General features: G+C 44.5%; 52 protein-coding genes (2 of these 52 only partly in view). 34 read left to right on the top strand and 18 right to left on the bottom strand.

Annotation, left to right across the window (positions count from 1 at the left end):
* Both L0U88_RS18810 and leuB read left to right on the top strand, forming a co-directional pair.
* Positions 1 to 829, top strand: partial view of a hydroxymethylglutaryl-CoA lyase-like TIM-barrel protein gene (locus L0U88_RS18810; RefSeq protein ID WP_234868079.1) — the 3' portion only. The gene continues 695 nt to the left of window position 1, outside the view; the window shows 829 of its 1,524 coding nt (coding positions 696-1,524); the start codon falls outside the window, past its left edge; its stop codon occupies positions 827 to 829.
* 19 nt (positions 830 to 848) lie between these two features.
* Positions 849 to 1,922 (top strand): 3-isopropylmalate dehydrogenase, encoded by a 1,074-nt coding sequence (gene leuB / locus L0U88_RS18805; RefSeq protein ID WP_234868078.1) that lies wholly within the window; start codon positions 849 to 851, stop codon positions 1,920 to 1,922.
* Between the two features lie 20 nt (positions 1,923 to 1,942).
* On the opposite strand, the gene L0U88_RS18800 is transcribed toward leuB, so the two are convergent.
* Positions 1,943 to 2,971 carry an NHL repeat-containing protein gene (locus tag L0U88_RS18800; protein ID WP_234868076.1) on the bottom strand — a complete coding sequence of 343 codons (1,029 nt, stop codon included), beginning with the start codon at positions 2,969 to 2,971 and terminating at the stop codon, positions 1,943 to 1,945.
* A gap of 64 nt (positions 2,972 to 3,035) precedes the next feature.
* Positions 3,036 to 3,581: a dihydrofolate reductase family protein gene (locus L0U88_RS18795; protein ID WP_234868074.1), complete on the bottom strand. Its 546-nt coding sequence runs from the start codon at positions 3,579 to 3,581 to the stop codon at positions 3,036 to 3,038.
* Positions 3,582 to 3,680: 99 nt separating this feature from the next.
* On the opposite strand from L0U88_RS18795, the gene L0U88_RS18790 reads away from it, so the two are divergent.
* The 6 genes from L0U88_RS18790 to L0U88_RS18765 all read left to right on the top strand — a co-directional run bounded on the left by L0U88_RS18790 (position 3,681) and on the right by L0U88_RS18765 (position 17,080).
* Positions 3,681 to 7,778 carry a hybrid sensor histidine kinase/response regulator transcription factor gene (locus L0U88_RS18790; RefSeq protein ID WP_234868073.1) on the top strand — a complete coding sequence of 1,366 codons (4,098 nt, stop codon included), beginning with the start codon at positions 3,681 to 3,683 and terminating at the stop codon, positions 7,776 to 7,778.
* Positions 7,779 to 7,915: 137 nt separating this feature from the next.
* Positions 7,916 to 11,089 (top strand): SusC/RagA family TonB-linked outer membrane protein, encoded by a 3,174-nt coding sequence (locus L0U88_RS18785; protein ID WP_234868071.1) that lies wholly within the window; start codon positions 7,916 to 7,918, stop codon positions 11,087 to 11,089.
* Between the two features lie 11 nt (positions 11,090 to 11,100).
* Entirely contained in the window at positions 11,101 to 12,771 is a 1,671-nt protein-coding gene (locus tag L0U88_RS18780; protein ID WP_234868069.1) for a RagB/SusD family nutrient uptake outer membrane protein, read from the top strand.
* 35 nt (positions 12,772 to 12,806) lie between these two features.
* Positions 12,807 to 13,955 (top strand): glycan-binding surface protein, encoded by a 1,149-nt coding sequence (locus L0U88_RS18775; RefSeq protein WP_234868067.1) that lies wholly within the window; start codon positions 12,807 to 12,809, stop codon positions 13,953 to 13,955.
* Between the two features lie 10 nt (positions 13,956 to 13,965).
* The gene (locus tag L0U88_RS18770) at positions 13,966 to 15,249 is read left to right on the top strand and encodes a hypothetical protein (RefSeq protein ID WP_234868065.1); all 1,284 of its coding nucleotides are present in this window, start codon (positions 13,966 to 13,968) and stop codon (positions 15,247 to 15,249) included.
* Positions 15,250 to 15,340: 91 nt separating this feature from the next.
* The gene (locus L0U88_RS18765; protein ID WP_234868063.1) at positions 15,341 to 17,080 is read left to right on the top strand and encodes an alpha-L-arabinofuranosidase; all 1,740 of its coding nucleotides are present in this window, start codon (positions 15,341 to 15,343) and stop codon (positions 17,078 to 17,080) included.
* Between the two features lie 2 nt (positions 17,081 to 17,082).
* Here L0U88_RS18765 and L0U88_RS18760 read toward each other — a convergent pair whose 3' ends face one another.
* From L0U88_RS18760 to L0U88_RS18750, 3 genes are all read right to left on the bottom strand, one after another.
* Entirely contained in the window at positions 17,083 to 19,740 is a 2,658-nt protein-coding gene (locus L0U88_RS18760; RefSeq protein WP_234868061.1) for a glycoside hydrolase family 3 N-terminal domain-containing protein, read from the bottom strand.
* Between the two features lie 88 nt (positions 19,741 to 19,828).
* Positions 19,829 to 22,180: a glycoside hydrolase family 95 protein gene (locus L0U88_RS18755; RefSeq protein WP_234868059.1), complete on the bottom strand. Its 2,352-nt coding sequence runs from the start codon at positions 22,178 to 22,180 to the stop codon at positions 19,829 to 19,831.
* Positions 22,181 to 22,267: 87 nt separating this feature from the next.
* Positions 22,268 to 22,861: an outer membrane beta-barrel protein gene (locus L0U88_RS18750; protein WP_234868057.1), complete on the bottom strand. Its 594-nt coding sequence runs from the start codon at positions 22,859 to 22,861 to the stop codon at positions 22,268 to 22,270.
* Between the two features lie 248 nt (positions 22,862 to 23,109).
* Here L0U88_RS18750 and L0U88_RS18745 point away from each other — a divergent pair, with 248 nt between their 5' ends.
* Positions 23,110 to 23,877 carry a copper resistance protein NlpE N-terminal domain-containing protein gene (locus L0U88_RS18745; protein WP_234868055.1) on the top strand — a complete coding sequence of 256 codons (768 nt, stop codon included), beginning with the start codon at positions 23,110 to 23,112 and terminating at the stop codon, positions 23,875 to 23,877.
* On the opposite strand, the gene L0U88_RS18740 is transcribed toward L0U88_RS18745, so the two are convergent.
* The gene (locus tag L0U88_RS18740; RefSeq protein WP_234868054.1) at positions 23,869 to 25,326 is read right to left on the bottom strand and encodes an alpha-L-fucosidase; all 1,458 of its coding nucleotides are present in this window, start codon (positions 25,324 to 25,326) and stop codon (positions 23,869 to 23,871) included. The genes L0U88_RS18745 and L0U88_RS18740 overlap by 9 nt on opposite strands.
* A 544-nt stretch (positions 25,327 to 25,870) precedes the next feature.
* On the opposite strand from L0U88_RS18740, the gene L0U88_RS18735 reads away from it, so the two are divergent.
* The 11 genes from L0U88_RS18735 to L0U88_RS18685 all read left to right on the top strand — a co-directional run bounded on the left by L0U88_RS18735 (position 25,871) and on the right by L0U88_RS18685 (position 34,189).
* The gene (locus L0U88_RS18735; RefSeq protein WP_234868052.1) at positions 25,871 to 26,590 is read left to right on the top strand and encodes an energy transducer TonB; all 720 of its coding nucleotides are present in this window, start codon (positions 25,871 to 25,873) and stop codon (positions 26,588 to 26,590) included.
* A gap of 35 nt (positions 26,591 to 26,625) precedes the next feature.
* The gene (locus L0U88_RS18730; RefSeq protein ID WP_234868050.1) at positions 26,626 to 26,973 is read left to right on the top strand and encodes a hypothetical protein; all 348 of its coding nucleotides are present in this window, start codon (positions 26,626 to 26,628) and stop codon (positions 26,971 to 26,973) included.
* 10 nt (positions 26,974 to 26,983) lie between these two features.
* Positions 26,984 to 27,637 (top strand): cbb3-type cytochrome c oxidase subunit I, encoded by a 654-nt coding sequence (locus L0U88_RS18725; RefSeq protein WP_234868048.1) that lies wholly within the window; start codon positions 26,984 to 26,986, stop codon positions 27,635 to 27,637.
* Positions 27,638 to 27,700: 63 nt separating this feature from the next.
* On the top strand, positions 27,701 to 28,231 hold the full coding sequence (locus L0U88_RS18720; RefSeq protein ID WP_234868046.1) for a hypothetical protein: 531 nt from the start codon (positions 27,701 to 27,703) through the stop codon (positions 28,229 to 28,231).
* A gap of 76 nt (positions 28,232 to 28,307) precedes the next feature.
* The gene (locus L0U88_RS18715) at positions 28,308 to 28,577 is read left to right on the top strand and encodes a GldL-related protein (RefSeq protein ID WP_234868045.1); all 270 of its coding nucleotides are present in this window, start codon (positions 28,308 to 28,310) and stop codon (positions 28,575 to 28,577) included.
* Between the two features lie 172 nt (positions 28,578 to 28,749).
* Entirely contained in the window at positions 28,750 to 30,504 is a 1,755-nt protein-coding gene (locus tag L0U88_RS18710) for a tetratricopeptide repeat protein (protein WP_234868042.1), read from the top strand.
* 83 nt (positions 30,505 to 30,587) lie between these two features.
* Positions 30,588 to 31,562, top strand: a complete 975-nt coding sequence (locus L0U88_RS18705; RefSeq protein WP_234868040.1) for a hypothetical protein — start codon at positions 30,588 to 30,590, stop codon at positions 31,560 to 31,562.
* An 8-nt stretch (positions 31,563 to 31,570) separates the two neighbouring features.
* On the top strand, positions 31,571 to 32,404 hold the full coding sequence (locus L0U88_RS18700; RefSeq protein ID WP_234868039.1) for a helix-turn-helix domain-containing protein: 834 nt from the start codon (positions 31,571 to 31,573) through the stop codon (positions 32,402 to 32,404).
* A 73-nt stretch (positions 32,405 to 32,477) separates the two neighbouring features.
* Positions 32,478 to 33,041, top strand: coding sequence for a cupin domain-containing protein (locus L0U88_RS18695; protein WP_234868037.1), 564 nt, complete (start codon positions 32,478 to 32,480; stop codon positions 33,039 to 33,041).
* A 139-nt stretch (positions 33,042 to 33,180) separates the two neighbouring features.
* Entirely contained in the window at positions 33,181 to 33,636 is a 456-nt protein-coding gene (locus L0U88_RS18690) for a helix-turn-helix domain-containing protein (RefSeq protein WP_234868035.1), read from the top strand.
* Positions 33,626 to 34,189 (top strand): PIN domain-containing protein, encoded by a 564-nt coding sequence (locus L0U88_RS18685; RefSeq protein WP_234868033.1) that lies wholly within the window; start codon positions 33,626 to 33,628, stop codon positions 34,187 to 34,189. Before L0U88_RS18690 ends, L0U88_RS18685 begins: the two co-directional genes overlap by 11 nt.
* A gap of 38 nt (positions 34,190 to 34,227) precedes the next feature.
* On the opposite strand, the gene L0U88_RS18680 is transcribed toward L0U88_RS18685, so the two are convergent.
* On the bottom strand, positions 34,228 to 35,004 hold the full coding sequence (locus L0U88_RS18680) for a hypothetical protein (RefSeq protein ID WP_234868031.1): 777 nt from the start codon (positions 35,002 to 35,004) through the stop codon (positions 34,228 to 34,230).
* A 221-nt stretch (positions 35,005 to 35,225) separates the two neighbouring features.
* Here L0U88_RS18680 and L0U88_RS18675 point away from each other — a divergent pair, with 221 nt between their 5' ends.
* Genes L0U88_RS18675 through L0U88_RS18665 form a run of 3 tightly spaced genes read left to right on the top strand, consistent with a single transcriptional unit; the run spans position 35,226 to position 37,065 of the window.
* Entirely contained in the window at positions 35,226 to 35,579 is a 354-nt protein-coding gene (locus L0U88_RS18675; protein ID WP_234868030.1) for a hypothetical protein, read from the top strand.
* Between the two features lie 9 nt (positions 35,580 to 35,588).
* Positions 35,589 to 36,176 carry an STM3941 family protein gene (locus L0U88_RS18670; protein WP_234868028.1) on the top strand — a complete coding sequence of 196 codons (588 nt, stop codon included), beginning with the start codon at positions 35,589 to 35,591 and terminating at the stop codon, positions 36,174 to 36,176.
* A gap of 1 nt (position 36,177) precedes the next feature.
* On the top strand, positions 36,178 to 37,065 hold the full coding sequence (locus L0U88_RS18665; protein ID WP_234868026.1) for a TraB/GumN family protein: 888 nt from the start codon (positions 36,178 to 36,180) through the stop codon (positions 37,063 to 37,065).
* On the opposite strand, the gene L0U88_RS21230 is transcribed toward L0U88_RS18665, so the two are convergent.
* Positions 37,051 to 37,182 (bottom strand): PIN domain-containing protein, encoded by a 132-nt coding sequence (locus L0U88_RS21230; RefSeq protein WP_255723215.1) that lies wholly within the window; start codon positions 37,180 to 37,182, stop codon positions 37,051 to 37,053. The two genes, L0U88_RS18665 and L0U88_RS21230, sit on opposite strands and share 15 nt — an antisense overlap.
* A 162-nt stretch (positions 37,183 to 37,344) precedes the next feature.
* A complete protein-coding gene (locus L0U88_RS18660; RefSeq protein ID WP_234868025.1) occupies positions 37,345 to 37,572 on the bottom strand; it encodes a hypothetical protein in 228 nt (75 codons plus the stop codon).
* A 163-nt stretch (positions 37,573 to 37,735) separates the two neighbouring features.
* On the opposite strand from L0U88_RS18660, the gene L0U88_RS18655 reads away from it, so the two are divergent.
* Together L0U88_RS18655 and L0U88_RS18650 are read left to right on the top strand one after the other, a co-directional pair.
* Positions 37,736 to 38,215, top strand: coding sequence for a hypothetical protein (locus L0U88_RS18655; protein WP_234868023.1), 480 nt, complete (start codon positions 37,736 to 37,738; stop codon positions 38,213 to 38,215).
* A gap of 71 nt (positions 38,216 to 38,286) precedes the next feature.
* Complete coding sequence (locus tag L0U88_RS18650; RefSeq protein WP_234868022.1) at positions 38,287 to 38,652, top strand: iron chaperone; 366 nt, start codon at positions 38,287 to 38,289, stop codon at positions 38,650 to 38,652.
* Positions 38,653 to 38,655: 3 nt separating this feature from the next.
* Here L0U88_RS18650 and L0U88_RS18645 read toward each other — a convergent pair whose 3' ends face one another.
* The 5 genes from L0U88_RS18645 to L0U88_RS18625 all read right to left on the bottom strand — a co-directional run bounded on the left by L0U88_RS18645 (position 38,656) and on the right by L0U88_RS18625 (position 47,207).
* The gene (locus L0U88_RS18645) at positions 38,656 to 39,324 is read right to left on the bottom strand and encodes a hypothetical protein (RefSeq protein WP_234868020.1); all 669 of its coding nucleotides are present in this window, start codon (positions 39,322 to 39,324) and stop codon (positions 38,656 to 38,658) included.
* 15 nt (positions 39,325 to 39,339) lie between these two features.
* On the bottom strand, positions 39,340 to 42,462 hold the full coding sequence (locus L0U88_RS18640; protein ID WP_234868019.1) for a WD40/YVTN/BNR-like repeat-containing protein: 3,123 nt from the start codon (positions 42,460 to 42,462) through the stop codon (positions 39,340 to 39,342).
* Between the two features lie 90 nt (positions 42,463 to 42,552).
* Positions 42,553 to 45,633: a VPS10 domain-containing protein gene (locus L0U88_RS18635; protein WP_234868017.1), complete on the bottom strand. Its 3,081-nt coding sequence runs from the start codon at positions 45,631 to 45,633 to the stop codon at positions 42,553 to 42,555.
* Between the two features lie 61 nt (positions 45,634 to 45,694).
* Positions 45,695 to 46,417 (bottom strand): LolA-like protein, encoded by a 723-nt coding sequence (locus tag L0U88_RS18630; protein ID WP_234868015.1) that lies wholly within the window; start codon positions 46,415 to 46,417, stop codon positions 45,695 to 45,697.
* A 40-nt stretch (positions 46,418 to 46,457) separates the two neighbouring features.
* On the bottom strand, positions 46,458 to 47,207 hold the full coding sequence (locus L0U88_RS18625) for a LolA-like protein (RefSeq protein ID WP_234868014.1): 750 nt from the start codon (positions 47,205 to 47,207) through the stop codon (positions 46,458 to 46,460).
* Between the two features lie 133 nt (positions 47,208 to 47,340).
* Between L0U88_RS18625 and ade the strand changes: the two genes are divergently transcribed.
* The 5 genes from ade (at position 47,341) to L0U88_RS18600 (ending at position 51,957) form a co-directional block, all read left to right on the top strand.
* Positions 47,341 to 48,972: an adenine deaminase gene (ade, locus tag L0U88_RS18620; RefSeq protein WP_234868013.1), complete on the top strand. Its 1,632-nt coding sequence runs from the start codon at positions 47,341 to 47,343 to the stop codon at positions 48,970 to 48,972.
* Positions 48,973 to 49,081: 109 nt separating this feature from the next.
* Positions 49,082 to 49,828 (top strand): LiaF transmembrane domain-containing protein, encoded by a 747-nt coding sequence (locus tag L0U88_RS18615; RefSeq protein ID WP_234868012.1) that lies wholly within the window; start codon positions 49,082 to 49,084, stop codon positions 49,826 to 49,828.
* Between the two features lie 24 nt (positions 49,829 to 49,852).
* Entirely contained in the window at positions 49,853 to 50,209 is a 357-nt protein-coding gene (locus L0U88_RS18610) for a DUF4288 domain-containing protein (protein ID WP_234868011.1), read from the top strand.
* Positions 50,190 to 51,251, top strand: a complete 1,062-nt coding sequence (locus L0U88_RS18605) for a sensor histidine kinase (protein ID WP_234868010.1) — start codon at positions 50,190 to 50,192, stop codon at positions 51,249 to 51,251. The genes L0U88_RS18610 and L0U88_RS18605 overlap by 20 nt, the downstream gene beginning before the upstream one ends.
* Entirely contained in the window at positions 51,226 to 51,957 is a 732-nt protein-coding gene (locus L0U88_RS18600) for a LytR/AlgR family response regulator transcription factor (RefSeq protein ID WP_234868009.1), read from the top strand. The genes L0U88_RS18605 and L0U88_RS18600 overlap by 26 nt, the downstream gene beginning before the upstream one ends.
* Here L0U88_RS18600 and L0U88_RS18595 read toward each other — a convergent pair.
* On the bottom strand, positions 51,954 to 53,057 hold the full coding sequence (locus L0U88_RS18595; RefSeq protein WP_234868008.1) for an anhydro-N-acetylmuramic acid kinase: 1,104 nt from the start codon (positions 53,055 to 53,057) through the stop codon (positions 51,954 to 51,956). The genes L0U88_RS18600 and L0U88_RS18595 overlap by 4 nt on opposite strands.
* Before the next feature lie 95 nt (positions 53,058 to 53,152).
* Between L0U88_RS18595 and upp the strand changes: the two genes are divergently transcribed.
* Both upp and L0U88_RS18585 read left to right on the top strand, forming a co-directional pair.
* Entirely contained in the window at positions 53,153 to 53,803 is a 651-nt protein-coding gene (upp, locus tag L0U88_RS18590) for a uracil phosphoribosyltransferase (protein WP_234868007.1), read from the top strand.
* Positions 53,804 to 53,855: 52 nt separating this feature from the next.
* Positions 53,856 to 54,866 (top strand): PorP/SprF family type IX secretion system membrane protein, encoded by a 1,011-nt coding sequence (locus L0U88_RS18585; RefSeq protein WP_234868005.1) that lies wholly within the window; start codon positions 53,856 to 53,858, stop codon positions 54,864 to 54,866.
* 4 nt (positions 54,867 to 54,870) lie between these two features.
* On the opposite strand, the gene L0U88_RS18580 is transcribed toward L0U88_RS18585, so the two are convergent.
* Positions 54,871 to 55,449 carry a DNA-3-methyladenine glycosylase gene (locus L0U88_RS18580; protein ID WP_234868003.1) on the bottom strand — a complete coding sequence of 193 codons (579 nt, stop codon included), beginning with the start codon at positions 55,447 to 55,449 and terminating at the stop codon, positions 54,871 to 54,873.
* A 58-nt stretch (positions 55,450 to 55,507) separates the two neighbouring features.
* Here L0U88_RS18580 and L0U88_RS18575 point away from each other — a divergent pair, with 58 nt between their 5' ends.
* A complete protein-coding gene (locus L0U88_RS18575) occupies positions 55,508 to 56,266 on the top strand; it encodes an EI24 domain-containing protein (RefSeq protein ID WP_234868001.1) in 759 nt (252 codons plus the stop codon).
* Positions 56,267 to 56,268: 2 nt separating this feature from the next.
* The gene (locus tag L0U88_RS18570) at positions 56,269 to 56,979 is read left to right on the top strand and encodes an SAM-dependent methyltransferase (RefSeq protein WP_234867999.1); all 711 of its coding nucleotides are present in this window, start codon (positions 56,269 to 56,271) and stop codon (positions 56,977 to 56,979) included.
* A gap of 1 nt (position 56,980) precedes the next feature.
* On the opposite strand, the gene L0U88_RS18565 is transcribed toward L0U88_RS18570, so the two are convergent.
* Positions 56,981 to 57,394, bottom strand: coding sequence for a hypothetical protein (locus L0U88_RS18565; protein ID WP_234867997.1), 414 nt, complete (start codon positions 57,392 to 57,394; stop codon positions 56,981 to 56,983).
* 29 nt (positions 57,395 to 57,423) lie between these two features.
* On the bottom strand, positions 57,424 to 57,671 hold the final stretch of the coding sequence (locus tag L0U88_RS18560) for a M20/M25/M40 family metallo-hydrolase (protein ID WP_234867995.1). It continues 1,159 nt past the right edge of the window; 248 of the gene's 1,407 nt are visible here — the last part of the coding sequence; the start codon falls outside the window, past its right edge; the stop codon is at positions 57,424 to 57,426.

The raw sequence follows: 57,671 nt of genomic DNA, 5'->3' as shown, positions 1-57,671 counted from the left end.
CACCATCAATGGGATGGGTGAACGTGCGGGCAATGCGCCATTGGCAAGTACCATCGCGGTACTGAATGATTTCATGCCGGGAATCAGAACCAATGTGGTGGAGAAATCCCTCTACAGCGTGAGCAAACTGGTGGAGACCTTCTCCGGATTCCGCATCCCGGTGAACAAACCGGTGGTGGGAGAAAATGTATTTACTCAAACAGCCGGCATCCATGCCGATGGTGATAAAAAGAATAAACTCTATTTCAGCGACCTGATGCCCGAGCGTTTTGGTCGCCAGCGGAAATATGCTCTGGGCAAAACCAGTGGCAAGGCTAATATCGAAAACAACCTGGCGCAACTGGGTATCCAGCTATCCGACCAGGACCTGAAAAAAGTAACGCAGCGTATTATTGAATTAGGTGATCGCAAAGAAGTGGTAACACAGGCAGATCTGCCTTATATCATTTCGGATGTGCTTGACAGTAATACCATCGAGGATAAAGTGCGCATTGAAAATTATGCATTAGTGCATGCTAAAAACCTGAATCCTTCTGTTACTATAAAAATAAGTATTGCAGGAGAATCGTATGAAGAGCAGGCACAGGGCGATGGGCAGTACGATGCCTTCATGAATGCACTCAAAAAAATTTACAAGCAGAAGAAAATCGAGTTGCCTTTGCTGACCGATTATGCGGTGCGCATTCCTCCCGGTGGAAAAAGTGATGCGCTTTGTGAAACCGTGATCACCTGGAAGCATCAGCAGAAGGAATTTAAAACACGCGGACTGGATAGCGACCAGACGGTGTCGGCGATCAAGGCCACACAGAAAATGCTTAATATTATCTGAACAATAACCCTTTCAATCAATGGCGAATAAAAAGATTTTAGTGGTGCCCGGAGATGGCATCGGACAGGAAGTGACAGCAGTAGGCAAGCAGGTGCTGGATGCCATCGCGGCCAAATTCGGACACAGTTTTACATATGATGAAGCCCTGATTGGGCATGTAGCCATTGAAGCAACCGGACAGGCATTGCCGGATGAATCACTCGCCAAAATGAAAGCCTCCGATGCCGTGTTATTCGGCGCGGTAGGACATCCTAAATACGATAATGATCCCTCTGCGAAAGTGCGTCCGGAGCAGGGATTGCTGAAAATGCGCAAGGAGCTGGGATTGTATGCCAACCTTCGCCCCATCAAATTATTTGATGAATTACTGGATGCGTCCAGCATCAAACCTGAGATCCTTCGTGGAGCCGATATCCTCTTCTTCCGTGAGCTGACAGGTGATATTTACTTTGGTGAAAAAGGTCGCAAGAATGATGGCGATACCGCCTATGATATGGCAGAATACAGTCGCTATGAAGTAGAGCGCATTGCCAGAAAAGCATTTGATGCAGCACGTACACGTCGCAAGAAATTATGTTCGGTAGATAAAGCCAACGTACTGGAAACTTCCCGCCTCTGGAGAGAAGTGATTCAGAAAGTGGCGCAGGACTATCCCGATGTGGAAGTGGAGCACCAATTTGTGGATGCAACTGCCATGTTGCTGATTAAAGATCCGCGTCGTTTTGATGTGGTGGTAACTGCAAATTTGTTTGGTGATATTCTTACCGATGAAGCTTCACAGATTGCGGGTTCAATGGGCATGCTGGCCAGCGCCTCTATTGGTGATGGTACTGGAGTGTATGAGCCAATTCATGGATCTGCGCATGATATTACAGGAAAAGGAGTTGCAAATCCGCTGGCTTCTATTCTCTCTGCTGCATTGCTGCTGGATATTTCCTTCGGAATGAAGGCAGAATCAGAGGCAGTGATCAATGCGGTAGACAAAGTGCTGAAGGCAGGCTATCGCACAGGAGATATTGCTGATGCAAGTACACCGAAAGACAAAATCCTCGGAACTGTAGCTATGGGTGAAAAAGTACTGGCGGAGATTTAATTCTCTCCGCCAGCAGCTTATTATGCGATGGGAGTAAGTTTATAAGGATACACTTTACGCGAGTTCCACTGCGCTACATAGATATTCTCTTCATCATCCACACAAACATCATGGGGATATGCAAAAAGCGGATTCAACTGCGTGAGCGGTTGTAAGACCCCATTTTTGTAAACGGGTTCATTTCCACCGGGATTGGAAACCACCTTATTGTTCTTATCCAGGATGGTGATGAAACCGGAGGACTGCCAGGGGCGATCACTTGATTGCAACACCGCCGCATAGAGATAATCGCCTTTGATAACCGGGCGGCATACCCAGGCACCTGGCAACGCAATTGTATTGAGATAATTTCCTTTCAGATCATAGCGCTTGAAGGCATTCTCCTCGCGCGAAGTAACAATCAGGCAGGGATTCTTTTTATCGCGGTTATCAAAGCAAACACCGTGTGCATTCTTCAGGTGTTTGGCCTCGGCTCCACGTCCGCCGAAATAGCCCAGGAATTTTCCTTTGGCATCATAATGTAGGATATAATCCTTGCCATAACCATCTGCTACATAAATATCTCCATTGGGCGCGATGGTTGTTTCTGTAGGCACATACTCTTCCGCCTTGCCGTAAATCCCTGCTTCTTTGGGATAATCCAGCACCATCAGCTCGCGGCCATCCACTGTTGTCTTGATCACCTGGTGACGGTTATTGTCACAGATAAACAGCACATCGGTACCGTTTTCATTGAAGAGGGTCAGTCCATGTGCACCGGGATAGGTAGTGCCCCAGTAACTGAGCAGCTTGCCACCCTTATCATAGATCATCACATTGTTCTTGGTTTCGTTGGTCAGCAGGATGATGCGCCCCTTAGCGTCCTGCACCATTTCATGGCAGTCGTTCACCGGGGTTTTAGACACATCCGCCTGACTCCAGCGGGTATCAATCTTATAACGCTTGGGACCATGCCCGAAGCGGGGTTCCTGGCTAAGGCCATCAATCGGGTTGATCATTAATCCTGCCATGGCAAGGGAGCTGTTTTTGACAAATTTTCTACGATCCATACCTTAAATATACAGAATCCCCTCCGCCTCCATCAACCCAACCTAACGAACTCTTACCCGATTCTTAAACAATTTTAACATCATAGGTAAGCTGTACCAGGCCGGTTGGGAAAGTATTGGCCGACCGGAAAACCAACTCCTGTTCAGGCAGTCCATCCCGGAACAAACGGATCCCATCTCCTACCAAATGCGGTATAACGGAAATGATTAATCGATCAATCAATTTCGCTGCTAACAAAGCTGCTACCACTCCTCCGCCTCCATCACAGTAAATATGTTTCCCGGGCGATGCTTTCAAGGAACGCACCAACTCCACCGGATCCGCAAAAAACTCCACGTTCTCATCTGAACCTTTTCGGGTTGTTGAGATTACGTAACATTTTTTGTCGCGATGATGGAATTCCCAACCAATACTGAGCACTTTATCATAGGTACGCCTGCCCCAGATCAATGTATCAACCTCGTGTTGAAAGGCCGCATACCCATAATCTTCTCCTGCTAATTCAACTTTGTTTAAAAAATCAAGATTGTCGTCCTTACCCGCGATATACCCATCAAGGCTCATCGCAATGTAGAGAATGCATAAACGTGCTGAACTTTCCTTGCTCATAAAAGTATTATTTTGATAAAATCAGGTGCTTTTTTGATACCGCTGGCAGCAATCTGAAAATTACATTATATTAATGTTTCTATTCAACCAACTGCTGACATGAGTCGCCTGCTTGCCTTATTCGTTGCATTACTGCTGCCATTTATGATGAATGGTCAGGCGACTGAATTTCGCTTTGCGCAACTCAATATTTCACACGGCTTATCCAACAACCAGGTCAACTGCATATTTAAAGACGAACGGGGATTTATGTGGTTTGGTACCATGTCGGGACTCAATCGCTACGATGGTTATGGCTTCAAAACCTATCGGCACCGCGAGGAAGACAGCACCACCATCATGGATGATCATGTTTCTACGATTGTGGAAGGTCCGGATCGAAAACTCTGGATTCGCACGCAAAGTACCTGGAACCTATACGATCCCTTTACAGAAAAGTTTAGCCGGCGTTCGGATCGCTACCTGCTTTCAAAAGGATTGCCGGTGGATGGTTTGGTGACCATCCTAAAACAGCAGCAGGATTATTATTTTATCTACTCAGATGCAGGCGTATACAAGGTTTCAGAGACAGGAAAACCCATACAGATCCGCACCACCCGAATTGAAAAAGGAGTACCGAATCCCATTACCTGCGCGGCACTGGATTCCAAAAATTATCTCTGGCTGGTGAGGTACAACGGACTGCTTGAAAAATATGATGTAGACCAGGACAAGCCACTGGTGTTTACCCGGATCATACAAAAGCAAAACATCAAAGCGACCCTGGGTTTTTGCATGTTCATTGACAAGCAGGATGATATCTGGGTTTATCAACGAAACACCTCAGAAGGCATCTATCATTACAATCCGGCGCGCAATTCCATTCAGCAGTATCATGAAAAATCAACTCCTCTTGCACTCAGCAGTAATACCGTAACCGGTGTGGCGCAGGATGCATCGGGACAAATCTGGATCATCACCGATCATGGAGGAGCCAACATTATTAATGCAGATCGAAATGCAGTGCAGGTTTTGAAATCCAAAGAAGGCCATCCCGGTTATATCGCAGAAAATGCACTCTATGCAGTGTATCCGGATAAGGATGGCATTGTTTGGCTGGGTACTTATAAAAAAGGAATCTCGTATTACGATCCCAACAGTTTACAGTTTCCCCTTGTGAGGCATCAGCCAGCCGACCGGAACAGTCTGCCATTTGAAGACATCAACACCTTTGTAGAAGATAAAAAAGGAAATCTCTGGATTGGTTCAAATGGAGGCGGTCTGATTTATTACGACCGGCAACAAAACAGTTTCCGGCAATTCCGCCACCAACCGGATAATCCAAACTCCTTAACCAATGATGTAATTGTTGCACTCTACCTGGATCACCAGGATAAATTATGGATTGGAACCTACCAAGGCGGGATGGACTGTTTTGATGGTAAAACGTTTACGCATTACCGTCACAATGAGCAGGACCCGAATTCTCTGGCGGCCAATAGTGTATTTTCAATATTTGAAGACAGCAACCTGAATCTCTGGATTGGTATGCTGAATGCAGGACTGGATCGCCTGGACCGTAAGACCAATACTTTCTATCACCATAATTTAAGTGTTCCCAATACCCTGCATCATGATAATGTTACCAGTTTGATGGAAGATTCCAGGGGCAATCTGTGGATCGGAACCTCCTGGGGAATTGATGTATTGGACAAGTCGAGTGGCCGATTTATCAATTATACGGCGGAAAACAGCAAGCTGAGTTATAACAGTGTAAATGACATACTGGAAGATCACAATGGAAATATCTGGGTTGCCACACTGCGCGGACTCAATGTTTTACCAAGAGGCAAAACTGAATTTCTCTCCTTCAGTTTAAAAGACGGATTACCGGATAACACCATCCTCGACATTCTGCAGGACAATCAGAAAAAACTCTGGGTAAGTACCAAATCCGGTTTATCCCGAATTGAGATACTGACAGAGAATGGAAGTCCGGTTAGCATCACCTGCATGAATTACAATGAACACGATGGATTGCAGGGCAGGGAGTTTAACCGCTATGCGGCATATAAAACAAGATCGGGTGAAGTCCTATTTGGCGGAGCCTATGGATTCAATCTTTTCAAACCTGAATTATTAAAAGCACCGGTGCATCAGCCTCCTGTAGTGTTAACCGATTTCCAATTGTTCAACAGAACAGTAAGCGTGGGTGAAAAAGTGAATAACCGGGATGTATTACTGCAATCTATAACCGAAACGAAGGATTTGAAACTGGCGCATAACCAGAATGATTTTACCATCGAGTTTGCAGCGCTGGGCTATTCCAATGCAGCCAAAATCAGGTATGCCTACCTGTTAGAAGGGTTTAACAAGGATTGGATCATCGCCAATGGCAATACCCGGATGGCCACCTACACCAACCTGGATCCGGGCGATTATACCTTCAGGGTAAGAACCTCGAATGCGGAGGGCGGATGGAATGAAGAAGCGCTGGCATTACAGCTAACCATCGCACCGCCCTTCTGGAAAACTCCCTGGGCTTATCTGTTGTATGTAATTGCGATTTCATCCCTGATATATTTCTCCCGGCAACAGATCATCCGAAGAGAACAGGTTCGCATGCAGTTAGCGATAGAGCGACAGGAAGCACAACGCATCCGGGAGCTGGATCAGATGAAGACACGATTTTTCACCAATGTGAGTCATGAGTTCAGAACACCTATTTCACTTATCCTCATTCCCATTCAGAAGCTGATTACTGAAACTGCCCCGGGAGAAATGCGCAATCAGTTTGAGATGATCAACCGCAATGCGAAACGATTGCTGAACATGGTGAATGAACTGCTTGATTTCCGCAAGATGCAGGAACATCAGCAGCGATTGCAGGTATCAGAGTCTGACATTATTGCTTATATCCAGGAAGTGGCTGCATCGTTTAATGATATGGCCAATAACAAACACATTGAATACAGGTACCAGGGGATTACCGATCCTGTTAAGATGTATTTTGACAAGGAAAAACTGGAACGGATTCTTTTTAACCTCTTGTCCAATGCGTTCAAATTCACGCCAGAGCGTGGACAGGTAAAACTGGAAGTTAAGACCTGTAAGGGGGAAGCAGGCCCCCTGCTGGAAATCAATGTTTCAGACAATGGTGTTGGTATACCGGCTGATCAGCGAGATAAAATTTTCGAACCATTTTACCAGGCCGGCTCACCGGAACATATTTTAAACCAGGGAAGTGGAATTGGCTTATCGATCACCCGGGAATTTGTGGAAATGCATGGAGGACAAATTAAGGTTGAACCAGTGAACCCCAAAGGAAGCTGCTTCCGAATTTACCTTCCCATCAAAGCAAGTACCCTTGAAAGTTCAGATCCGACACATGTGCTGGAAAGCAGTCAGCAATTGTTCAAGAAACCAACCCTGTTATTGGTAGAGGATAATGACGATTTCCGCACCTATTTAAAAAATAGTTTACGGGAACATTTCAACATTATCGAAGCCGTACAGGGAATGGAGGGATGGAAAAAAGTATTGAGCGCACATCCCGACCTGGTGGTGAGTGATATCAGCATGCCCATCCTTTCTGGTATTGAATTGTGCCGGAAAATCAAGACGGATTCCCGGACCCGTCATATTCCGGTAATACTCTTAACTGCATTAGAAGGAGAAGAAACAGAATTGCAGGCACTGGAAACCGGTCCGAATGATTACATGACCAAACCTTTTAATTACGATATACTTTTCTCACGGATTAAAAACCTGCTGAATTACCAATCGGTGGTAAAAGAAACCTATCAAAAACAGGTAGAAGTGAATCCGTCTGAACCTGAAGTGGAGGAAGAAGCAGAAGATCAGTTTGTCAGAAAAGCACTGGCCATTATCGAAAAAAACATGGGAGATGCAGAATTTAATGTAGATAACCTGCGGCAGGAACTTTACATGAGCAGAACCAGTCTGTATAAAAAAGTGTTAGCATTAACCGGACAAACGCCCATTGAGTTCATTCGCCAGATTCGTTTGAAAAGAGCTGCTCAATTGCTTGAAAAGTCCAATCATAATGTTACGGAAGTAGCTTATATGGTTGGATTCAACAACCCAAAATACTTTGCCCGTTACTTTAAAGAAGCTTTTGGACAACTTCCTTCACAATACCAGCAGGAACGAAAAGCTAAAATTGTACCAGGTCCTGGTACTTTTCCTACCGACTAAACAAATCAACCCCTACAAAAGATCAAAAAATAGAGGGTTGCGAACATTTTGATACCCTCAAAGAACAGTTTAGCATACCTGTTTTTTTGAAGAGGGGGATAAATTAGTTCATTCTTAACGATACAATTAGCTTGCTTATGCACAAAACCAAAACTACACGCAAGTGGGTGGTTCCTCTCTGCGTCTTTCTTTTTGGCCTTCTTCTGGCCCAGACGCTCTCCGCACAAACAGGGGACAGAACTATTACCGGCAGGATCACCGGCACTGATAATTTGCCTGTGGCCGGAGCCACCATCATGATCAAGAATACCCAACGGGGTTACAACACTGATGAAAAAGGAAATTTCAAGTTAACTGCCAAAACAGGTGAGGTACTGGTGATTTCCTACGTTGGTTTTGAAACCCGGGAAGTTCCGGTCGGAAATACCAACACTCTAAACATCACACTGCGAACCGCTAATGCCAACATGAGTGAAGTAGTGGTAATCGGGTATGGTGCCACCAAAAGAGCCAACCTCACCAGTGCACAAACTACGGTATCCTCCAAGGACATGGATCGCACCATCAATACCACCCTGGAACAGGCTATCCAGGGTCGGGCCGCGGGTGTGTATATCACACAGAACTCAGGTCAGCCAGGTGGTGGTATCTCTGTGAACATTCGCGGGGTGAACACCATCAACGGAAGTAATGAACCACTTTATGTAATTGACGGGGTTCAGATCCAGGGATCTTCTGTGAGTTTCGGCGCACAGAGTTCGGCTAACCCAATTGCCGGACTCAACCCCAATGACATAGATAATATCCAGGTATTACAGGGCCCCTCTGCCACCGCGGTATATGGATCCCGGGCAACCAATGGGGTGATCCTGATTACTACAAAACGTGGTAAATCCGGTGATACCAAATTCAATTATGGCTACCAGTACAGTGTTCAGCGTCCGCCTCAGAAAATGGATGTGATGAACCTGCGTGAGTATGCGACGATGGTAAAAGAGTTTCATGCCATCGCGGGAGGTGAAACGCCTGCTGAATTCCTGGACCCGAGTCTGCTTGGAAAGGGAACCGACTGGCAGGAAGCATTGTTTCGCAATGCGCCCATGCAAAAACATCAGTTGAGTGTGAGTGGTGGCAATGAAAAAACAACCTACTACCTGGCAGGAGATTATCTCAAGCAGGATGGTATTGCACTTGGTTCTGGATTTGATCGATACTCAGCCAGATTAAACCTGGATAACAAACCTCGCGAATGGGCAACTATTGGAGCAAGTCTGAGTTTCAACCAGACGAATGAAAACCTGACAACCAGCCAGGAGAATATCATCGCCAATGCATTGCGATTAACTCCACAGATCCCGGTGAAGAACCTGGATGGCAGCTGGGGTGGCGGGGATGAAACCAATGGTGCGAATCAGTTCGCGCCTGTGAACCCCATCGCGATAGCAACCCTGACTACCAACAAATTTGTTCGTCGCCAGATATTGGGAAGCCTGAATGTGGGCATCAAATTAACCAAAGACCTTCAGTTCAGAACATCCTTCAATACCAACCTCGGTTTTGGTAATTCCGATTATTACCAGCCGGCTTACCGGATAGGATGGGCTGTGAATGATCGCGCCAGTCTGAGCCAGGGCAATAGTACCAATACTTATTGGAACTGGAACCAGATGCTGGAATACAACAAACAATTTGGAAATCATCAACTAGGCATCATGGTTAGTCATGAAGCGCAGGAATCCAACTGGAAAAATACAGGTGCTGTACGTACCGGTTTCCTGACCAATGATATCCTTGATCTGAATGCAGGTGATCCCTTAACTGCAACCAACTCTGGTGGATCCGGCGACTGGGCGATGGAATCTTATTTCGGTCGTCTGAATTACAACTATGATAACCGCTATATTTTAGTAGGTACCATTCGTCGCGATGGTTCTGGCAATTTCGGTCCGGAGAACAAGTGGGGAACCTTCCCCTCTGTTTCAGCTGCCTGGCGAATTTCGCAGGAGAAGTTTTTCAAATCAGGCTTTATCAGTGAATTGAAACTGCGACTGGAAACCGGTACTACAGGTAACCAGGGCGGAAGTGGATATATCTACTCTCCCATGGCAACATCACCCACGCCAACCGGAACCGGCTTTTTGCCAAGCAGGTACAGCAATCCAGGTTTGAAATGGGAAGAAACCAGGACCAACAATATCGGTCTGAATATCGGGATGGCGCAAAACCGCATCAATATCGAATTCGATTATTATGTGAAGAATACAGACAATCTGCTGCTCGACAATCCACTTCCCTGGTACATGGGAACCAATGGTACGGGTTCAGTAGGATCACCACAGGTGAACATCGGAACATTACAGAACAAAGGTTGGGGCCTCACAATCAATACTGTTAATATCAACAACAAGAAACTGCGTTGGGAATCGAACCTGAACCTCTCCAGTTTCAAAACAAAGATTAAGAAATTCTATTCTGAAACTGCTTTCATCGATCGTACCTCCTGGTGGCTGGAAGACTGGACACAGCGTTCTGCAGTTGGACAGGCACCCTGGCTATTCCGCGGATATGTGGAAGAAGGTATTTTCGGAAGTATAGAAGAAATCGAAAACAGTCCGGTTCCAGTAGACAACAATGGCAACCGGCTGCCGATTGACCAGGCAAATGGCCTCTGGGTAGGTGATATCAAATTCAAAGATATCAATGGCGATGGCATCATTGATGAGAAAGATCAGACTACTATCGGTAATCCCTGGCCGAAATTGTTCGCCGGCTTTACCAACAGTTTCTCTTACAAGGGATTTGATCTGAGCATCCTGATTACTGCCACTTACGGAAATGATATCTATAATTATATCGCGAAGGTTAACTCCAATCCGAACAATATCAACCTGAGCCGCAACCTGCTGGTTGGCGTGATGGATTATGCAAAACCACATACAGATAATAGTGGTAAAGTGATATTGGAGAATCCTGGTACGGATGTTCCGAGAATCAGTTATGGACCTAATAACAACCATGCACGTCCCACCAGCAAATGGGTGGAAGACGGATCTTTTATCCGCCTCAAAAACGTAACGCTAACCTACAATCTGCCGGTAAACCTGATCGCCAAACAGCGTATTGTAAAAGGAGCCAGAATGTCGATCAGTGGTCAGAATATTTTCACGCTGACCAACTACAGCGGACTGGATCCTGAAGTAGGTGCCTATGTAGGAAGGGATGCAAGTGCAGCCAACCAGGCAATCGGACTGGATTTTGGTCGCTATCCCTTGACACCGGTGTATGCATTCACTATTGGTCTTGACTTTTAAAATTATTTGCCATGAAAAGAATTCATTTTGTACTATATAGTTTTCTACTGATGCTGGTAGTTGGATTGAGCGCCTGCAGCAAGGATTTCCTTGAGCGACCGCCAACCGATGCCATTGTGGATGGAAGTTTTTACCAGACCGATGAGCAGGTACTTGCAGCCACATCACTGCTGTACAGCCGGGTATGGTTTGATTACAATGATAAAGCATCCTATAACCTGGGCGATTTTCGTGCGGGCACAGCTTATTCCGCCTGGAATGATCGCGGCAACGTATTGTTCAACACAACAGGTAACACACCTGAGAATGGAACCGCCTGGCGCTCCTTCTTTATTGTAGTAGGACAATCCAACCTTGCGATTGAAAACATCAACCGTTACGCAGGTGCAGGTGTATCTCCGGAAGTAAAAAAGATGGCGATTGCAGAAGCACGTTATATGCGCGCACTGGCCTATCGTTTCCTGGTGATGAACTGGGGTGCGGTACCGATTATTGAAAACAACCTGGCGCTGTTGTCTGATACCTCCATTACAAGAAATACAGTGAGCAGTGTATGGAGGTTTATCACCAATGAAATGAGAGCAGTGGTGGAAGATCTGCCATTGACTTCCATGCGCCCGGGACGATTGAACAAATGGGCTGCTGAAGCCATGCTCGCAAGATTTTATCTCACCAGGGCGGGAGTAAGCGCAGAGGGAAATGGTCAGCGTAACCAGCAATTCCTGGACAGTGCAAAATATTATGCAGAGCGCGTGATTACTCAAAGCCCATATAGGTTGCTAAGCAATTATGCGGACCTGTTCAAGTATCCTTACGATAACAATTCGGAATCCATTTTCTCCCTGCAATGGGCTTATTCTCCCGGAGCCTGGGGATCACAGAATTCAACTCCGGCTTACCTGGCTTATAGTGCGGATATTGCAAACGGTGATGGCTGGGGAGGTGATAAAGGCGCTACCTGGTGGATGATATCTCTGTATGATGGCATCACTGCTACACCCAGTGGAGGATTACAGGGACGTACACTGGATCAGCGCTTGAAAGCAACCTTCATGCTACCGGGATTTCATTATCCTGAAATTACACAGTCCATACCGGGAGGCAAGCAGGAACTAGTATTCCCTTTTACCGGATCTGATAACAATTTCCTCTCGATTAAAAAGTACGTATGCGGAAAAGCAGAGGACATGGATGGCAAAGCTGCACAGCAGTATTATGAGTATGATACTTACATGATGCGACTGGCAGAAGTATATCTGATTTATGCAGAAGCAGAATTGGGCAACCAGGCAAGCACATCAGATGCAAAGGCAATGGCCTATTTCAATGCGGTACATACAAGATCGGGATTGCCGGAATATGAAGAGGAACTAACCATTGACGTTATACAGAAAGAACGCTTCATTGAATTCGCGATGGAAGGAATGGCCTGGTATGACCTAGTAAGCCTGCATTACTGGAACCCGACCAAGGCTTATGAGATCCTGAATTCACAGGACCGTGGTTTGTTCTTTACACAACCGGATAAATTCCCTGATCCAACGAACTGGACATTTACCAAAACACCCTGGGCAACACAGGATCGCACCATCAATGCGAACAGCGGAAACTTCCTCTTACCGATTCCTGCGGCTGAGTTGAGCCAGGCGCCTAACCTGAACAAACCACCGGTTGATTATTAATCCAACAGCATTCTGTGAGCGTAAAAACAAGGCATATGAAACTATTCAAATTAACATACAGTATATTATTCTTCTCCCTGGTAATGGGCCTGTTTACTGCCTGTTCCAAGGACGATGATGCACCCAATAATGGAATACCCAGGATTCGTTATGTGCGGATTACAGACCCTGCATCAGCAGACTCCTTACTGGTAGGTGCATTCCAGGGCAATCTGATTGCCATCGTTGGTGAAAATCTGCAAAATGCAAGACAGATCTGGTTCAACGACCAACGGGCTGTATTGACCCCCACCTATATTACCAATACCAGTATCCTGGTAAGTGTTCCCAATGAAATACCATTGGAGATTACCAATACGATGAAATTGGTGTTTGCAAATGGCTTTGAACTGATGCATGAATTTGAAGTGCAGATCAGTGAACCAATTGTCGGCAGCATGGATTGTGAGTATGTATTAACTGGAGGAGTAGCCACCATTCGCGGAGATTTCTTCTATCCACCCCTAACTGTAAAGTTTGCAGGCGGCGTCAATGGGGAATTGGTGGAAGTGGATGACAAGATCTTACAGGTACGGATACCCGAAGGTGCACAACCAGGTCCTATTACTGTTACCACCAATTTCGGTGAGACTGTTTCTGATTTCTGGTTCCGCGACAACCGCAATATTTTCATCAGCAGTGATCCCTTCACCGGTTGGTGGAATGCCTCCTTCGTAGTAAGCAATCCGGGTCCGGCTGATCCTGCTTCCATCAATGGAAATTATATCCGGGTAACACGTGCTATCGGAGCCTGGAACTGGCTGGAAGCAGCTGGCGGTCCGCCCGATGCGATGGGCCCCATCAGCAAGAATATTCCGGATGAGGCTATCCTGAAACCGGAAGACTACAATCTGAAGTTTGAAGTGAATACACTCAAGCCCTATAACAACAATATGATCAAGCTGAACCTGGGATTAACAGCCTTCAATAATGATCAATACCAGTGGAAGCCACCCATAGATACCAGGGGCCAATGGCAAACAGTAGTAATTCCCTTTGAAGAAATCGCGGCCAGTTATGGAGGCAGTCTGAGTGTAAGTCCGGCTGGTTATTACACCAGGTTACTGTTTCATGGTCCGGGTGACCTGGACTGTGATATCGCCTTTGATAATTTCAGAGTGGTACCCAAAGTATTGGAAAAATAAACACTGAGAAATGAAAGCAATCAATAAAATACAACAACTCTTCTTATGGCTGGCCTGCTTTGGTGTTCTGGCACTTGCCGGTTGCGATAAAGAAGATGATACCAATAACGGATTAGTACAGTTATTGAGTTTTGGTCCATCTGGCATTCAGCATGGCGAAGACATTCACTTCATTGGAAACAACCTGCACAGAGTGACTGCCATCCAGTTTGTGGGAGCAAGGGTAGAGAAAGCAGGATTCAAATCGCAGGATGCAGAAAGCATTGTACTGGTATTACCGGAGACAGTAGAATCCGGAAAAGTAATATTAATTACAGACCAGGGAGAGATTGAATCGGTATCTGCCCTGAACCTCGAAGTGCCCTTAGCAATTACCGGGTTTACACCAAAAGTAAAACCGGGACAAAACCTGACCATCCAGGGTAAGTTCCTGAACTGGGTAACCGAGATCCGCTTTAATAAGGATATCGTGGTAACCGAGTTTGTAAGTAAATCAGTGAATGAACTGGTAGTAACAGTTCCGATGGAAGCACAGACAGGTGAAATTGCACTATCCGTAGAAGGTACAGAGCCAATGACAGTTGAAACAGAAGAACCACTTGAAATTGTGTTACCGGCAGTAACCGGATTTGATCCTTCTCCTGCAGAAAGAGAAAAAGAGTTCACCATAACAGGAACAGATCTCGATCTCGTAAAAGGGGTATTGTTTAAAGGAATGACAGAACCCATCACCAGTTTTGTAAGCCAGTCGGAAACACAAATCAAACTGGTAATACCGGCAACTGCGAACCGGGGCACCATCAGCTTGGTTGCTTTCTCTGATGTGGTAGTGGAGTCGGAAGAAGCCGTATTGTTTGTAGGCGATCTTCCTCCCCTGTCGGCCTTGAGTTATGTGTTTTACAAAGATGCCTTAGAGAACAACTGGCAGAACTGGGGCTGGAGTACGAATGTAGATTTTGCCAATAAGGATAATATCCGTGATGGCGATGCAGCTATCAAAGTGAATTATACCGGACAGTGGGGTGCATTGAAATTTGCCAATAATACCGTGTCGCTGGCAAATTATTCGGAGATCACTTTTGCCATCTTCGGAACTCCGGGTACCGATGGCAAACGTATCAATGTGATCGCGGGAGGCAATCCTGCTTATACCATCACATTGGAAGAAGGGAAATGGGTGGAATACAAATTAACCAAGGCGAATCTAGGTAACCCCGCAAGTATCAGTGAACTGACCTTCCAGAATTTCGACTGGACAGGCACCGTTTACATGGATCATGTTGGGTTGAGATAAGAGCAGCATCAACTCGTGTTATATGCAAGCACAGGGGCCCTCTCACAATGCTAAACCATTGGGAAGCAGGGTCCCTTTTTAATAGCCAATTATGAAAGTGTTTTATTTCGTTTGTATAGTACTGTTAGTAACAGGTAATGTAGTGGGTTGCAGCAAAACCAAAGACCCTGATCCGGAGCTCGAACCTGGTCCGGGTACAGGTGGCCCCGTTGTAACACCTGTGGTACCGGTAGCTGATCCGCCATTGGCAGCAACCATTGGCTTCTTTGAGCAACACTGGAAGCCACGAAGTTTTACAGCGCCGGCTTATATAGAAGTAACACCAGCGCAGGCATCGGCTACAGCAACTGTAACCATTGATGCCAGTAAGATCATTACCAAAATTCCTCCAACGGTATGGGGACATAATGCCAATACCTGGATGACCAATATGGTAGGGGAACCATTGTTCATGCAACATATTAAAGCACTTCAACCGGGGTTCATCCGGTTCCCTGCAGGAAGCGGAAGTGATATTTACTTCTGGAATGCAGAACGCGGAGGATTACCTGCAGATGTACCGGCGCAAATCATGAATGCAGTTGGGCAACTAATAGATGGCGGTTACTGGTATGGCAAAATCAATGAAAGCTGGACTGCCTCATTGGATCAGTATTATGAAGTTTTGAAACAGTCCGGAAGCATTGGAGTGTTGACTGTCAACTATGGTTATGCGCGTTATGGAACAAGTGCGGATCCTGTGGCTGCTGCAGCTCATCTCGCAGCAGACTGGGTGCGTTATGACAAAGGCAGAACAAAGTACTGGGAGATCGGTAATGAAACCTATGGCGATTGGGAAGCAGGTTATCGGATAGATGTATCTAAAAACAAAGATGGGCAACCGGAATATGTGACCGGTGAATTGTATGCGCAACACGTACAGGTATTTGTGGATTCAATGAAAAAAGCGGCTGCGGAAATCGGGCAGGAGATATTTATTGGAGCCACACTTTACGATGCACCAACAGAAGCCTGGATGACCAATACCACCAAGACCTGGAATGAAGGAGTATTAAAAAATCTAAAAGCTGCTGCGGATTTTTACATCGTTCACAATTATTTCACGCCCTATAATGAGAACTCTACTTCTTCAGTAGTGATGAATGCAGGCTTGACTGTACCTGCGAAAATGATGCAGCATATCAAAAAAGAAATGCAAACCTATGGGGCGCCTGTATTACCGGTAGCACTAACGGAATGGAATATGTGGGCGAAGGATTCCAAGCAACAGGTATCCAATGTGAGTGGTTTGTTTGCACTGGCAGTGATGAGTGAGTCGCTGGTGAATCAGTATGGAATGGCACTTCGTTGGGACTTATTCAATGCCTGGGAGAATGGTAATGATCATGGGTTATTCAGTGATGGCAATGAACCCGGAATTCCCAAATGGACACCACGACCCTCTTTCTACTACATGTATTATTATTCACGTTTGATTGGAGACCGGTTGGTGCCTGCCCAGGTAACCGGAAGTACAGCCATCAAAGCCTATGCATCCACGTATACATCCGGCGAAGCGAATCTAACCTTGATCAATACCTCCGACAAAGCCGTGACGGTACAGATCAAGGCCAATAATCTGAATTTCGGCAAGCGACTTTACTATTACCAGCTGGAAGGCAGCAACGATAATGGGGAGTTCTCCCGCAAAGTGCTGGTAAATGGAGAAGGCCCTTCCCTGGCAGCAGGTGGCCCCTCCAACTATGTACAATTGAAAGCAAGATCTCACCCGGTGTATGAGCAGGTAAAAATCACGGTGCCTCCACTGAGTGCAGTGATACTGGTACTCTAAGTTTACTTAAGCTCCAGATCAGCTTTCAGCCGGATATCGCGAGAAGAAGCACCAATCATAATCCGGAAGCTTCCAGGTTCCAGCACCGTTTCCAATTGCTGGTTCAGGAAAGCCAATTCGGATGCAGGCAGGCGGAACTTCACTGTGCGACTCTCCCCTTTCAGGAGGGATATGCGTTCAAAGCCTTTCAATTGCATAATAGGTCGGGCCAGGGAAGCCAACTCATCCCGGATGTACAACTGCACCACTTCTTCTCCTGCAACAGGTCCCACATTGGTAACCACACATTGGATCACCGCGGTGTCCTTGCTTCCGATTGTGGGCGTGAGTACCCGAAGATTGCTGTATTTGAATTCCGTATAACTCAGGCCATAACCAAAAGGGAACAGTGGTTCACCACTCAGGTTGTGATAATCATCTCCCCTGCCGGTTGGCTTATGATAATAGGTCAACGGCAATTGTGCTTCATGCACCGGGAAGGTAATCGGTAATCTGCCCGCAGGATTAATACGACCACTTAATAAATCCGCAACTGCTAATCCGCCCTGCTCACCCGGATACCAGATTTGCGCGATGGCTTCTACTTTATGCATCCAGTTCTTCATGGTGATGGCACTCCCGCCAACCAGCAGCACCATTACCCGTTTGCCGGTAGCAGCTACTGCCTGGATCAGCTCTTCCTGGTGACCAGGCAGACTGAGATATGCCCGGTCCTGGAACTCACCCTCATGGATACCCGCAACTATAACTGCAACGTCTGATTGTTGCGCTGCTTCTACTGCGGCTGCTATTTTTTCCTGCCAGTTAAAAGGATGACCTGCATTCCACACCAGTCGGATCGCAGCATTGCCAACGGGTTCACGGAATTCAATTTTAATTGGGTACCGTTTGCCTTTTTCTAATTGAACATCGGCAGTACGCAATGAAAAACTCTGCTTGCTCCAATGATCAACTACCAGTTTACCGTTGATGTACAACCGAAAACCATCATTGCCTTCCAATCCTATTTTAAAGGTTCCTGTTTCAGGAGCCAATACTTCACCTGTCCAGCGTACGGCATAAAAATCATTCCGCAAAGCCGGATCCGGTGCGTAGAGGGTCCATTTGAACTGAACCTGCTTATCAATGCGGGTTAATTTCGGCGTTCCGGAAATAGCAGCCTGGTCAAAATACTCACCCAATAAGCCGGGTACTGATTTCCCCTTGCTGGTATGGAACAAGTGAGCAGCCGGAATCGTAACAAACTCAGCTCCCATGCGCTCATAACCTTCTGCGTAATTGATTTTAGTGCCGGTCCATTTTTGTTCAAGCGCAGTTTTGATAGAGATGATTCCATTACCCGGACCGCTATATCCTCCCAATCTGCCTTCTGCGGCATCGGTGCCAATTAGGGCGATGGAAGCAGGTTGTCTGCGCAAGGGAAGCAGCTTCTCATTCTTAAGGAGAACAAAACTTTTCGCAGCAGCCTCTTCTGCCAGCTTTTTATGCGCAGCGATATCAATCAGGGTTTCAATTGCGGTTTCATCTACATAGGGATTTTCAAATAAGCCCAATTCAAATTTGATGCGCAGAATGCGTCTAACAGCATCGTCTATGCGAGTTTGCGGAATGCGGCCATCCACAAAAGGCGGCATAAACAAAGGATGATGTGCGTAATCGGTTTGAAAGATCACATCGAGTCCATTGCTGATTGCCTGCTGGGAAGACTCCGGATAATCTTTGGCTGTTTTATGCAGCACCAATGCACCACCTACTGCACCAGCATCGGAGATCACAAATCCCTTGAAGCCCCACTGCTTTTTCAGCAGATCGTTCAGGAGCCAGTTATTCGCAGTAGCAGCCTGTCCGTTGATGGAATTATAGGCTGTCATCACCGAGCGGGCACCTGCTTTTTCAAATACTGCTTTAAAAGGAATTAATTCGGTTTCGAGTAAAAACTGCTGACTGAAATCGATGGGATAACTATCACGTCCACCTGCCCCTACATTAAAGGCAAAATGCTTGGGCGAAGTAACTACACCCATGCGTTCAAACGCACCGATAAAACTCACCCCCATAACAGCACTCAGGAAAGGATCTTCGCCATAGGTTTCTTCAGTTCGGCCCCAGCGCACATCATGGGCGAGGTTGATCACCGGAGATAAAATCTGGCGGATGCCACGCAGTTTGGTTTCCAGCGCGATGGCATTGGCCACTTTGGACATCAGGCTGGTATCCCAGGTGGAAGACAATGCAATAGCCTGGGGGAAGGCAGTTGCACCCGAACGAACCAATCCATGCAGGGCCTCATCAAAGGCAATGATGGGAATGCCCAGCCGGGACTGCTCCGTAAAGTATTTTTGAATGCCATTGATCTTCCTGGCCAGGCTCACGGCATCTTCTTTGGCATTGTATTGCAGCAATTGCTGGGCAGCTTCTCCCCCCTTACTCTCGGCGCTCACCTGAAAACCGAAAATGCCAGCTTTGTATTTGGCTTCATCACCGGGTTTAATCTCACCGGGAATCATGAAACACTGCCAGAATTTCTCTTCCGGCGTCATGCGTTTCAACAGATCCTCCACGCGCTGCTCCACGGGCAGGGCAGCATTTTTATAGGCGGGTTGCTGGGCTTTCAGACCACCAATCGCCAAACAGCTAACAGCTAAAATCAGGTACTTCATGCGTCAATAGTTACTGCCTCAAAGTTGAGGCATTAAGCAATAGGCCGCCGGAGAAAGACTTCCTAAATTTTAACCTTCCTGCCGAAAACTATGGCCGCCACTGCAGCTGCTCCCCTTTTTTCAATTTTAGCTTTTTCGTTTTGCCCGCAACTTCCACCACCCCAGTGTAGGCTGCACCCGCCTGGAGTCGCAGTTCCACCAGCCGGCCATTCTTCCATTCCATATCAACAATCAGGTTACCTCTTGCTTTCAATCCCTTTACCGAGCCGTTGGGCCAGGCAGCAGGCAATGCTGGCAGGAGTTGCAGGGTATCCGTATGTGATTGCAGCAGCATTTCCGCCATACCTGCGGTGAGTCCAAAATTGCCATCAATCTGAAAAGGCGGATGATCATCAAATAAATTCGGCAGGGTCAGGTATCGCTGCATATCCTGCAGGTTACTCCAGGCTTTATCTCCATCAAAGAGTCGCGCATAAAAGTTGATGATCCAGGATTTACTCCAGCCGGTATAGGAACCTGTTCCTCCTTTGGCATATTCGAGCCGGCGTTCAATGGTTCTGCGGGCTGCTGCAAAGAGTTCAGGATGCTGGCGGTTGATCTGGTTGGCAGGATACAGGCCAAACAGCTGGCTCATATGCCGGTGACCGGGCTCTGATTCTTCGTAATCATGAATCCATTCCTGCACAATGCCATAGCGTTTACTCACGCGAACCGGTGGCAGTTCTTTTTCAATGGCTGCCAATGCACGGGCAAATTTCTTATCGGTTTTTAAAATGGAGGAAGCAGTGCGGCAGGCTTCAAACAATGCCCGGGTGATTTGAATATCCATGGTAGCACCATACGTGAGGCCGAATACTTTTCCATTGGGCAGTTTGAAGGCGTTTTCAGGAGAGGTGGAAGGAGCCGTAACCCAATAGCCCTGTTTGTCTTTGATTAAAAATCCCTGCATGAATTCGGCGGATTCTTTCATCACGGGCCAGGCATTCTCTCTGAGATACGCGGTATCCCTGGTGAACAAAAAATGTTCCCATAAATGCAGGGACAACCAGGAACCTGCAATGGGATAAGTGCCCCAGCTCACGCCATCCGCAATGGCAGTTCTACCGAATGGATTGGTGAGATGATTGACTGTCCAGCCGCGGGACCCAAATGTTTTCGATGCCGTAACCCTGCCCGGTTTGCGTAACAGATCCACAAAATCAGACAGGGGTAAAAAGGCTTCAGAAAGATTGGCTGATTCGACCGGCCAGTAGTTCATCTGGATATTGATATTGGTATGAAAATCGGAATTCCAAGGAGCATTCATATCCTTACACCAAATGCCCTGCAGGTTGGCAGGCAGTACACCAGGCTTGCGCGATGAGCCCATCAGAAGGTAACGTCCATATTGAAATTGAAGCACTGCGAGATCAATATCCTCCCCTCCGGCTTTGACTTTTTTAATTCGTTCATCCGTGGGTGTTAGTCGCGCTGCGGAGGAACCAATTTTCAACGCAACCCGATTGAAGAAACTGGCATGATCTTCAACATGTGCTGCCTTGATCCCCTCAAAGGAAGCAGGCAATGCTTTCAGGATCTCATCGCAACGCTGAGTTGGATTGATAGCCGGATCCATATCCAGCAGTTGCAAATTATAGTTGGTGGCTGCTGTGAGATATAAAACCAATTCAGAAACTCCTTTCACATATAAACTATTGTTCACTGCCTGAACGGAACCACCACTATGCATGGCAGTTAGTTTGGCAGCAAATTTCATGTGCAGACCATCCGGACCAGCATCTTCATCGGGCAGGTCGAGGATTTGTCCCTGTAGTAAGAGGCCTTTTTCACCATCGGGTACTACCATAGCATCCTGTTCGCGGCTGAGGGATACTCTTGCATGCAAGGCATTGGGTTGTTCTGTGCGAATGCGAATCACGATGCAATTGGCAGGAGCAGAAGCAAACACTTCGGAATGATACCGTACGCCCTCAATGGTATAGGAACTGCTTGCGATACCGGTTTCCAGGTCGAGCTTGCGCACATAGTTTTCCAGTTTGGGCCGGGCATCTGAAGTAGGGAAATAGTCGATAAAAAGATCACCCAGCGACTGGTAGGATCTGATCCGCATGGGTTTACTCCGAAGGGTTTTCTCTGCGAGATCCATAGCCTGTTGAATAGAATCATCCAGCAGCAATTTCCGGAGTTGTGGCAGATGCGCTGCTGCATCGGCGTTGGCTTCAACCGGACTGCCAGCCCATAAGCTCTCTTCGTTGAGCTGGATGCGCTCGCGTACCGGATTTCCAAAGACCATCGCACCGAGGCGACCATTACCTACCGGCAGGGCTTCATTCCAGTTGGCAGCGGGTTGTTTGTACCAGAGTTCCAGTTTGCTGCTGTCCTGTGCAAACAGGGAGATGCTCACCAGGAGCAAAAACGATAGGCTGAAAGGGATTCGCATGGCAAGAAGTTAATAAGGGAATTGAGACAAACTAAAATAGGCAACTGCTCCGAAGAACAGTTGCCCATTTTGAACAAAATCCACTTATTATTTAGTACCGATGGGAATCCGAACCCCTGCATGTGCAAAAAGGGAGCGTGATTTACCTATATCAATTGTTTCGATATTTTTTTGAACATTGGTGAGTGACCATTCATAGGAAGCTTCCACGAAAAGAATGGAGAAATCAACACCGAGTCCGAGGTAAGTTCCCCAGCTGGCAGTATTGAAATCATCTTTATCCAGGTCCTTGATATCTGCGAGGAAAAAAGCCGATACCCCACCAAATCCTCTTAGGCTAACCGGAGAACCAGCATTGCCCAGTAAATTAAACCCAACAGTCAGGGGTACGCGAATACCGCTGATATTGAAATCCTGGTCTTCCAGTCCGGATGTGTTTTCGTCTACAAACTCAGTGGTTTTTTTTACGTAAAAGATACCAGGCTCGAAATACACTTTTTTACCGATAGCAACTGAGCCGCCAATCTGGTAACCAACACGGCCTTTAAATTCACCTGTACCCGGATCCTTGGAGAAATCCGTAGCGTTAATACCAATGGCGGGTTTGATCACCACCTGGGCCTGTGAATAGAGACCCATAAAAAGGGAGCTGATTACAGCCAATACAATTTTCTTTCTCATACCGATTTGATTTTTTTTGATGATTACAAGTTGACCTACTGCCTCAACTATCGTTTACTGCCTTCAATTGGGTTAGGATTGTTTTCTTCGAGGTTTTCGAAGATCGTAGATAAAATTGGTGCCTCGCTATACCGATTAAACATCACATTAGATTGTGAGTCTAAGTACCGGAAAATATAGCCCGAAATTATGTAATAAAAAACTAATATAAATCATTCATAATCTATAAATTGATAAAAAACTATACTATGCGACTTCAAACTTACTCCATTTTGGCCGCGGTATGGCTGGCAGGATTCGCTTGCAAGGCACCGGCAACCAGTACAGGCACTCCAACGGGAGACAACAGTATGACATCCGTAGACTGGGATGGTGTGTATTCAGGTGTAATGCCCTGTGCAGATTGCGAAGGAATTGAAACTACCCTTCAGCTCATGAAGGACAAGACCTATACGCTCACCAGAATCTACCTGGGAAAATCCAGTGAACCTATAACCAGTTCCGGAAGTTTTACCTGGGATGCCAATGGGGCGAATATTCAACTATCCGGGGAAGATCCGGGGAAATTCAAAGTGGGTGAAAACCAGTTGATGCATTTGGATAAGGACGGTAATCGCATTATGGGTGAGTTGGCAAGCAAGTATGTGCTCACTAAAGATCTAAGCGGACTAACAGAAAAATACTGGAAGCTGGTAGAGCTGAATGGCAAGCCTGTCACCAAAACAGATGATATGCGAAAGGAGCCACACATGATTTTGCATACAGCAGGCAGACGCATCAATGCAACCGGGGGATGCAACAACATGATGGGTGGTTATGAAATCCTTCCCGACAATCGCATCCGCTTTACCAAGATGGCCAGCACCCTGATGGCATGTCCGAATATGGAAGTAGAAGACCGTTTCCGGGAAGTGCTAGAAATGGCGGACAACTACAACCTTGACGGCGACAAACTTGTACTCAACAAAGCCCGGATGGCACCGTTGGCTAGGTTTGAAGCGGTTTATTTAAAATGATCCGGCGTTCTGAATTTTAAGCACGATATGTTTGGATGGTAATTCATCCGGCCGGAATTTGCTCAGATCCATGACCAGGTTCCGGCCTTTTCTGGTAACCGGAACAGTCTTGCCGTTACCCAGGTAACTCACTTTAGCACCAGCAGCAATGGGCAGATCGCGCAGGGTAAAGCTGGACACATAACGCGGTAGAATCACATAGAGATCCTTTCCTTTTCGGGTGAAAAAAGCTTCTACATAGGCCTGGTCTTTCCGTGGCTCAGTCATTTTAGCAATACTGTAACCGGCCATATAGGCGGCTCCATTCTTTTCGGGCATTTTACCCAGGCTCCACTGGTAGGGAGTTGAATGCGCGGTGGTACTGTAGATCGCTTCACCATTTACGTTTAACCACGCTCCCATATCCAGCAGGCGTTGTTGCTGGATAACCGGGATACGGCCATCGGCAGTGGGACCCACATTCAGTAACAGATTACCACCTCTTGAAACGATATCAATCAGCATGAGAATAAGCTCGTCGCTGGATTTATAATCGGTGAGATTTTCATTGCGATTGTAGCCATAGGAATGCCCGATACCCTGGTTCTCTTCCCAAACCACGCTGGCATCCTTGCCACTGCCATATTCGGAAGTGGTATAGGTAGCGCCGGTATTATGCTCCCGGGTTTCCTTACCCCAGCGATCGTTCACCACCACTTCTTTGGCAACAGGAGATTCGTTGAATAACCAGGCCAGTAACTCGGGACTCTTCCATTCAGCTGAACTGATATCCCATTCTCCGTCAGAGAAAATAACAGAAGGCTTGTAGCGGGTCACAAGATCTTTGAATTGGGGGAACATATGTTCATCCACGTATTTCTTTTTATCGTAGAGCCAGATGGGATTGTACCATTCGTAGAGGGAATAATAATAGCCCATTTTCATGCCCTTGTTTCTAACCGCGATGGTGAGATCGCCAAGGAGATCACGTTGAGGGGTACCCGAAACCGCGTTCCAGGGTCTGCCCCATGCTTTATCGGCCTGTTCATTAGGCCAGAGGGTATAGCCCTCGTGGTGTTTGGAAGTGAGTACAACATAGCGGGCTCCGGCTTTTTTGAAGAGATCTGCCCATTGATCAGGATTGAACATTTCGGCTTTGAACATCGATTCAAACTGCTGGTAGGCGAAGGGAGAACCGAAGTTTTTGACATGGAAGTCGTAGAAGTTCTTTTGCTTGTTATGGATACGATACCAGTACCATTCTGCGTAGCTATCGCCACTGTTGGGAATGATAGGTGCGTAAGAAGGTACTGCGTAGACACCCCAGTGAATGAAGATGCCGAATTTTTCCTGGTTAAACCAGGCAGGGATGCCTCTTTTGTTGAGGGATTCCCAATTGGGATCAAATTTTTGGGCTTGCGAAAGAAGGCTGCAAAGCAAAAGGCAGCAGATGAGCAAAAGACGTGGCATGTTGAATCGTTTAAATGAAACTAAGATAAAAGGGTGGAAAGGGGGTTATGGAAAAGGATGAAAACTGAGAAAAAATTAACCATTGACCACTCCGGCACCACTGTTTGACCACTCTAACACCGCTTTGCGACCGTCAGTGAACCGTTAGTGAACCGCTTTGGAACCGCTCAGCACAGATCTGTCAAGTTAGTTTTCATGGAGGGATTGTATCAGCTGTAGGATTCAATAACAACTTTAGCACCTTCCTGTGAACCAAAAAAATAAAGTTCGCGAACAGACAAAAAACCCGGATGAACGAACCAAAACACGTCCTGAACGACAATTGCGCTTTTACGGCTTGCAAGGGTTATAAAGAATCCATATATTGGAAAAACTTATCCTGTGATTCCCGGCAATGGGACTCATGTGGCGAAGCATTGGAAAAAATGAAAGCTACAATCAGTAAGATCCTTTATATGCATCTTACGTTGAAGTGTTGAAAAGACCTTCACCACTATAATAACTTCAACGGCTAGCATCTGAAAAGCAATACCAAATTTTATTTATGAAATTCATACTATACCTGCTATTAGCAATACTTATTCATACATCCACAGTTGCACAATCCAAAAATAAAATTATAAAAAGTTGGATTAAAGTGGAAAGTGAAGACTTATATGGAAACGATAATGGTCCTGATACATTATACACCAGATATACATTTACAAAACAGGATGTTCATATGAGTTTTTATCCTGCCTGGGATGACTACAATATGAAATATATTTTAAGAGATAAACAAATACAAATTGGGTTTCAAGACTATATTATTGAAGAATTAACAGACACTACCTTTACCATACACGCTCCGGGATTTCGGAGAATAAAATTTAAATCAGAAGAATATTTATGCCAAAATCCAACAACCTTAAGGCAAATAGGCGAAAAAAATAGTATTCCCATTTACATCGCTAATGATACATTATCACCAAGATATCTAAAAGGGAACTTAGGCTCTACACTTGATAAAAATAAAAACGGGTACAATGTGTTTCGTGAAAGTTATTTCCGAATTGATTTTACCATAACAGAAAAAGGGAAGGTTGAAGACGTTGTAGTCATTAATAGTATCGCTTATGGATATGATAAAAGCATGATTGAAGCGCTCATTAAAACCTCAGGTCAATGGAAACCTGCTTATTACAATGGAAACCCAGTCAGAATCAGGATGTTTTTTGAAAGAAAATATTTGAATTCTTCTGGAATGGGAAATACCTCAAACTAAAAGCGAAATGAAATGTCTGATTTCAAACACGAATTATGATGAACAATTCACAATTTAAACTTTGGCTAGAGTTTGAAGAAGTAGATCCAGGCAATTGGGACATAGAAAATGAATTCGCCAATGTAATTGTGGATTTTCCCGATGGAAGACATTATGGAATAAATGTCTGGACTTTTAAATTCCTGGAAACAGCCATTAAACATGATGAGAAGGAAAATGAGGAATGTATTTACATGATACCTCCAGATCTGTTTGTAAAAGAATTAACCAGGGAATGTATATACCAAACAATAGTCGATTTATTGAAAAAAGGAAATCTGGAAACAATGCTTAATCCAAGTGTCTTAGGATCTCCCAGGAATAGCAAGCAGTACGATAGTTAAATACAGCCTGGTGAAAAAAATACTTATTCTCTTAATTCTTTCCGTATTATTTACACTTTTTCCATTAGCGATAATTTGGTTAGAGCAAAATTTAGCAATAGGTCTAAATCCATTTATTGGTTTCCTTTTACTTGTATTGTTACTATTATTAGCATTAGGATTTATACTTTGGATCAAAAAAGCCCTGGATAAACACATCAGCTTTACACCTGATATGCTATTTATCGCTGGTGCATTTAGCTACTTAAACTTGCTATTAATACAAGGTGTATTTTTTAATAATTCTACCATAGATATTTATTTACATGATACCTATTATGTGCTATCCTATTCATACCCCATATTCATTGTTGCAATAGTCTTTGTAATTTTTGCAATTATCTATAATAGGTTTGAAAAGATATTTAAAAGAAAAATGAAAAAAGGATTGGGATCCGCCCATTTTTGGATAACCTTTTTGGGATTAAGCTATATGCTATTACCCTTTCAGCAAATACAATACGTGGATAATCCACGTCGCTATATTGATTACAGCAATTCAGATGGTATGATTCCAATTGATTATCAAAACAGCTTCATTACAACCTTAATAATTGTAATTATAGTTGCTCAACTATTATTCATTTATAATTTTAGTACATCCCTAATAGGAAATAAAAAATGAAATAAATCCAGCTATAGGATAATTTTCAACCCAACTGAACTAATCACATATCATCAAATAATAATGCTCTACCTTTTTTGGGGTCTATTGAATATTGGTGTTTTTATATTTTTTATACTTATCTGTCTCAGAGCGACAAAACTTTTAAAAGAAAAATCGGGACTTTTTGCAACTATTATATTCGTATTTGGTATTCTTTCATTTATTGTCAATTCAAACAAGAATACATCCAATAAAGATGCAGGAATATCTCAAATCTCAACCTGGAATTTTGTTTCAACGGATAGTGTTGACAGAAATACAATATCAAGCATTATTGTAGAATTGGACAAAACATGGATTTCAAAAAATGAATTGAGCATAACGTACGGGAAGGGTGTGAAAACTGAGGAACCTATTCCAATTAGAGGCAGTTCATGGACAACAGGATTTATAAGTGGAACCAAATGGAATCCATCAATAATCGAAGTTCATACTACTGATAATAATACAAAATTAGACTATTATGTGTCTGGTATAATAGAATGGAAATTATTAGGCGCGAATCTATATTCCCAATTTAAAAAATATAATGGAGCAGCTTTGATAAAGTAAGATGCTATGCGAGTTTTAAGCCATTGATTAATTTGATAAGCAAATCAACAACAGATTAATTATGAAATTAGGGACTATGGTAAAATGGAGCTTTATTACAAGTTTTATAATTATCATTATAGGAGCTTACATGAAAATAACACATTCGGAAACTGCAGAATCTTTTCTCGCAATAGGGCTTTTAGCAAACTTATTATTTATTGTATCTGCAATTTTTGAAGTAATAAAATCAGATCAAATTTCAAGAAATGGGAAAACCAGATGGATTATTTCTTTTATATTATTTGGCAGTTTAGCAGGTATGTTTTATTTCTTTATTGAGCGAAAAAGAATGGCTATTAAATAGACTATTCTACATTGGCACGAAATAGAAATAGGTTATAAGTTGTAGGCAACTTTTATAGCAAAAAAGGACTTCCTAAAAATCATTATTCAGAACTGATCCCAGACAAAGCAAGAGTTTTTCAGTACTTAGAATACAAATTCATTGATGAGAAAGTCGTTACTCGATATTAATTATGCTATTTTCATATAAAGTAAAACTGGTAGCCGTACTAATAGGTCTGCTATGTATCCATTTTACCGGTGTAAGTCAAATCAGTACATCTGATTGTGATGAAAAGCCAGATTCCCCAAAAAAACTATTTGTATTTATAGGTGAGTTATTGAAAACAGAAACTATTCCGGCAGATGTAAGCACAAAGAATACAAAGTTTATAGCAACTTATAAAATTATAGAACGGGTATGTGGTACTTATATTCCTGATTCAATAACAATTGAAGTTATTCAAGCCGCTTATGATCCGACATTCAAGCCCAATCGAACGCATCTAGTAATATCAATCAAGGACACCACATTGAATTCTCCGTATTATTTGTGGGCGGATTTATATTATGAAGTATTAAAAACAGCAAATAATAAGTGGGCAGTCCCATGCATAATCAAAAATCATTTACATGATCATACTGTATTAAACCCTCCTAAGTATGAAAACATAAAATTCTCAAATGAATCATATTATAATGTAAATGGATTAACTCAGGAAGATATAGATACGACCTATCCTGAATTCTTTTTTAAAATCAAAAACGGAAAAGCCTTTCCAAAGTATGGAAATACAATTGATGATATTTTTGAGCTTCATAAAGAAAGAACTCTGACATATGCAGGTATTTATGATAGAACTTTAACAACTGAAGTGTTTAAATATAATGACGCGGAAATTGAACAGATATTTTCAGAGAAAAACAAATTATATCTTGATTCCCTAAAAAATGTTTATGAAAAGGAATTCAAGGAAATAAGGGATAGCCTGATAATGTTTCCCTTTAATGAGAACCTAATCTGGAAACTAATTTCAACATGCAGGGTGCGCTCAAAATATAGCTACTGCCATGATTATTTTGGAAAATTACTAGACAGATACCCAGACAGTATAAATGCTTACATAACCTTAGCCAATTTCAAGCACCGCCATGTCAGTCTGGAAGACACCACGAGAATTTTATTATACAAAAAAGCACTCAAGCTAGATAGTAATAATTATTTGGTTAACTATGTCATTGCAGAATCTTATTATAACCTATTCCTGAAAAAAATGGATCCCCATTTTGCATTTGCTGCACGAAGCTCATTGATTAGATGCACCGAAATTGACAAAAAACAATTATCCACCCTAAAATATCTGATAATCCAGCTGTCTAATTATCTATTTGATACTAGCACTGCCAAAACCTATTCTGCTTTTATTAATGACAGGGACTTTAGAAATAGCACAACACAAGATACAACCTTGTATTTTCCGATTGACTTCTTCTTAAATGATATAACGAATTGGTCGACTAATTATTCAATCAACCTATTAGAGGAATTGAAATTAGTAACCAACAGAATTAAGGACTATTCATCCTTATTAGAATGGCATAATGAGCCCAAATTCACAAATGAGTACAAAGAATCTGCATATAGATTAATATGGGCAAGAAGATTTCATACCCCCATAGTTATTCGAATGGAGAAAAAAAAGAAAGTATTACTATTTATTGGAAAAAATCAAACCATGATGAGTCAACAGATACGTACGAACCAAGTGTGCTGTTTCATAAAAATATTAGCTCACGACAATGGAGGAAATTTGAAAATAAGTTGGCTAAAATCGACTACTGGTCCATGTTCGTCATGGATAAAAGTGATATATCGGATGGATCCCACTGGATATTGGAAGCTAACATCAATGGTAAATATAAAATTACTGAGCGGCAAGGCAGCGTGAATAAACAATATACCAATTGCCTTAAGTATTTAATTCGATTAACTGATTTGAAAATACCTAAAAAAGAAATTTATTAAACTATTATGAGACTACTAATCTTTCTACTTTTTTTGAGCGTAACCCAGTCAACCTTCGCACAGAAAATTTCCTATGATATCCCTGAAGGATACGAAAAGGTGATCAGTAAAAGTGATTATAAAAAAATAGTCGAAATTGTTGTTCCCACCATTGCAGAGCGATTCAGTATTGATTTTGTAAAAGAAGGGGCTGTACATCTTAAAACAGGAGAGATATTTAATCTGCACAATTTGATTGGAAAATGTGTGGCAGTACAAGACAAATCATTGTGGAAAGAGGTTATCCAGGAGCATTTTAATAATATATTTTCATCCCTTGACGAACAGAAAAATATTGATCCGAATAATTTTGAATCTGTCAAAAAATACTTAAGCCTAAGGATTTACCCAAAAAAAACAGTAGCCATGTTTGGAGGTGTTTCCAATTTGGTAGCGAAGATTGATCTGGAAGGAACCTACACGCTTCTAATGCTGGATCTGCCAGGCGCTTTTACTGCAGTTCAACAAAAAATGTTTGACGTTTGGAAACTGGATACCGCAACGGTTTTCAAAATAGCTCAGGATAATATCAACAAACACCCGGTTGAAAAATTGACCAAAATGTTTGAAATGGACGGATCTGAAATTGAATTGAGTTTCATTGGTGAAGAAAATTATGCAGCTAGCTATGCATTGGACCTAAGGAATAACTCCCCCGAACTTGTCGGTGAATGGGGATCTGTTGTTGCAATGCCAAATAAAGGGCTCGTAAATATCTGCACCATCACTAAAAATAAACCGGTTGATTTTGTAAAGTTCATTCAGTTCACCAAATCGCTGGTTGAACAATATTACCAGGAACATGACCAACCGATTTCAACCCAGTACTTTTGGTATTATAAAGGAAAGTTCACCAAAATAAGTGTTTTGACAGATGCTTCGGGAAATATAAACGTACTTTCGCCTATGGGGTTAACGGAGCTCATGACCGAAAAGAATTAAATCCCATTATGGTACTTCAGGAATATAAACCCAGTTTAACTATTGCTGAATTCATTCGGACTATCCGACTGGTACACTACAACTATACATCAGACGGAGCACTTCCTTTAAAAGCCTATCCTCCCAGGCCCGAACATTGCCTGAGTTTCTATGCAAGAGATTGTGAAACGGTGGAGTATCAACATACCGGAACAAAAACCGGAAATCTATCCACTGTATTATTTGGACAGCAGACAGAAGTCACCAACCGTTTTGTAGGTAATAATTTCCTCTTGCTCCAGGTTGTATTCAAACCTGGCGGCTTGTTTCAGCTGACCGGAATACCTTCCAACCAACTTACCAATCAATATATCGATGCTCATACTATTTTCTCCCAGGAAATCAGGTATGTAAATGATAAGATTAATGATTGTAAGCGTTTTTCTGAAATGATCCAGGTAGTAGAAGCCTTTTTGATCAATGAATACAAACGGCGTTCCTGTGCTGTTCATGCCATAGATATTGCCAGTACAAATCTATTTTCCAAAGACTTTATTCCAGGAGTTGACGAATTAGCAAAATCATCCTACCTGTCGACCCGTCAATTTGAGAGACAATTCAAACTACGGATGGGAGTTTCACCAAAATATTTTTTAAAAGTGATGCGGTTTGAAAATGCTTTCAGAATGAAAAATAAAAATCCCCAATTAGATTGGTTTACCATTGCCATTGCCTGTGGCTACTACGACTATCAACATCTGGCAAGAGATTACAAAGATTTAACCGGACTCTCCCCCAACCAATTTCATGAAATAGACAGCAAAGCTCCGGAGCGCTTGTTCGGAGAAGCAGATACCTACTAAATTTTGTCGGGTTTGTACCACCATTCAGCCCCTTAGGCCATATTTCTTTGCATTACACCTCAACTATTACTATATGCAAAGAAGAAATTTTATTGCCACAACGGCAGCAGCCATTCCTACCATAGCATTTGGGCGTGATTTGAATTTCCAGGAAAGCCGAACCGATCATGGCTTTGTTGTAAAGGCCAATGAAAGCAGATTCAAGGAAACAACCTTACTTTTTGGTGGTACCAGCCCCAATGACATCAAAGTGTCCGGAAAAGACACAGACGGGCAACTAAGCTTATTTGAATATACTGGAAATGTTCCGGGTGGCCCACCTTTACATATACATCCTAAACAGGATGAGATATTCTTTATCGTTGAAGGCGATTACACCTTTAAGGTTGGGGATGAACTATATAAACTCACAAAGGGAGACACCATCTTTTTACCGAGAAAAGTACCCCATACCTTTGCTCAAACCTCGGAAAGAGGGAAAATGTTCTTTATGTTCCAGCCTTCTGGTAAAATGGAAGACTATTTCAGAAAGCTCGCTACATTCAAAGGTCAGCCAACTCCGGAAGAAGGAGCAAAAGTATTTGCTGATCATGAAATGATAGTCGTTGGGCCGCCGCTGGAATTTCAAAAGCAATAAATGATAAAATAATGATTTTCAATTACTTATTTATTCTCTTTTCATTAATCGTTAGTTAAATAGCCAAATTTCATTTCGATTATTTTGAATATTTCGTTTATTTCGTTTAAGTTGTGCACATAAGAAACAAACGAACCTCATGAAACTAGTGGAACAAATAAGAAAGCCATCAAAGCTAGACCAGAAAGTTGCGAGTGAGTCCTATGGTGCTTTAGCGTCTGTTATTGAACAAATCAATTCCGACCAGCCGGAAATCGAAATAGAAGAAACAGGAGAAAAAATTAAAATCCCATTGAGTGCTATTAAGCTTTTGGGTGAGATTTTAAAATCCATGGGGCAAGGAAAATTAATATCAATCGTACCCGTTGCCACAGAAGTAACCACTCAGTACGCAGCTGAAATACTAGGTTGCTCCAGGCCGCATCTGGTTAAACTTCTGGAAGAAGGCAAGATAGCCTACACCAAAGTGGGCAAGCATAGAAGAATCAAATTTGATGACATTATTAACTTCAAAGAACAAATGAAAGAGCAGCAGAAGCAAAATATCATCGATATTATGAATGCTGACGAAGAAGCAGGGTTGTATGATTCATAGTGTCCGTTTTATAGTTGTTCTTGATACTAATGTAGTATATCCTGTTATCATCAGAGATGTTCTGTTCTGGTTTGCTTATTATGACCTTTACACTCCAAAATGGAGCGAACACATATTTGATGAGTGGAGAAGAGTTATGATTAAAAAAGGAATTTCTGAAGAAGAAGCACAAAAAAGAATAAATAAAGCAAATAGTGCTTTTCCGGATGCACTTGTTACTAATTATAAAGGACTGATAACGCATTTAGAATTACCTGATGAGGATGACCGCCATGTTTTAGCGGCAGCGATAAAAACAAATGCAAATTTAATTGTCACTAATAACATTAAACATTTTCCAGAAACATATCTTCAATCATTTGGATTGTCAGTAAAAACAGCAGATGATTTCCTGACGGATATAATAGATTTAAATCAAACGCAAGCAATTAATGCTTTCAAAGAAATGGTATTGAATAAAAAAAATCCTAAGCTGGATGAATTTGATGTATTGAATCAGTTAAGGAAGGCCGGACTAACTGATACAGCGAATTATTTACATACGCTACTATAGGCTGCCATTTAACTATAAAAGTGGCCCCTTTCCACAACCTATAATTTAATCCCCACTCCTATATACAAATTCAGTGAAGAAAACACCTGCTGGTGATCCGTTGTAGTTACTGCTTCTGACACAATTGTTCCATTTGTATAAAACCGGGTGGTGCTGATATCATTGAATTTTACTGCCGAAGAACCAAAGTAAGCCAGGCTGCTGAAGATATCGTATTTCGCATTTAAGTGATGCCGGGCATTCAGTCCGACTGAATAGGCCAATCCCACTCCATGTTTACCTTTTCGGGTAAGTGAAGCGCGTTGGTTTCCATCCTGCGCAGTGCCCAGAAAATCGGGCAGTTTGGCGTAGATCAATCCAAGTCCCAGTTCCGGAAGAAACACAGATCGCTTTCCGGCAGGGATGATCCGGTAGAAACCTCCCATCGCCGTAGCAGTCATCCAGTTTTTCTTCTTAAACGACCAATTCTCTATATTCACTTCAGCCGGGGGTGTTGGTCCGGGTCCCACCACTATTCCCACTATCGGAAAAGGATGCGTATTGTGATAGTTGCTCAACTTATCCGCGTTCAATTGATTCCGCTGGCTCTTTAACATCAGGAACCATCCCCATTTGGCTGAAAAATCATTGGTATAGCGTAGGTGAAAAGATTGCCCGGATGAAGCATATCCGGCAGTTTCAATTGGCTGCTCTTTTTCCGCCCACTTGCCTAAAGGAAAAGCAGGTGCAACAGATAAGGTTAATCGCTTTTTAGCTTCCTGGGAAAAAAGCAGGTTTGAATTACATAACAGGACTAAGAACAGTATTCTTTTCATTGGAGCGGCTTTCCTTTAAAAATACTGGACTTTCCTGATGCATTAAAATTAGGTATTGCGGCAGGGGTTTATTCTCAAAATGTGTAAGCCTATCCGTCAAAAGCAGACCAATCATTTAACAAGGAAAAATTTCAATATCCAGTCCAAAACGCTTACTATTTTTATAGAGACCAAAATAATCAACCTATTCCCCTTAGATCGCACCTGCCGAAACAGTAAATATGATCAGGCGTTATTTCCAACAACTGTTATCAAAGGAATTCCCCGACTGGTTCAGGCTGATCAATCTCTGCCTGGTTCTTCCAATTATTGCATGGCCATTCGTCTTCTTCCTTACAATTTTTATGTTTGATGCTCCTGATAGCGATACCCGGTCAAATGTGCTGCTCTTTTTTGCCATCAATGCCTATCCCGTTTATTTACTACCACTGGCATATTACAACAGTCGGCTCTTTCAAAAAAACAGAATTCTCGGGTCAATCCTTCCTGTTCTGATGATCCTGTTTATTCTTGTAGCAGCGGGGTTGCTGGTATTCCTGATTGGATGGGAACATTACCAGGCAAGGATCCATTAATTTTACAACATGCATACTTTACAACAGATGGAAGTGAAGCACAACCAGGAAATTGAAATTCCATTAAAAAAGATAAAGATTGGTTTTTATCTATTGGGTGCAATGGTTTTTGTTCTTCTAGGCGGCTGGATGATCAATAGTGCGCTACTTGCCAAAAATCAGCTGGTTGGCAAGTTCATTTTTTTCATAATCGGTCTAGCTGGAGTATTGTTTTTTGGACTCCTGGCATTTGTAATGCTGATCAAAATTTTCAAAACAAAAGCAGGACTAATTCTCTCCGATGAAGGATTGACAGATAATACCAGTGGTGTAGCAGCAGGCTTCATTTCCTGGAAAGAAATCAGGAAAATAAACATAAGTAACTCGGGAAGTAACAGCTATTTGGTAGTCCTGGTTAAAAACCCGGAAAAACTCATTAAAAGGGAGCGCAATTTTATAAAGCGCTTTGCAATGAGGATGAACTACAAAATGACAGGCACTCCCATTCATATCATGGCAAATTTTCTTGACATAGATTTATACACTTTAGATTGTCTGATTACAGACAAACGCTTCCCAAAAAAAACGCTGCCCAACCTTGACCCCGATAACAAATAATATGGGTTGGTTAAAAAATATACTGCTCTTTTGTACCCTGGTCGTTTCCATTAAAAGCAGGAGCCAGGTAGTTTATAAAGTGGTGAGTCCGGGTAGGGATACAATCACCTATCTCATCGGTACTTACAGCCCATTAACCCGGGAACAGTTTCAGTTTACTCCCTTGCTGGATTCCTTACTTGATGAAGTGGAACTTGTATTTACAGAAAGCTTTTATGAAGACAAAGGGCTGCGTCAATTGGCAAATGCGAGGGAAAGAATCAAAATTATGTCTTATCCCAATCAACAGCGACTGGAAGATGTTATCGGCCGGGAAGAAGCAGGCAGGGTATATGCCTATTATCATTCCAGATTTGGAATTAAGAAAAGGGTATTCAAACAACTCAGCTATTATATACCGATTGTGATGGATCAGCAGATCCGGTATGGGAATGAGCAGTATATCAAACCTGACAGGTATTTGTTGCGCGAGGCAGAGAAGAAAGGGAAACGCATTTACAACCTGGATCAGCCTGCTTTAACCCAGGGGGCATTTGAAGCATTGGCGAAATTGTATCCGCCGGATTGGCTGGTGCAACTGACGCGAAATGATAGTGTTTATTTGCAGGAGATAAAGGCACGAAGTGATTGTTATCTTAAGCAGGATACAGCTTGCCTGAAAGCGGGCTTACGGGAAAAGATAAAAGCGCATCCTGCTGAATATGTTCAGTTGATCGCTCGAAGAACGCTATATTGGAAAGGTGAAATAGAAAGAAATAGCCAGTATAGTAATTTGGTACTTGCCTCCATAGATAACCTACTGGAAGAGGAAGGTGGGTTGCTGGAGTACTTTAGGAGGAAGGGGTATACCATTCAGCTTATATCCCGCAAAAACTTATTTACCAAATAAAAATACTCCATCTACTTCACTAAAATGCTTATCATTTGTATATAAAGGAAGCTGCCACTGTTTTGCTATTGCAGCTATCCATATATCATTTTCAGGAATAGGTTTTCCTTTTGTCATTAAGGAAGCTTTGATACTTCCATAAAAGTCCGCTGTTTCTAAATCAGGATTTAATGCAATACAGTTGGATAAAATAATTTCAATCTTGCGATATGCTTTACCGGATTCGCAGATTCATGTGCTCTAAAAGTATTGATTATTACGCTGGTATACAGCAGGCATTTACTTCCAGTCATCCGGATTGATTTGCTCGCAACCTTCTGCAATTATCTTTTCCAATTCATCGATTTCTTCCTCAGTCCACAAATTCGAAAAGGAAGCAAAACTCCTGCGACCAACTTTATACAGCTTGGCTTTGGCAATGACATGTTCCACCTCCGCCAACAATTGAGCATCCTCAATTTTCAGTATTTCCTCAATGAGGTGTAATTTTTTTGCTTCTCCAAACATACCATTTGGGTTTACACTCAAATTTACTGCTTAAAAACTACTTATGCAATGGGTGTTTTAACTGATTCTATCAGGAACTGAAATTTATAACAGTTTTTAAGCCTTTTGTATTTGCGGGTTTGTAAGGGATGTATTAGTTTAGAGGCATAACCTTATTCACACTATGAGAAAATGTACACTGCTTTTGCTGGGCATGGCACTTACCTGTGCGGCCCAGGCACAATCTTCCTTCTCGCGCAATTTTGCCTACGTTGAAGCCGGAGGAAATGGCCTCTTCGGATCTATCAATTACGAACGCCAGTTTTCTAAAAAACCAGGATTTGGGATGCGTGCCGGACTAGGATTTTATGCTGAATACGATTTTTACCTGACTGTGCCGGTTGCTTTCAACTACCTGATCCCTTTAAAGAATGAAAACCAGTTCCTGGAAGCTGCGCTGGGATTAACGCCTACCCTCTTTAAAAGCCGCCCTGAAAAAAATCACGTGAATATTGATGTGGATCACTTCTTCATTCCAACTTTCGGTTTTCGAAAACATACCCGCAATAACTTTATGTGGAGGATAAATGTGGGCTCGGTAGTAGGCATTCAGGATGGCGCTGTATTACCATGGGTCGGTTTCTCCTATGGCAAGCGCTTTTAACCCCCTATTTGACGGAACTACACCTGCTGCTTTTTGAAAATCAGCGTTAGCTTAGTGGAAACAACATCAACATGAAAACAGTTGAATCCATTGACGCATATATAGCCGGTTTCCCGCAGGAGATACAGGAGCTTTTAAAACAAATGCGGAAAACGATTCAGCAGGCTGCTCCGGAGGCTACAGAAGCCATCAAGTATGGTATGCCCACTTTTGTGCTGCATGGCAACCTGGTGCATTTTGCTGCCAATAAAAACCATATCGGATTTTATCCGGCTCCAAGTGGAATCACCCAATTTGAAAAGGAACTTGTACCATACCCTACTTCCAAGGGCGCGATCCAGTTTCCCTATGATAAAAAATTGCCGCTGGACCTGGTGAAAAAGATCACCGCTTTCAGAGTGAAAGAAAATGCAGCTAAGAAATCCATCAAAAAATAAGCATCATTTTACCTTTAGGCTGTCAGTTTTTTTCGGCAAAAAAAGGGTTGACCGGATTTCATGAATATCCGTGATCATCGAATCCAGTTTGATCAGGGTTTTCTTTGACTCCCCTGTCATTTTTGGCCAAAAGGTAAATGCCATATTCAGCACCAACAGCAAGGTAGAAACAGCCAAAGCGCCAACCGTAAAATGGATCTGCCGCTGAAAACGCTGCTCATCTCTTGCAATAAAACCCCTGCTGCAAAAACGCCGGAATTCATCCGTAGGAATGATATCTTTTCTGCTGTACTTACATAACAAGGTAAGCGTCCGGTCGTCAATAATGGGAACCTCCTCTATATTGCCTGGCTCTAAATCCTTTCTGCCAAATTCATACAATTCTCCGGTCCGCCCAGACACCCGAAACAACAACACATAGCCATCCTTTTCTAATAACTCCAATACAGAAATCATTACAAGTAATTCTGCAATTGCTTCAAATCGCAATCGCTCTGATTCTTCTTTTGAACCAGCTGGTAATAACAGTGAAACTTTTCGATTAGTGGTATCCACCCTGACCGCCGCATTTTTCAATCGCCGATCAACCAGCTCGCCAAAATAAAAATGCGGCGTTTTGTAACCAGCTAACTGGTTACAAAACGCACGCTCTCCTGAATTCAATAATCGCATATCAATCTAAAATTATTAATCCGGTTTGATCCCGATCACAGGCAGACTCTTCTCCCGGATCAGCTTGTTGAACTCGGCTATTTGTCCCGATTTCAATTGCTCCAACCGGTTCAATTCCACCTTGGCCTGCTGCTGTAATTCCGCATATACATCCTTTGCCTGTTTACTCGGTGCCATATTACCACTGTTCGCAGCATCAAACACTCCGGATAATTTATCATTGAGGCGGATCGGGAAGTTCAGTACATCCTGGAAACTTTTTGCCTTGGTCTGGTACAGCGCTTCCTCCACTTTGGTCAACTGTTTGTTGATGGTGTCTGCTTGTTGCTTCACATCCGCCGGAATGCCTTTACCCTGTCTGCCTACAAAATCATTGATCTGGCTTCTCAAACTGCGGATGTCCAGAATTGCCTGCTGCACATCATTAAAGGTTCCCTGCACCTGCTTCAGGAAATCAAACTGTGCTTCATAATCGGCTGTAGACACTTTGTAATTGGGATCGGCTTTCACTACAAAGGGAACTTCAGTAGAATCCGAACCTATCTTCACTCTCGCATAATAATTGCCGGGAGGCGCCAGGATACTGCCTGGTACACCATTCCATAAAATCATTCCATCAATCTTCTTTCCTTCCGGATACAACAGGTTCCAAACCAGTTGGTTCATACCCGGATTCAATTCCAGTTTTTCTTCTTTGGATTGGGTTGAGAAGGTTTTGATAACTGCTTTCTGCTTATCCAGGATGGTCACCGTTGCTTTGGTAGAATCTGTCACCTTGCCTGCATAAAAATTGATCACGGCTCCGGTTGGTGGATTCTTTCCTGCATTCACAGGTGTTGCTCCGCGGAATCCTCCTGCAGCACGAATTCTCCAGGTTTCCCGAACCGGAAACACATGCAAGGATTTATTCACCAAGGCAGGATCATAGGCCTGTACCATTGTCAAATCATCCAGCACCCAGAACGCTCTACCCTGTGTAGCCACAATCAGGTCATTGTCCCTGATAGTTAAATCCGTGATGGGCACTTCCGGCAGATTCAACTGAAATTTTCTCCAGTTGGCGCCATCATCATAACTGATATACATACCGTATTCAGTGCCTGCATAGAGCAAGCCATCGCGTTTGTGATCGGCTCTTACTACCCTGGTAAAATGCAGGGGATCAATGCCACGTGTGATACGCGTCCAGGTAGCACCATAATCGGTTGTCTTATACACATAAGGTTCGAAATCATCCAGCTTGTAGCGGGTGCCTGTAATGTACGCAACTCCTTTTTTCGTAGGATGTGTTTCAATGGCATTCCACATAATCCATTTAGGAGCACCAGCCGGTGTTACATTGGTCCAGTTTTTTCCTCCATCCTTACTCACATGCACCAATCCATCATCTGAACCTGTCCACAACAGATCCTTTTCCAATGCACTTTCTGCAGCAGTGAAAATGGTACAATAGTATTCAACACTGGTATTGTCTTTTGTAATCGGACCACCACTTGGGCCCTGTTTGGATTTATCATTGGTAGTCAGATCCGGAGAGATCTGCTCCCAGCTTGCCCCTTCATTTTCTGTTACAAACAAAGCATTACCCGCGCTATACAAACGTTTTGGGTTATGCGGAGAAAAGAAGATCGGGAAGTTCCACTGGAAACGGTATTTCAATACATCGGCACCTGCACCCATTGGGTTATCAGGCCATACGGTGATGGCCCGGTTCTCTCCTGTTTTGTGATCTAACCTTGACAAATAACCGCCGTAATTTCCTCCGTACACGATATCCGGATTCAGAGGGTCGGCTACCACATATCCACTTTCTGCTCCGGCAGTTTCTTCCCAGTCACTGTCAGATATAACCGAACCATAACTTCTGTGCCGAATGCGGAATGTTGAATTATCCTGCTGTGCTCCAAGTATACGATAAGGGAAGCTGTTGTCTGTACTCACGCGATAAATCTGCGCGGTTGGCTGGTTCATATAAGTGCTCCAGCTATTGCCACCGTCATAACTTACCTGTCCGCCTCCATCATCCGCCACAATCATACGATTCGGATCCTTTGGATCAATCCATAAATCATGGTGATCGCTGTGCGGTGTGCGGATTCCCTGGAAGGTTTTGCCGCCATCCCTGCTGCGCATGAAGCCAACATTCGGCGCATAGATTACATTTTCATTTTTGGGATCGATGAACACTTTGGTATAATACCAGGCACGCTGGCGGATATTGTTATCATTGCTGGTCAGGCTCCAGGTTTTGCCCGCATCCATGCTGGTGTATAAGCCTCCGTTTTCATTCTCAATCAGGGCTACTACTTTATCCGGATTGGAAGGCGCGATGGCCACCCCAACAATTCCCCATACTCCTTTGGGCAGGCCCTTGGAGGCTGTTATATTGGTCCAGGTTTCACCTCCATCGGTAGATTTCCACAAGCCACTTCCTTCACCACCACTTTCCAAACTATACGGTGTACGTATGATTCTCCAGGTGCCGGCATACATGATAGATGGGTTGGTTGGATCCATCACCAGGTCGCTCACCCCGGTTTGGTTATTGACAAACAGGGTGCGTTTCCAGGTTTTACCTCCATCCGTTGATTTGAATACACCCCTTTCTTCATTGGGGCCAAAGAGGTGACCTATCACCCCTGCCCAAACGATATCCGGATTGCGGGGATGCACTAGGATTCTGATAATATGTCGGCCATCTTTCAATCCCCTGTTCTGCCAGGTTCTGCCGCCATCATCGGAGCGCCAGATGCCTCCGAGTCCTTCTGCCACATTGCCTCTTAATGTATTCTCGCCCTCTCCTACATACATGATTTGCTCATCAGTAGGCGCTATGGCAATGGCTCCTATATTGGCGATATTGTATTTGTCGGAGATATTGGTCCAGTTGCTTCCTCCATCGGTGGTTTTCCAGAGTCCACCTCCGGTTGCCCCCATGAAGAAGGTTTGCTTGTTGGTGTAGGAACCTGCTACCGCGGCAGATCTTCCGCCCCGCCAGGGACCAATCAGCCGGTATTTGGTGTTGGCAAATAATAGGGAATCGTAGTTGGGAGCCTTGGTTGGAGGCGCTGTTTTTTTGCGCTGCGACTGAGCCAGGAGTCCGGGCAGCAAACAGGCTACTAACAGTAATTTTCTCATGTGTAGGTATTTAAATCAGGTATTCAAAGTACGCAAAAAAATGGCTGGTCAGCATCTGCCGACCAGCCATATATACCTGTTACAAAAAAACTATTTAACAGACGTTGTTTTTAACGCCGGGGTTGTAACACCTTCTTTTGCCATAGCCTGCCGAACTTTGTCGGCATACTGCTTACTAATGGCAGCATGTTTTGCTTTGGCGGCAGCAAGTTCGCCCTGGAGAGATTGCAATCTTTCCAATTGAAGATTACTCGGCCTCGCCTCATTACCGGCGATGGTTGTGTACAATTCAGACAAGCGCTCTCTCAACTGTTCTTCATCTGCAAAAATACTGGTTTGTTTAGTAGCCAGTAAGCCGGATCGGAATTCTTCCAGTGATTGATTATAGGTCTTCAAGAGTTTTTTTACTTTTTCATTTTTGATCTTGTCGCCACTTTCCTTCAGTAATTTCTGTTCACCGTTTACTTCTTCAATCAATCCATTCAGCTCTTTCTGCATGTTATACAATTCCATGGATGCCTTGTGTTGTGCAACGCGATCCTCCAGGCTGTACGTAGTGTTTGAAGTATCATGCACCAATACAATCGGCTGCTTGTATTCTTCTTTGCCTACTGTCAGCTTCAGTGTGTAGGTGCCAGGTAATACCTGAGGCGCCACCATACCACCACGGTCCATTTTGGTTCCGCCGGCTGCCGATTTATTAGGTGTCATGCGCTGGTTCCAGTACACTTTATTTACTCCTTTGCGCTTGGAGCCCGGCATGGTTTGGATCAGTTCGCCTTTATCATTAAAGATCTCCACTTTCACATCACCAGACATGATTCGATCTTTCAGGTAATACTGAATAGGTGGAATGCCTGCCGGATTACCGGCCGACCAGCCACCGGTTGGAGGAAAGCCTCCATTGCCAAACTGGCCATCGCGGATGGGCTGAGGTGCTGCTGCAAAAATATGCACAGGTTTGTTGGAAGTTTCTCCAGCGAGCTCGCGCATCGGGCGGATATCATCCACCACAATCACACCCCGGCCATGAGTTCCAAGAATCAGATCATGTGTTTTGGGATGAATCACAATATCTCTCACCAATGCATATTCGGGAATTCTGTTTTTCATCCTGAACCACTCACGTCCACCTGTAACCGAAGCAAACATGCCCATTTCAGTTCCAACAAACAGCAGGTCTTTGTTTACCAGATCTTCCTTGATTTTATGAGCAAACCCGGTGAACTCATCACTTTTGAAAAGGGTCCAGGTTTTACCCATGTCGGAGGATTTTCCCACATAGGTTTTATGATCGCCATACATGTGATTATCGAAGCTGGCATAAATCAATTGTTTGTCGAAGCGGGATGGCTCTACACTGCTCACCCAAGTCTGCGCAGGCAAGCCGGCTGCTGTTACATTTGCAGAAACATTGGTCCAGGTTTTACCACCATCAGTAGTGTATTGCAGGTTACCATCATCGGTACCTACCCAGATGATATTTTCATCTAAAGGAGATTCCGCAATCGCAAAAATGGTGGTATGATTTTCAGCAGATGTATTATCAGCACTTAAGCCGCCACTGTTATCCTGCTCCTGTTTTATCTTATCGTTGGTAGTGAGGTCTGGAGAAATGCGCACCCAGTTTCTACCCTGATCGGTGCTTTTGAACAGATACTGCGCACCGGTGTAGAGGTTCTTTGGATTTGTCTGTCCCACATGAATCGGTGTATTCCAGTTCCAGCGCAATTTGCCATCGGCAGCTGCTGCCTGCGGTTTGATGGAAACGGATTTCAGGGTACGCAAATCTACCCGCGCCATATTTCCACCCTGGTATTCTGCATAGGCGATATTGGGGTCAGTAGGATCCGGTACTGTCCAGAAACCATCACCTCCATAAATCGCGGTCCAGTCGCCATTGTTAACTCCATTGGGTTTAGCAGATGGCGCATACCAGGAACCGTTATCCTGCAAGCCTCCGTAAATATTGTAAGGCTCGCGGTTGTCAACTGCAACATGGTAAAACTGCCCGACTGGCAGGTTGGATACAAAGATCCAGGTAACACCTCTATCCAGGCTGATGTATACACCACCATCGGTACCGAGGTATAATTGGTTGGTATTATTCGGATTGATCCAGAGGGCGTGGTGATCTGAATGTACCCAACCCCCTTCTCCTGATGCTTCTGCAAAGGAATAACCTCCATCATCTGAATAGCTGAAAGAGAAAGCCGGACGATACACCCGTTTGGGATCTTTGGGATCAATCACCAGGGTGCTAAAATAAAAAGGTCTTGATACCACATTGAGGGTGGCACTCTGTTCTTTCCAGCTTTCGCCACCATCTTTGGAAATATACATTTTGGTATCCTTGGCTTCCACAATAGCGATCAGGTTCTCCGGAGCGCTGGGTGCAAGGGCCAATGCAGTTCTTCCGAAAGGTTTGGCAGGCAATCCATTTGTGAGTTCCTTCCAGGTTTTACCACCATCCATTGATTTGAAAATTCCGGATCCCTTGCCACCTGAATTAAACAGGTAAGGAAGGCGACGGAATTCCCAGGTAGTGGCATATACAATATTTGGGTTATTGGGATCAAGGCTCACATCGGCACAACCTGCCTTATCTGAAATATAGAGGGATTTGGACCAGGTTTTGCCACCGTCTGTTGATTTGTATAAACCCCGGTGTTCACTGTCGCTCCAAAGCGGACCAGGAGCAGCCACGTAAACAATATTAGAGTTAGAGGGGTCAATTACAATCTTGGAAATATGCTCAGTGGAATCCAGCCCGATTTTAGTCCAGTTATCGCCACCATCAGTTGATTTGTACAAACCATTACCGATGGAAACAGAGTTCCGCATATTGCTTTCACCAGTACCAGCATACACAACAGTCGGTTTGGACTGGTCAATGGCAAGGGCGCCAATGCTTTGGCAATAGCGATCAAAAATGGGTTTGAAAGAAGCACCGGCGTTGGTGGATTTCCAGATGCCGCCACCAGCAGTTCCTATGTAAAGTGTTTTGCCATCCTTGTTTACACCTTCGATAGCAGTAATACGGCCACTCATTGTGCCTGGGCCGAGCCAACGGGCTTCCAGCATGCCGAAGGTGGCAGAGTTAACATTCGATTGGGAGAAGGAGACTAACGATATAGAACAAACGCAAATAGACAGAAGCAGTTGTTTCATGTGATTTGTTTTGGTCAGGAAAAAAAAAGCCCGGATAAACCGGGCTTCAGGAATCGGTCAATTATTTGGCGGGTTGGAATGTTTCTGCAGGAACTTCCTTGTTGATTTGAATTTTGCTGATTACCATGTCAGCATTCATTCCTGGTCCGAGTGGCACACTGATGGTCATCGGCATGGAGATACCTTCCGGTAATTTCTGGTAGTTGCTGTAACCGGTAGTCATTTCCATTTCCTGTCCGTTTACTTCCTGCTTGGCAGTAGACTTGAGCAAGAGGAAAGAAGCAGGATCGATAAAGTACGTAGTAACTTTTCCGCCTTTCAGGGTCAGTTTCAGTTTATGACATTCTGTTCCTTCCACATCTTCTTTACCGAGGTATTCCAGGCTATGGCCTTTTTCCTTGTAGTCAACCAGGGCACCCTGGGTATCCAGTTCGTCGGCTCCTTTTTTAACCATTTCTTCTGTCATAGGCTCCACGTTGGTTTGGCCCTGTACAGGCATATACATCCATCCGGCAGTGGGCGTCATGATTACATAGTTTGCCTGACCCATGATGTTCAGATCCTGGCGACTGCCTGTATTGTGTACGGAAGTGGTGGTAACGGCGATATCAATACCCTGGAAACTCATGGTTCCGTCCATGATCACGGACTTCACTTTTTTCCAGTTATCCTTTCCGCCAATAGCGTCAATATGCTTGTTGGCGATCTCATCTGCTGTTTGAGAGAAACCAGTCATAGTTCCCAAAAGAGCAGCTCCTAAAAATGCAAGTTTCAATGCTTTCATGTGTTTCTGTTTAATGTATAGTTGGTATTTGAGTGTGTCCTTATTCTGCTTTATATAACTTCGGATCTACCGGTTTGTTCACCTCGATCTTTTCATAGATGGTTTCTCCCCCCATTCCGTTGCGTTTAACTGTAAAAGGGAATAAAAAACCTTCCGGGGTGGATTGGTAATCGCTGTAATCGGTAATCACCTCCTGGGGTTGCTGGTCGGCATTGGCGCCTCTTCTTTGTCCGCCTCCAAACATGCCCCCACCCTTGCGGATCTCACGTACCAGCAGGTAGCTGGTGGCGTCAATGAAATAGGTTACCTCATTTCCGTTTGCGAGGGTCAGTTTGATTTTATAGGCTTCTTTTCCATTGATGGATTCCTTTCCTTCGAGCTGGGCTTTGTGGCCTTTGGCAGCATAATTATAAAGTGGCCCGATCAGATCCAGCTCACCCAGTGCTGCTTTGTAACGTTCTTCCGGCATGGGTTCAAACTTCCCGCCATTACGTGGATTGGAAACCCATCCGCCTTTATCAGTTAGCAATACATTAAAAGAGCCCATACCAAAATTGATTTCGGACCGCATGAGCTGCTGATCCACTTTGGTCATTTTGGAAGTGATCTCATTTCCATTGCCGGCGATGGACACGCCTTCCATATAAACCGATTTCAGTGTTTGTAGTTTTTCTTTTCCACCGAGGGCTTTTTCATATCCGGCCAATACCTCATCCACCGTTTGTGCCTGGACGGTAAAAAAGCCAAAGACCAGGCAGGTCAGTAAGGTAAAAGCAGTTCCTTTCGTCATAGTGCGCAATTTGAATCAAATTTAGCCGGTTCTTAATCTATTAGTTGACCGATCATCCAAATCATTACAGAGAAAACACGGTTTTTTATCATTTCTGTGGTTGTTGGGTATATTGCGTATCTAAGCTTTCACCATGGAACAGATCCTGCAGGGCAACCTGGTTGATATCCCAAACAGAAACATATATTATGCCGAAATCCACCTGGAGGGTCAACGGATCAAGGAGATCCGGCATCTTTCTGAGAACCCGAATACGGCGGCGCATTATATCTGTCCGGGTTTTGTGGATGCCCATGTACACATTGAAAGTTCCTTGCTGGTGCCCTCTGCCTTTGCGAAACTGGCGGTGAAACATGGAACAGTTGCCACGATTTCGGATCCGCATGAGATAGCCAATGTTTGCGGAGAAGCCGGGGTGGAATTTATGATCGAAAATGGGAAAGCTGTCCCCTTTAAATTTCATTTTGGTGCACCCAGTTGTGTACCAGCCACAGTGTTTGAAACTGCCGGGGCCGTGCTGGACCTGGCAGCAGTAAAGCGATTGCTGGAACGCGATGATATTTACTACCTCAGTGAGATGATGAATTTTCCCGGCGTGCTCAATGGCGATCCGGAAGTGATGGCCAAGATTGTAGCTGCGCAGGAGTTGGGCAAACCGATCGATGGGCACGCACCCGGATTAAGAGGTGAGCAGGCAGCACATTATATCGCGGCCGGAATGAGTACCGATCACGAATGTTTTACTTATGAAGAAGGGCTGGACAAAGCACAGCAGGGGATGAAAATCCTGATCCGCGAAGGCAGTGCCGCCAAGAATTTTGAAGCATTGATTGAGTTGCTGCGGACGCATCCGGATCAGATCATGTTCTGCAGTGATGATAAACATCCGGACAGTTTGCTATTGGGACATATCAACCAGCTCTGTGCCCGGGCAGTGACACATGAACTGGATTTATTTGATGTATTGAAAGCAGCCTGTGTGAACCCGGTGGAGCATTATAAGATGGATGTGGGATTGTTGCGGGAAGGTGATTGGGCGGATTTTGTGTTGCTGCGCGACCTGGAACATTTTGAAGTGGAATCCACCTGGATCAATGGGGAATGTGTATATGAAAATGGGGAGAGCAGGATCCCCGAGATTGCTGTGGAACCGATTAATCAATTTCATTGTTCACCAATTGAACAGCACACTGTTTTTATGCCGGCAGTTGGAACACCGCTACCTGCGATTGTGGCCTATGATGGACAATTGATAACAGGCACCAGGGAAATCAGTGCAGCTGATCTGGTGGTGCAGGAAGGCGGTTGGTGCAGCAACCCATCCAATGATTTATTGAAACTGGTAGTTGTGAACCGATATCAGCCGGCTCCTGTAGCCAAGGCATTTATACAGGGGTTTGGTTTACAGCAGGGGGCAATTGCCTCCTCAGTGGCGCACGACTCGCATAATATTATCGCCGTAGGTGCGGATGATGCTTCTTTGGTGGAAGCAATCAACCTGGTGATTCGGGAGCAGGGAGGTTTAAGTTGTGTGAATGCTTCCGAGTCGGCAGTGTTGCCTTTGCCGGTAGCCGGACTCATGAGCGCAGATGATGGGCTGGAAGTAGCTGCTGCTTATACACAAATCGATACCATGGCCAAAGCTCAGGGCAGTAGGTTGTCTGCCCCCTTTATGACCCTTTCTTTTATGGCGCTGCTGGTGATCCCTGAACTCAAACTCTCTGACCGCGGTCTGTTTGATGGCCGGCAGTTTCGGTTCCTTTGAAGAATTGACCGACGAAAATCCGGGCTTTACCGAGAAAGCAGGTGAAATGGCGGGAATCTCCTTGCCAAGGGAATTGCCCTGCCTTAGTTTTACTTAAAATTTGAAACTCATGAACACAGAAAATAGATACCGGAGACAGCGCCCCTGCAGAGGAGATAAAAACGGACGGTATATTTTTGGAATTATGCTGATTGTGCTTGGCGGATTGTTATTCGCCAGCAAAGCAGGCTTATTGATACCGCGCTGGATTTTTTCCTGGCCGATGATCCTGATTGCAGTTGGTTTTGCAGTAGGTGTAAGCCAGCGCTTTAAAGGAACCGGCTGGATTTGGCCCATGGCAATTGGTGCTTTCTTTTTGGCTGAACGCGCTTTCCCCAATTTCTTCCCACGTGAATTTTTCTGGCCGGTGTTTATGGTGGTTGCGGGACTCATTTTAATACTGGGCCCCAGGCGCTGGAATACTGACAAAGCTGCACGCGTTGCAGCTGCCACGCTAGAGGGTGATCCAGTTCCTGGAACGATGACCGACAGACTGGATGAATCCACCGTATTCGGTACCGTCAGAAAATTTGTGATCTCCAAAACCTTCCGCGGAGGAGAAGTATCCACGGTATTCGGTAGTGCGGAAATCAACTTACTGCAGGCAGATTTTGATACGCCGCCCAAACTGGAACTCAACGCCGTATTTGGAAGTATCCGACTGATTGTACCCTCGCACTGGCAATTGAAAATGGAGAACAATGCAGTACTTGGTGGAGTAGAAGACAAACGTCCGCAGCACAGCATCTATTCTGATAAGATCATGTACCTCGAGGCCAATGCCGTATTTGGAGGAATACAGATCACCACCGTATAAGCCATTAACCATTAAACCATCCTTATGTCTTATTACCTGGCTACACTTGTTTATGAGATCATCTGCGGTGAAGGTGCACACACACCGCAGTTTGAAGAACAGGTTCGACTACTCGAAACCGGTAGTAGAACTGAAGCCCTGAATGCAGCGCATGAAATCGGTCAGCAGGAATTGCTGGTCTGGCAGTTCAACAACAGCGCTAAAGTAGAATGGAAATTCCTGGGAATAAAGGAACTGATCAGCCTCCCCGGCTTTTTCCACGGAGCGGAACTCTACCAGCAACACAGGGAAATTGAACACGCAGAAGGCTATCGCAATTTTGTAAAAGACAAGACCATCCAACTACAACACAAACAGGAACATGCCATCGATTCCCTTTAATAACAGATCGCTGCTAATCTTAAGCAGCATCTTTATTTACCTGATCTGGCAGATCAATTTTTTTGCTCTGCTTACCAATGGCTATTCCTTTTCCATCAGTATTACGGAATCGCTGACCAATAGCTTTCTGTTGGTGTTTGCAACAGTGACCCTTAGACGCATATTCAGATTTTACACACCCAATGCCACCGGATTCTGGGCAGCGATCATTCTCACAGCCGGATTTTCGACCCTGTTGCCGATTGCTGCAAAACTAATGCTGACCTCCATCATCCCTGATAATCCAGGGTACGTTGATATGCTAAATGCAACCATGCAAATCCGGATTGGGTTTTCCCTGCTCACGGTTATCAGTATCCTCGTACTGATCTTACTTTTTAATCTGCTGCAAAGAGAAGAGGCTGAGAAGAAACATCGGCAGGAAATCCAGCAACTGGCCACGGAAGCGGAATTGTTTAAACTCCGGCAACAACTGCAACCGCATTTTTTATTCAACAGTTTAAACTCGATCAATGCATTGATAGGCACCCGACCGCAGGAAGCACGAAATATGACAGAACAACTGGCTTCCTTTTTACGCGGAACCATTCATCAAAAAGAAAATAAACTGGTGGCATTGAAAGAAGAACTGGACCAGATCAATCGTTACCTGCAAATTGAACGCATGCGATTTGGCCACCGGTTACAGGTATTGATAGAATCGGATGAAACACAAGCTGAAGCAAGCATACCACCGTTGCTCCTGCAGCCCCTGGTTGAAAACGCCATCAAGTATGGTTTGTATGAAACCACCGGGGAGGTACTGATCGAAGTAAAAACAGCCATCCGGGATAAGCAATTATTCATCACCGTTAGTAACCCTTTTGATCCTGAAACACCCACCCGTAAAACCGGCACCGGATTCGGATTGCAATCCGTACAACGCAGGCTCTACCTGCTTTTCGGAAGAGCCGATTTACTCCAGGTAAAACAGGAGTCCAACCAATTTATCACCACTGTAATCATTCCGCAAGTTTATGTTGAAAGTCCTGATCATAGATGACGAACCACTTGCCTGCAGCCTGGTCCAGGAATACCTGGCTGAGTTTCCGCAATTCAAGGTAACCGGCGTTTGCCACGATGGCTTTAGTGGATTAAAAGCCATCCAGCAGGTTCAACCTGATTTAATCTTCCTGGATGTGCAGATGCCTAAGATCAATGGCTTCGAAATGCTGGAACTACTGGACAGTCATCCTGCGGTTATCTTCACCACGGCTTTTGATGAGTACGCCATGAAAGCATTTGACCAGCATGCGGTTGATTATTTACTAAAACCATATAGTAAAGAACGATTTCAGAAAGCTGTTCAGAAATTTTTGCAGCAACAACCTGGTGCTGCTACTTCCGAACTTTTGAACACTGCCAGTCAGTCGCCCCAGCAACAAGACCGAATCGTAATCAAAGACCAGTCCACCATCCGCATTATTCCTGTTGCACAGGTACACTACATTGAAGCGGCGGATGATTATATCAGGATTGTAACGGCAGAAGGGCACTGGCTTAAAAACAAAACCATGGCAGCAATGGAGCAGCAATTACCTGCTATACAGTTTGTGCGAATCCATCGTTCCTACCTGGCCAATGTGCAGGAGATCAGCAAACTATTTCCCATGGAAAAGGATAGTTATACTGCTATACTGAAAAGTGGCAAACAGTTGCCCGTTAGTAAAACCGGTTACCAGAAACTAAAGGAAAAACTGGGGATCTAGGCATCATTTCCCAGCCAAAGCGCACCACCAATGGTATTGCGACTGGCACCTGTTACCGAAGCAAGCACGGTGTACTCTTCTCTCCAGCGCAGTACACCAATCAAGGCCATGATGATGGCTTCCTTGAATTCCACCAGGGTTGAATCCGGAACCTGTGCAGTCACGCCCAGCGGCGCGAGTTGCTGTTTCAGACAATCCACCAGGAATCCATTGTAAGCACCGCCACCTGTAATCAGCAATTGCTGTCCCTCCGTTGCAATGCCTTCTTTGGCTGCTGCCTGCTTCAGATCTTTTGCTATCTGAATGGCGATATGCTGGGTATAGGTATGTAAGGCATCGGCATCCGATAAGCCGGCTGCCTTCACCAGTGGATAAACCTGTTCAATTCCAAAACTGTTCGCCAGAGATTTAGGGTATTCCTGTGCGTAGAAAGCCATCGCCCCTAACCTGGAGAGCAATGCTTCATTGATTAATCCGCTTGCTGCGAGTGCCCCATTTTCATCATATGCTTTTCCGGCATCCTGGGCCAGCATATTGAGCACGCGGTTGGCTGCGCAGCTATCAAAGGCAATATATCCATCAGCTTTTTTGATGGAGAGATTGGCAATCCCGCCGATATTCAGCAGAAATGCAGTATCTCCAAAAAGCAGTTTTTCTCCTATTGGTACAATTGGTGCTCCTTCTCCGCCGGCTGCTACATCCATCGCACGCAGATCTGAAATCACCGGCAGCCGGGTTTCCGCAGCAATGGCAGCACCATCGCCCAGTTGGGCAGTCATCCCCTTTGAGGGCATATGAAAACTGGTATGACCATGGGAAGCGATCATATGCACCTTATGTTCCAGGCCAAATTCCTCAATAAAACGATTCACCTGTTGGCCGGTATAATGTCCATATTCGCTGTGCAGCAGCAGGTAATCCTGGGCAGATAAGCTGGTGCAATTCCGAAGCTTTTCTTCCCATTCTGCCGGGTAGGGATAGGTGGCAGCCTGCTGCACTTCCATCGACCAGTTCCCACCGGTGGCATGAAACTGTACAAAAACGATATCCAGTCCGTCCAGCGAACTCCCACTCATCAAGCCAATAACATTATAGACCATTCTCAAAAAAGTTTTTGATTTACCCGGCAGCCCTTTAGATTTGTCGGGCGGGTGCAAATTACAACGATTGGCAGCTGCAGAAAAATTGGAAAATCATGGTGGTTAATTTAAGCAAGCATTATTCCCTGTTATGTGATTTTGTAAGTGAACTCAGAAATGTGGACATTCAGCATGACCGGATGAGGTTCCGCCGGAACCTGGAGCGAATCGGGGAAGTAGCCGCCTATGAGATCAGCAAACACATGGCGCATAAGCAGGTAGAAACCCCCACCCCGCTTGGAACATCACAATGCAAGCTGCTGCAGGAACAACCTGTGCTGGCCACTATTCTGCGGGCAGGTCTGCCCTTACACCAGGGATTGCTGAACTATTTTGACCGCGCTGATAATGCGTTTATATCTGCCTATCGCAAACACCACCCGGATGGAAGTTTCGAGATCAGCATGGAATATGTATCAAGTCCGGATTTGGAAGATCGTATCCTGATCATTTCCGATCCTATGATTGCCACCGGGGCTTCCCTGGTTAAAACTATCCAGTTTTTGCGGGAGGAAGGCAAACCAAAAGAAGTACATATTGTATGCGCTATTGCATGTACGGTGGGAATTGAGTATGTTCACCGCAGTGAACCCAATGTGAAGATCTGGTGCGGTGCAATTGATGAGGAACTGACTGCAAAAAGTTATATCGTACCGGGACTCGGGGATGCAGGCGATCTGGCCTACGGAACCAAACAGCAGGCATAACTGAAAATTATTCCCCGGCATTGGGCAATTTTTGTATTTTACTTATCCTATTATGAGAATTTTTGTCGGAATACTGCTGCTGTTGGGATGTTCTGCTTCGCCTTTGCTTGCCCAGGATCCACATTTTTCGCAGTTTTTTGCTTCTCCTATGACCCTTAACCCTGCATTTACGGGCAAATTCAATGGGGTTGTAAGGGCTGCCGGCAACTATCGCGATCAATGGCCCGCTATCAGTAAAGCTTTTGTCACCTCTACGCTCAGCCTGGATGCTCCTATCATGAGGGGCCGGCTCAACAATGATACCTGGGGCATAGGTGGGATGGCGATGACCGACCGCACCGCGAATGGCGTGCTGACTGCTAACTATATAGCCTTCTCGACTGCTTATCATAAAGCACTGGATGAAGATGGGTTTCATCAGTTGGGATTAGGCTTCCAGGGAGTGTACAGTAACAAACGACTCGATGGATCTCAATTAAATTTTGAAAACGAACTGGCCCTGGATGGTACCTGGAGCAATCCAAGTGGGGAAGCAGTTGATGGCACCCGCATCAATGTGAGTTATGTTGGTGTGAATGCCGGCTTGTTGTACAGTGGTTCAACTAACGGTGATAACAATTTTTATTTTGGTGCTTCGGTGTATCATATCAACCGGCCGCAGGAAAATTTCACCAATGTTTTTTATACCCTGCAGCCGCGATTGACAGTTCATGGTGGTGGCTACCTGCCGGTTGGCCAAACCAGTACGCTGCATTTATCTGCCCTGCACAGCAGGCAGGCAGGGGCTTTTGAAACCCTGATCGGTGGTGCAGTTGCCTTTAACCTGAATGATGATTTTGAGCGACCCACGGCCTTTTATGCCGGCTCCTGGTATCGGTTTGGGGATGCACTCATTCCTTATATGGGATTTGAATGGACTGATTTTCGGTTAGGCATGACCTATGATGTGAATACCTCCAGTTTGAAAACAGCCTCACAACGCCGGGGTGGTATCGAGATTTCGCTGATCTATATCAAGCGGCCATCAGAAGGGCAGAAAGAAATCCCCTGTCCGAAGTTCTGATTCCTTATTTCATGTTGTACAGAAACCGGTAAGGCAGGTCCTTGTCTTCCTTCGCATAGTCGATACCGATACGCGGTCCTACTATTATTTCTCCTGGTATATACGCATCATCCCAGATACTGATAGGTTCAGTTAATGGCAGACCGGTATGAGCAGTTTTTATTCCAAGTGCTTTGGTCACCAATCCGGGTCCGCCTGCAAGTTTGTACACAGGAACATGCGCTCCTTTGCCCAGCCGCTCGCGAATAACGGCTATACCTTCAAGCGGTTCAATTGCCCGGATCAACACCACCTGCGGCATTTCTGCCTTATTGGTAACCACATTAAACAAATGATGGATACCATAACAGAGATATACATACGCAAAACCACCCGGACCGTACATAATCTCGGTTCTTGCAGTTCTTCTTCCACCATAGCAATGCGAGGCCCGATCCGACTCGCCTGCATAGGCTTCAGTTTCGCTGATCCGGCCACTGGTACGGATTCCATCGAATTCAGTAACAATGATCTTACCCAGTAAAGTACGGGCCATTTCCACTACATCGGCACCTTCAAACCAGGAAAGCGGGAGTTTTGTCATCTTTTTGCGAATGGTCTAGGTTCAAAGTAATAAATTTAGGCGCTTAAATAACCGACTATTGCTGAAAGAACTCATTATAGCATTTGAATCCTTCTACAAGGCGCATCATTTTATTGTGCAGCATAAACTCTGGAGATGGATTCTGATACCTGGAATTATTTACATGCTGCTCTTTATTACGGGCATGTATTTCTTTATCAGTTCTGCCAATGATGCCGTGAATTACCTGACCAACCTGATTGGCATTGACCGCTGGTTGCAGGAACAGAAAAGTGGGATTCTCAGTTTTCTCTTCATGATGGGAGGCATCATGGTGCAGGTATTGCTCGTGTTTTTCTATTTCTCCTTTTTCAAGTTTTTCTTCCTGATTGTAGGCTCACCGGTATTTGCTTACCTAAGTGAAAAGACGGAATCCATTATAGAAGGCCGCGACTTCCCCTTTAGTTTTAAACAATTGATGAAAGATATTATTCGGGGCATCAAACTCGCTTTGCGCAATTTGCTTTGGCAAACGGTGTATACAGTTTCTATATTGCTGCTCTCTTTTATTCCATTGATAGGATGGATCAGCCCACTGATCTCTCTTTTTGTGGAATGCTATTACTACGGTTTCTCGATGGTGGATTATAGTTGTGAGAGAAGAAAACTATCGCCGGCAGAAAGCATCCGGTTTATCAGTGAGCATAAGGGATTGGCAATTGGAAATGGGTTGCTTTTTTATCTGATGCATGCCATCCCCTTTTTGGGCTGGGTATTGGCTCCCTCCTATGCTGTAATTGCTGCTACCCTGAGTTTTCGTGAAATGGAAAAGAAATAACTATGGCCAGTGCTGCACTCGGTTCTGTTTACCTGATTCCCTGTTACCTGGATGAAGAACACCTGGAAGTGATTCCTCCTTATGTGCTGGAAGCGGTTCAGCAATGCCAGGTATTTTTTGTGGAAAACGAGCGAACCGCCAGGCGTTTCCTGAAACGAATCTGGAAGGAAATGATCATTGACAACTACGACTGGTACACCATCCACAAAGCTGAAATGGAGGTGAAGGACCAATTTCGTCAGCAGCTGCAAAGAGGAAAGAATATTGGGATAATCAGTGAAGCCGGTTGTCCGGGCGTGGCGGATCCCGGCCAGGTGCTAGTAGCAGTAGCACAACAAATGGGTGCAGTAGTAAAGCCACTGGTGGGGCCCAGTTCTATTTTATTAGCCCTTATGGCAAGTGGTTTAAACGGGCAACATTTTCGCTTTCATGGATACCTTCCGATTGATGCCGGCGCCCGCAATAAACTATTGAAAGAGCTCGAGCAGGAAAGCATCCGAACCGGATGTACGCAGATTTTCATTGAAACTCCTTATCGTAACAATGCCTTGCTGGAAGCGATTTTACAACAATGTCGGCCCGACTCACGGTTATGCGTAGCGGTAGATATTACCGGGACGAATGAAGTGATTCAGACCCGCACCCTGCGCGACTGGCAAAAAAATAAGCCGGAGCTGCATAAGCGTCCGGCTGTATTCCTGATAGGTTCCTGATTTATTCAGTTGAATGTGCCTTCGGTTTGATCACTTTCTCAGAAGGCTGTCCACTCATGGAAAGAATACTGTCAACTATGTATTTGGTATTACCTCTCCAGGGAATAGCGCCTAAGTATTCCCGGTAGTGCAGATCGAATTGCTTGCCACTGTTTTCCATCAGCGTGGTAGCAATCTGATCATTTTCTACTGAAAACTCAAACTCATAGGACTGTATACTACCAGCCATGCCTCCACGAAATCCGCTCTGGATCAGCTTTCCTTCATAGGTTTTAAAGATGTAACCTTTTTTAACCACGAAGTTCAGCTCCCCGGATTTTACCCCTTCGCCGAAGACCCAGTAGAAACGCCAGTAGAATAATCCCGCGCCGATTGCAATCAGGGCAACAATAACAATTGTGAAAAACCTTCCCATAGTGTTGATTTAATGATATATGAAAATAATCATAATCCATATTTGTCGATCATATAAATCAACAAAGCCATATTCAGGGCACCCAGATCCAGCTCTCTTTTGTTGACTGCTTCGAAAACATCGTTGCGGGCATGGTGCAAATCGAAGTATCGGGAGCCATCCGGACTTAAACCAGCCACCGGGGTTCCCAGGCTTCTGTTAAGCGGACCGATATCAGCTCCACCACCACCATTGGCAAACTGGTACACACCATAAGGTACAAAAAGAGGTACCCATT

The sequence above is a fragment of the Flavihumibacter fluminis genome (assembly GCF_021491375.1).
Classification (GTDB): domain Bacteria; phylum Bacteroidota; class Bacteroidia; order Chitinophagales; family Chitinophagaceae; genus Flavihumibacter; species Flavihumibacter fluminis.
This window is presented reverse-complemented; position numbering and strand designations above follow the sequence as displayed.

Excerpts from the sequence above, each read along its gene's own strand:
- L0U88_RS18600 (WP_234868009.1), top strand. The coding sequence starts at position 51,226 with ATGTTGAAAGTCCTGATCATAGATGACGAACCACTTGCCTGCAGCCTG.
- L0U88_RS18730 (WP_234868050.1), top strand. The coding sequence starts at position 26,626 with ATGATGAACAATTCACAATTTAAACTTTGGCTAGAGTTTGAAGAAGTA.
- L0U88_RS18585 (WP_234868005.1), top strand. The coding sequence starts at position 53,856 with ATGAGAATTTTTGTCGGAATACTGCTGCTGTTGGGATGTTCTGCTTCG.
- L0U88_RS18565 (WP_234867997.1), bottom strand. The coding sequence starts at position 57,394 with ATGGGAAGGTTTTTCACAATTGTTATTGTTGCCCTGATTGCAATCGGC.
- L0U88_RS18790 (WP_234868073.1), top strand. The coding sequence starts at position 3,681 with ATGAGTCGCCTGCTTGCCTTATTCGTTGCATTACTGCTGCCATTTATG.
- L0U88_RS18690 (WP_234868035.1), top strand. The coding sequence starts at position 33,181 with ATGAAACTAGTGGAACAAATAAGAAAGCCATCAAAGCTAGACCAGAAA.
- L0U88_RS18755 (WP_234868059.1), bottom strand. The coding sequence starts at position 22,180 with ATGCGAATCCCTTTCAGCCTATCGTTTTTGCTCCTGGTGAGCATCTCC.
- L0U88_RS18750 (WP_234868057.1), bottom strand. The coding sequence starts at position 22,861 with ATGAGAAAGAAAATTGTATTGGCTGTAATCAGCTCCCTTTTTATGGGT.
- L0U88_RS18580 (WP_234868003.1), bottom strand. The coding sequence starts at position 55,449 with ATGACAAAACTCCCGCTTTCCTGGTTTGAAGGTGCCGATGTAGTGGAA.
- L0U88_RS18710 (WP_234868042.1), top strand. The coding sequence starts at position 28,750 with ATGCTATTTTCATATAAAGTAAAACTGGTAGCCGTACTAATAGGTCTG.
- L0U88_RS18610 (WP_234868011.1), top strand. The coding sequence starts at position 49,853 with ATGTCTTATTACCTGGCTACACTTGTTTATGAGATCATCTGCGGTGAA.
- L0U88_RS18640 (WP_234868019.1), bottom strand. The coding sequence starts at position 42,462 with ATGAGAAAATTACTGTTAGTAGCCTGTTTGCTGCCCGGACTCCTGGCT.
- L0U88_RS18740 (WP_234868054.1), bottom strand. The coding sequence starts at position 25,326 with ATGCCACGTCTTTTGCTCATCTGCTGCCTTTTGCTTTGCAGCCTTCTT.
- L0U88_RS18615 (WP_234868012.1), top strand. The coding sequence starts at position 49,082 with ATGAACACAGAAAATAGATACCGGAGACAGCGCCCCTGCAGAGGAGAT.
- L0U88_RS18780 (WP_234868069.1), top strand. The coding sequence starts at position 11,101 with ATGAAAAGAATTCATTTTGTACTATATAGTTTTCTACTGATGCTGGTA.
- L0U88_RS21230 (WP_255723215.1), bottom strand. The coding sequence starts at position 37,182 with ATGACAAAAGGAAAACCTATTCCTGAAAATGATATATGGATAGCTGCA.
- L0U88_RS18720 (WP_234868046.1), top strand. The coding sequence starts at position 27,701 with ATGCTCTACCTTTTTTGGGGTCTATTGAATATTGGTGTTTTTATATTT.
- L0U88_RS18765 (WP_234868063.1), top strand. The coding sequence starts at position 15,341 with ATGAAAGTGTTTTATTTCGTTTGTATAGTACTGTTAGTAACAGGTAAT.
- L0U88_RS18665 (WP_234868026.1), top strand. The coding sequence starts at position 36,178 with ATGGGTTGGTTAAAAAATATACTGCTCTTTTGTACCCTGGTCGTTTCC.
- L0U88_RS18605 (WP_234868010.1), top strand. The coding sequence starts at position 50,190 with ATGCCATCGATTCCCTTTAATAACAGATCGCTGCTAATCTTAAGCAGC.
- upp (WP_234868007.1), top strand. The coding sequence starts at position 53,153 with ATGGTGGTTAATTTAAGCAAGCATTATTCCCTGTTATGTGATTTTGTA.
- L0U88_RS18715 (WP_234868045.1), top strand. The coding sequence starts at position 28,308 with ATGGTAAAATGGAGCTTTATTACAAGTTTTATAATTATCATTATAGGA.
- L0U88_RS18680 (WP_234868031.1), bottom strand. The coding sequence starts at position 35,004 with ATGAAAAGAATACTGTTCTTAGTCCTGTTATGTAATTCAAACCTGCTT.
- L0U88_RS18635 (WP_234868017.1), bottom strand. The coding sequence starts at position 45,633 with ATGAAACAACTGCTTCTGTCTATTTGCGTTTGTTCTATATCGTTAGTC.
- L0U88_RS18625 (WP_234868014.1), bottom strand. The coding sequence starts at position 47,207 with ATGACGAAAGGAACTGCTTTTACCTTACTGACCTGCCTGGTCTTTGGC.
- L0U88_RS18760 (WP_234868061.1), bottom strand. The coding sequence starts at position 19,740 with ATGAAGTACCTGATTTTAGCTGTTAGCTGTTTGGCGATTGGTGGTCTG.
- L0U88_RS18770 (WP_234868065.1), top strand. The coding sequence starts at position 13,966 with ATGAAAGCAATCAATAAAATACAACAACTCTTCTTATGGCTGGCCTGC.
- L0U88_RS18785 (WP_234868071.1), top strand. The coding sequence starts at position 7,916 with ATGCACAAAACCAAAACTACACGCAAGTGGGTGGTTCCTCTCTGCGTC.
- L0U88_RS18655 (WP_234868023.1), top strand. The coding sequence starts at position 37,736 with ATGAGAAAATGTACACTGCTTTTGCTGGGCATGGCACTTACCTGTGCG.
- L0U88_RS18630 (WP_234868015.1), bottom strand. The coding sequence starts at position 46,417 with ATGAAAGCATTGAAACTTGCATTTTTAGGAGCTGCTCTTTTGGGAACT.
- L0U88_RS18650 (WP_234868022.1), top strand. The coding sequence starts at position 38,287 with ATGAAAACAGTTGAATCCATTGACGCATATATAGCCGGTTTCCCGCAG.
- L0U88_RS18695 (WP_234868037.1), top strand. The coding sequence starts at position 32,478 with ATGCAAAGAAGAAATTTTATTGCCACAACGGCAGCAGCCATTCCTACC.
- L0U88_RS18735 (WP_234868052.1), top strand. The coding sequence starts at position 25,871 with ATGAAATTCATACTATACCTGCTATTAGCAATACTTATTCATACATCC.
- L0U88_RS18675 (WP_234868030.1), top strand. The coding sequence starts at position 35,226 with ATGATCAGGCGTTATTTCCAACAACTGTTATCAAAGGAATTCCCCGAC.
- L0U88_RS18795 (WP_234868074.1), bottom strand. The coding sequence starts at position 3,581 with ATGAGCAAGGAAAGTTCAGCACGTTTATGCATTCTCTACATTGCGATG.
- leuB (WP_234868078.1), top strand. The coding sequence starts at position 849 with ATGGCGAATAAAAAGATTTTAGTGGTGCCCGGAGATGGCATCGGACAG.
- ade (WP_234868013.1), top strand. The coding sequence starts at position 47,341 with ATGGAACAGATCCTGCAGGGCAACCTGGTTGATATCCCAAACAGAAAC.
- L0U88_RS18705 (WP_234868040.1), top strand. The coding sequence starts at position 30,588 with ATGAGACTACTAATCTTTCTACTTTTTTTGAGCGTAACCCAGTCAACC.
- L0U88_RS18595 (WP_234868008.1), bottom strand. The coding sequence starts at position 53,057 with ATGGTCTATAATGTTATTGGCTTGATGAGTGGGAGTTCGCTGGACGGA.
- L0U88_RS18660 (WP_234868025.1), bottom strand. The coding sequence starts at position 37,572 with ATGTTTGGAGAAGCAAAAAAATTACACCTCATTGAGGAAATACTGAAA.
- L0U88_RS18645 (WP_234868020.1), bottom strand. The coding sequence starts at position 39,324 with ATGCGATTATTGAATTCAGGAGAGCGTGCGTTTTGTAACCAGTTAGCT.
- L0U88_RS18800 (WP_234868076.1), bottom strand. The coding sequence starts at position 2,971 with ATGGATCGTAGAAAATTTGTCAAAAACAGCTCCCTTGCCATGGCAGGA.
- L0U88_RS18745 (WP_234868055.1), top strand. The coding sequence starts at position 23,110 with ATGCGACTTCAAACTTACTCCATTTTGGCCGCGGTATGGCTGGCAGGA.
- L0U88_RS18685 (WP_234868033.1), top strand. The coding sequence starts at position 33,626 with ATGATTCATAGTGTCCGTTTTATAGTTGTTCTTGATACTAATGTAGTA.
- L0U88_RS18775 (WP_234868067.1), top strand. The coding sequence starts at position 12,807 with ATGAAACTATTCAAATTAACATACAGTATATTATTCTTCTCCCTGGTA.
- L0U88_RS18700 (WP_234868039.1), top strand. The coding sequence starts at position 31,571 with ATGGTACTTCAGGAATATAAACCCAGTTTAACTATTGCTGAATTCATT.
- L0U88_RS18670 (WP_234868028.1), top strand. The coding sequence starts at position 35,589 with ATGCATACTTTACAACAGATGGAAGTGAAGCACAACCAGGAAATTGAA.
- L0U88_RS18570 (WP_234867999.1), top strand. The coding sequence starts at position 56,269 with ATGGCCAGTGCTGCACTCGGTTCTGTTTACCTGATTCCCTGTTACCTG.